Origin of the sequence: Streptomyces sp. 3330 (genome assembly GCF_031456635.1) — a bacterium.
Taxonomy (GTDB): domain Bacteria; phylum Actinomycetota; class Actinomycetes; order Streptomycetales; family Streptomycetaceae; genus Streptomyces.
Genome location: NZ_JAVDVA010000005.1, coordinates 109,196 through 166,866, shown reverse-complemented (window position 1 = coordinate 166,866; position 57,671 = coordinate 109,196). Strand labels below are relative to the sequence as shown.

Here is a 57,671-nt window from a genome sequence, read left to right as displayed (position 1 = left end):
GGACCCGAGAGCGGCTCGCCGGAGGGGAACCGGCAGCCGGACGGAGGCCGGGGACCGGACGGAGGTCTGGGACCGGACGGAGGTCTGGGACCGGGACAAGGTCACGGGACGGCTGGAGGCGGCCCGGGGCCGGGAGCGAGCCGGGGTACCGGTGAAGGCCAGGGGCCGGGCGGGGGCCAGGGATCAGGCGGCGGCCGGGGGCCGCGGGGAGGCGAGGCGGCGATCGGGCCCTCGCCCAGGTTCCGGCGGGACCGCGAGCACAAGGTGCTCGCGGGTGTGTGCGCCGGCCTGGGGCGGCAGTGCGACATGGACCCGGTGATCTTCCGGATCACCCTCGCCGTCCTCTCCGCGACCGGCGGCATCGGCCTCATCTTCTACGGCTTCGCCTGGCTCTTCGTCCCTTACTCGGACGACGAGCAGAACGAGGTGCGCAAGCTCCTGACCGGCCGGGTCGACGGCCAGGCCCTGGCGGCCGTGCTGTTCGCGCTGGTCGGCTGCGGCGTGTTCCTGTCGATGCTGAACAACGGCAGCGTGCTGACCTTCGCCGTCGTCGTCTCCCTCCTCCTGGCGGGGGCCGGTTACTGGTCGAGCCACCGGGACTCGTCGGACCCGGACCCACTGGCCGCGCAGGCCGTCGCCGACGCCCCGCCGGAGGCCCAGGCTCCGCCGGTCCCCTCCGCCTACCCCTCGTGGTGGCGCGATCCCATCGTCAAGGACGGGACACACGACGGCGGTACGGGCTATCTGTGGGGCCCGTGGGACGCCCGCGCCCGGGACATCACGGCGACCATCGACGTCGACCTGGTCGGCCACACGAGCCGCCCCGAGGACATACGGGCCCCGCGCAGGCCGTACACCGCACCGCCCGGCCCGCGCTGGATCGGCGGCTGGCTCTTCCTGCTGGCGGGGCTCGCGGCCGCCTTCGTCACCCGGCTCACCTGGGACGACCACCCGCTCGGCACCAGCCTTCAGGCGGGACTCGCGGCCGCGCTCATCGTGCTCGGCCTGGGTATCGCGGTCAGCTCGTTCCTGGGGCGGACCGGAGCGGGATCGGTGTTCCTGGCGATCGTCACGGCGGGTCTGCTGGCCGGGACGACCGTCCTGCCGAAGGACATCGGGACGCACTGGACCGACACGGTGTGGCAGCCCGCGGCGGTGGCGGACGTCCGCGCGGCCTACGACCTGGGCACCGGCGACGGCACCCTGGACCTGTCCCGGCTGGACCTCGCGAAGGGGCAGACGGTGAGCACCAACGCCGAGGTGGGGGCGGGTCGCCTGCGGGTGGTCGTCCCGCCGGACGTGACCGTGAAGGTGAGGATCGACGTGGGGCTGGGAGACATCCAGCTGCCGGGCGACGACGAGAAGGACGTGGACGTGCAGCCGGGCAAGCACAAGGAGGTGACCCTGTCGCCGGTCTCGGGCGGCAAGGACGCCGGGACCATCGACCTCGACCTCCAGGTCGGAGTGGGACAGGCGGAGGTGGCCCGTGCTGCGTCATGAATTCCGGCCCGGCAGGCTGGTCGCCGGTGTCTTCTTCACCCTCGCGGGCGTCATCTACGCAGGTGACGCGGGCGGTCTCTGGGACACGCCGTGGTTCGTCGTGATCCCGGTCGTCACGGCCGGCCTCTGTCTTGCGGGCGCGACGGGCGTCGTGGCGAGGAGCATACGCAGACGACGAGCCCCCTCCCGCCGGACCACCCCGGCCGGGACCGGCCCGGACCCGACCACCTGACCGGCCCGGACCCGGCCGCTTGAGCAGACCGGACCCGACCGCCCGAGCGACGGGGCCTGACCGGCAGACCCACAGGCCGGGAGGCCAACCGGTCACGTCGAAGGCCTGTCACGTCGAACGCGGGCCGCCTCGACGGCAGGCCACCCCACCTCGCGGCCACGCGCCGAAGGGAGCAGCCGGCCGGGCGTCCGTCCCACCTGCTGCCCCTGCCCTGCCGGGGGCCGGGGTCCCGACCCGAGGCCGGGGTCCTACCTGGGGCGGAGACCTACCGAAGCCGGGGCCCCACCCGTAACCAGAGCTCTACCCAGGACCAGGGCCCCACCCGGGGCCGGAGCCCCACCCGGGACCGGAGCCCCACCTAGGGCCGGAGCCCTACCGGGCCATGGCCCCCGCTCGCTGGCGTCGCCTGGAGCGCCAGGCGGCGTCGAGTGAGAGGACGGGAGCGCCGGCGAGGACCAGGGGCAGCCAGGCCATCAGGTAGGCGAGGTCGTTGCCGTAGTAGTACGGGTCCGAGGCCCAGCTCACCGTCAACCACAGGCTGAGCGAGATCAGCGCGCCGCCGAGTGCGGCGAGCCGGGTCAGGACGCCCAGCAGGGTGCCGATCCCGACGGCGAGCTCGCCGAGGGCCATCGCGTAGCCGAAGCCGACCGGGCTCTTCAGGGCCATGTCGACCAGGGCCGGAATGGCCGAGGAGTCGCGGACGGCGCGCATGGTGTCGCCGATCGAGCCGGCGCCGCTGTCCTTGAGGAAGGCGCCGTCGGTGAGTTTGTCGAGACCGGCGTAGATGAAGGTGACGCCGAGGAAGATGCGCAAGGGAAGGAGGGCGTACCGGGTGGCGGTGTCCCGCCAGTCGCGGCCACCGCCGTCGAGATAGGGGGGGTAGGTATCCGTCCGCATGCCGTGAGTCATCGCCCGTAGCCGCCTCTCGCCCGGAGTGGTGGGACCCCTCACCAGACCATACGTACGAAATGGGGGGTGTGCTCAACTGTTTGCACGAGCTCTGGGCACCACGGGTTCACTTCGCCCCGACGATTCACTCCGCTCGTCCGCGCACCCGGGGCCGAGGGGCGCGGCACAGCCCACGGGTCAGTCGGTGACGTCGATCGCGTACCGGTTCGTCTCCGCTCCCGCGGCCGTGACGACCTGCACGTCCACCCGGCCCGGTTCCACGTCCGCCGGGACGGGGACGGTGAGGATGGCGTCGGTGGGGTTGCTGAAGCCGCCGGTGACCGGCACGAGCGGGACATGGACGTGGACCGGGCCGATGCGGACGACCATGCGCGAGAGCCGGTCGGCGGTCTGGGCGCCGGGCGGGACGAATCCTGCGCCGCGGATCTCGATGTCGTCGCCGGTGCGGATCGGGGCGTCGAGGTCGCCGGCCTCGCGGGAGCGGACAACGGAGAGGATGACGGGGCGGCCGCCCTCCGCGTACTTGCCGGCCAGGTAGGTCGCGGCCGACACCAGGACGACGACGGCCAGGCCCCAGGGCAGGTCGGGCAGCTGGTCCGGGCGGCGGGCCAGCCGGACAGCGGCGAAGGCGAGGGCGACGGCGCCGATCACGACGTACTGGATGTCGGCGAAGGTGCCGCGGCCGGCGTCGTCGGTCAGCAGGTCGGCGGCCCGGGGGCGGTGGGCGCGGACCTTCTGGAGCCGCTGGCTGAGGACCCGCAGTCCGACCACCCGGCGCACCAGCACGGCGATCCCGCAGACGACGGCGAGGACGGTCACCACACCGGCGCCGCGGGAGAGGTCGAGCCCGGCGAGCAGCGCGTCGCGTTCGGCGTGGCCGGAGGCGGCGGCGAGCCGGCCCACCAGGACGAGCACCGCGTAGGCCACGAACAGCACCCAGCCGACGGCGACGGCACGGGAGGTGGAGAGGCGGTTGTCCTCGCCGATCACGGGGGCGAGGGCGCCGCCGCGCGCCCGGTGGAACCAGGAGGCGGCGGTCAGCGCGCCGGCGACGACGAGGGCGGCGAGGAGTCCGGCGGTGCGGGCGTCGGTCCAGCCCGCGCCGATGGCGGTCAGGGACTGCACCAGCAACAGCGCCACGACCGCCACCCACACGGTGACGGCCGTGCGGAGCCACAGGCGGGACAGCCATGCCTCGCCCTCGGCGCGGCCGCGTTCGGCGACGAGTTCCGCGGACTGGGTGAGCTCCTCGGAGACCCACTGGCGGGAGGCCGAGACGGAGTGGGCGACGGCGGCCGGCAGACCGTGGCCGGCCGCGAAGCCGTCCCGCTGCACCAGGAACTCGGCCACCGCTCGCCGGTGTCCCGCGCGGGCCCCGTGCGGGCAGTCCCCGCAGGTGCAGCCACCCTCGTGGGCACCCGGTCCCCTGCCCGACTCCGTGCCCTGTCTCGCCTCCTGCACCGCCATGTCCGACGCCCGCCTTCCCCACGACCCGATCGGATGGCGGCCCTCGAAGGACCCTGTATGGGTCCCGGCCGCCGCACTGTGAACAACTCCCCCGCAATGACAGCGAATTGTGCCCTACGGCACACCCCCTTGTTCCCGGCAGGTCCGGTCAGCGCGGGTGAAGCGGGCAGGGCCGTGTTGACCCGGCTGCGAGAATTTCCGTATGGCCGAGATCATCCAGCGTGACGGGACCTGGGCCTTCGACGGCACATCGGTCAGGATCACCCCGGGACTCCACCGCTCCGTACCGCTGTTCCGGCAGACGTACGGGGAGATCACCGTGCCCCTGGAGGCGGTCGCCGGGATCGTCTACGAGCCAGAACGCAGGCGCGGACGGCTGCGGATGCGGCTGCGCGAGGGGGCGGATCCGCTGCTGCACGCGACCGGGGGGCGGCTGCCCGATCCGGCCGATCCCTACCGGCTCACCGTGGACGTGGACCGTTCCGGGGTCGCCGAGTACCTCGCCGAGGAGATCCGGCACGCGCTGCTGCTCGACCAGGTCCCGGGCGAGCCGACCAAGGCCTATCTCCTGCCGGGGCCGCCGGTTCCGGTCTCCGTGCGTTCCTCGGACGGCACCGTCTCCTTCGACGGCACCCAGGTGCGGATCGACTGGGCGGACACCTCGGACCGGGTGAAGCGGGCGACGGGCCCGCGCATGATCAACATCGGGGATGTCGTGCGGGTCGAGTGGCTGCCCAACTCCGGTCTGGAGGACGGTTTCCTGCGGTTCGTGACCCGGGAGACGGTGTTCTCGAAGCTGCCTGCCGAGAAGGACCCGTACGCCCTGGATCTGTGGGGGAACGTGAGCCGCGACCTGTTGACGGCCCTGGTCGCGACCGCGGTCACCGCGCGTCTCCCGCACCCCTCCGCCCGCGCGGGCGCGGAGCGGGAACCCGCGCGCGAGCAGGACGGCGCGTACGGGGACGCGACCCGGGGGCGGGGGCTCGCGGCATCCGTCCCGCCTCCGTCCGACCACCACGACGTACTGCTGCGCCGCCTGCGCGAGTTGGGCGAGCTGCACCGGGACGGGGTGCTCACGGACGAGGAGTTCGCCCGGACGAAGGCGGTCGTCCTGCGCGGCTTCTAGGACGCGACCACCGCCACACCTCGCCGGCGCACGTCACCGACACCCCTCGCCGGCGCACGTCACCGGCTCACTTCTCGGGCGCACGTCACCGGCGCACGGCCCCTCGGACTTCCTCTCCGGGACGCGACCACCGGCCCGCCCGCCGCCGGGACACGGCGTCCGGGACGCCGCGTCGCCCGCGCCCACAGCATCCGGGGCACGGCCTCCCGTGTCTCGGCGCACGGCCGCCAGGGGCCGACGTCAGCTCAGGAGGTCCGGTTCTCCTCTGCTGATGTCCTGCCACAGGGGCTGGTAGTTGATCCACGCCACGAGGTCGCCGCCGAGTTGTTCCCGGGTCGAGACCGCCGCCCGGTGGTCGATGAGGACGGGCCGGCCCGCCGCCCGCGCGGTGAGCTGGACCTGGCTGGAGCGTTCCATCGACAGGAACCACCAGGCGGCCGCGTCGACCGAGTCGCCGACCGTCAGCAGCCCGTGGTTGCGCAGCACGAGCGCCTTGCGGGAGCCGAGCGCGGACGCGATACGCCGTCCCTCCTCCGCGTCGACGGCCACGCCGGTGTAGGCGTCGTAGAGCGCGTGGTCCTCGTAGAACGCGCAGCTCTCCTGGGTGATCGGGTCGAGCAGCTCGCCGAGCGCGGCGAGGGCGCGGCCGTGCACCGAGTGGCAGTGGGCGACCGCGACGACGTCCGGGCGGGCGGCGTGGACCTGGGCGTGCACGGTGAAGGCGGCCTGGTTCACGTGGTAGCGGCCCTCGACGACCTGTCCCTCGGCGTTGACGAGGACCAGGTCGCTGACGGTGACGTGCTTGAAGGGCATCCCGAACGGGTTGACCCAGAAGCAGTCGTCGAACTCCGGGTCGCGGGCGGTGATGTGCCCCGAGACGCCGTCCTCGAAGCCGAGCCGCCCGAAGATGCGTACCGCGCCCGCCAGCCGTTCCTTGCGGTGTCGGCGTTCGTCGTCCACCGAGTCGTGCATCGGCGGCATGGCGAACTGAAGCCGGTCGGTGGGCAGTGGGGCAGGCGGCGTGGGCCCGTGCATCGGTCCTCCAGCACTGGTTGCTTTACGACGCGGAAGTTACCGCCGGTCAGTGCAAAAGGGCAGAGCCGTTATGTAAAGATGACGATTTCCGTCACCTTCGGAGCACACCGTGAGTCTCACCGACCGCCACATCACCGCCCTCATGCGTCAGATCGCGACGCAGAACGCCGTCGAGCTCGTCCACCCCTTCGCGGAGCTGGAGACGTTCGGGTCGCTGGTCTACGTCGCCGAGTGCTACGGCTTCCGGTACGAGAGCGTGCGCCTGGTCGGCAAGCACCGCATCATGCACGTCCAGCTGGTCCGCGACGCCGGCCCCTGGGCGCGGCAGCGCGCCGCGGCGAACTCGGCGGCCTTCCCCGACCCGGGCCCCGGCCGCCCGGTGCCGGGCATGTACCTGGGATCGCTCACCCCGGTCCCCGAGGTGCAGCCGGAGGTCGACGTGATCAACGCGCTCATCCGCCACGACGCCCTCGGCGCGGCCGCCAACCGCAAGCAGCTGCTGGCCATCGGCTGGGGCTCGGCGGCGCTGTTCCTGCTGATGGCCGTGCTGACCGGCAAGTACGTCGTCCTGCTCCCGCTGGCCGTGCTGATGCCGCTGTTCATGGTGGGCTCCCTCCGGATCAACGCGAGCCGGCGGGCGAAGCTGGCCCAGCGGCTCACGGCGGCCGGCTGCACGCCGGTGCGGGACGCGGCCGGGCTGGAGCGGTACGTCCGGCCGGTCCCGCAGGGCTTCTGACCCGCGGTCGGCGATACCGGACAGCAGACGTCGGGTATCGGGGCCACACTCGCCGTATGACAGCGAACTGGGCGGCCTTCGCCGCAGCCGAACCCGCACTCGCGAAGACCGCCGAGGAGCGCTTCGGCGCCTTCACGCACCACGTCCTCGCGACGCTGCGCAAGGACGGCTCCCCCCGCACCACCGGCATCGAGGTCCGTTTCCTCGGCGGTGAGCTGTGGCTCGGCATGATGCCGGGCTCGCTCAAGGCCCTCGACCTGCGCCGGGACGCGCGCTTCTGCCTCCAGGCCAACCCCGGCGAAGGCACCGGGATGGGCGGGGGCGACGTACGGGTCGCGGGCCGGGCCGTCGAGGTGACGGACGGGGACGCGCGGGCCGCGTACGTGGAAGAGGTGGAACCGCCGCAGCCGTTCCACCTCTTCCGCACCGAACTGACGGAGGTCGTACGGACCTGCGTCGAGGACGACACGTATCTGGTCGCCCAGGTCTGGCAGCCCGGAGAGCCGGTGCGCACGCTCAGGCGGACCTGAGCGCCTCCCCCGCCGGACGGGCCCGCCGGCCTACTCCCACTCGATGGTGCCCGGGGGCTTCGAGGTCACGTCGACGACGACACGGTTGACGTCGCGCACCTCGTTGGTGATCCGGGTGGAGATCTTCGCCAGGACGTCGTACGGGAGACGCGACCAGTCGGCCGTCATCGCGTCCTCGGAGGAGACCGGGCGCAGCACGATCGGGTGGCCGTAGGTGCGGCCGTCGCCCTGCACGCCGACGCTGCGGACGTCCGCGAGGAGGACCACCGGGCACTGCCAGATCTCACGGTCGAGACCGGCGGCCGTCAGCTCCTCACGGGCGATCGCGTCGGCGTCGCGGAGCAGGTCCAGACGGTCCTTGGTGACCTCGCCGACGATCCGGATCCCCAGGCCGGGGCCCGGGAACGGCTGGCGCTGGACGATCTCCTCCGGCAGGCCGAGCTCCTGGCCGACCATGCGGACCTCGTCCTTGAACAGCTTGCGCAGCGGCTCGATCAGCTGGAACTCGAGGTCCTCCGGCAGCCCGCCCACGTTGTGGTGGGACTTGATGTTCGCCGTGCCGGTGCCGCCGCCGGACTCGACGACGTCCGGGTACAGCGTGCCCTGGACCAGGAACTCCACCGCCGGGCCGGCGTCCGCGATGATCTCCGCCTGGGCCTGCTCGAAGACCCGGATGAACTCGCGGCCGATGATCTTCCGCTTCTCCTCGGGGTCCGAGACGCCCTTGAGGGCGTTGAGGAAGCGCTCCTCCGCGTCCACGACCTTCAGCTGAACGCCGGTCGCGGCCACGAAGTCCTTCTCGACCTGCTCGGTCTCGCCCTTGCGCATCAGACCGTGGTCGACGTACACGCAGGTCAGCTGGGAGCCGATGGCCTTCTGGACGAGGGCCGCGGCGACCGCCGAGTCCACGCCGCCGGAGAGTCCGCAGATGGCGCGCTTGTCGCCGACCTGCTCACGGATGGCCGCGACCTGCTCGTCGATGACGTTGCCGGTGGTCCAGTCGGGGGTGAGGCCCGCGCCGCGGTACAGGAAGTGCTCCAGCACCTGCTGGCCGTGCGTGGAGTGCATGACCTCGGGGTGGTACTGGACGCCGTACAGCTTCTTCTCGTCGTTCTCGAAGGCGGCGACCGGGACGACGTCCGTGGAGGCGCTGACGACGAAACCCTCGGGGGCGGCGGAACAGGCGTCACCGTGCGACATCCACACGGCCTGCTCGTCCGGGGTGCCCTCGAAGAGGGTGGAGGCCGAGCGGGAGACGTGCAGCTCGGTGCGGCCGTACTCACGGGCGCCGGTGTTGTCGACCGTGCCGCCGAGGGTCTGCGCCATCAGCTGGAAGCCGTAGCACATGCCGAAGACCGGGACACCGGCCTCGAAGATCTCGCGGTCGAGGCGGGGGGCGCCCTCCTCGTACACGGAGGAGGGGCCGCCGGAGAGGATGATCGCCGCCGGGTTCTTGGCGAGCATCTCCCGGACCGGCATGGTGCTCGGCACGATCTCGCTGTAGACCCGCGCCTCGCGGACTCGACGGGCGATGAGCTGGGCGTACTGCGCGCCGAAGTCGACGACCAGGACGGTGTCGGGGGCGGCGGCAGTAGGGGTCGCTGATGACACGGGGGCCTTCCGGCGGTGGGGCGGGGTCTCTGTGTGACCCGATTCTACCGAGGTGGACGTGGGACCGGTCCCGGCACCGGGACCGGCACCGCGTCTCAGGATGCGAACCGCCCCGAGAACCGCCTTGGAGCTCACCCGGCGACCCTGCATACTGGCCCCATGCTCACGCACCCGACCTTCCTCTTTACCTATGGCAACCGGCCCACCGGCTGCCATGGTCGTGCTGCTTGAGCAACTGACGAGCGACTTCCCAGGCGCCCCGGGCCGACAAGGCCCGGGGCGTCTGCCGTTCTTCCCGGGTCCTGCCGCTCCGGGGCATCCGTGACCACCACAGGAGCCCCCATGACCACCATCGACCTGACCGGCGCCCGCACCCCCGAGGCCGCCGACGTGATCACCGGCGCCCGCGAGCGCATCGACTCGCTCGACGATCGGATCATCGGTCTGATCCAGGAACGGATGGCCGTCTCCGCCGTCATCCAGGAGGCGCGGATCACCTCCGGCGGCCGGCGCGTGAACCTCTCCCGCGAGATGGAGATCCTCGGCCACTACCGGGACGCCCTCGGCAAGCCCGGCACCTCCCTGGCGATGACGCTGCTCGAACTGTGCCGGGGCCGCGTCTGAGGTCGGGCGTCAGTTCGCCCCCCTCGGTCGCCTTCTCACCCGTACGGGCGCGTGACCGCCTCCCGGACGGCTTCGTTGGTCCCGGTGTCCGTTCCAGCCAGGGGCGGGCCCGGAATAACCACGCGTGGCTCGCTGGAGCGATGAGGCGTACGGATCGTGCCGTGCGCCGTGGGACCTCGCTCCGGACAAGTGACCGGACGGCAGGGGACAGCAGCCCGGTCACCCAAGAGAACGGCCGGCCTCGGGGACGCCCGGGGCCGAGCCGACCGGCGAAAAATGCAAAAATGCACAAGGGCTGGGTCAAACGGTTGCGGGCGCCGCGCTCATCCAGCACGATGCGTAGAAAGCCCCGAACAGCCCCAAGTCCCCCTCCGGGCAACCACCTTCCGTGTGCTGCCCGCACTGCCGAAGGTCCAGGCCAGCGGCGCGACCCCCCGGCGCCGCTCCCAGGCACCGGCGCTGCCCTGACGCCGGTGCTGACGATAGAGAAGGGCCTCGCGGATCCGTCCCGCGGGGCCCTTCGTCATGTTCCCGCACACCTGCGCGACCGGGCGCACGCCCGCCGCCGGACGCACGCCCGCCGCCGCCGGACGCGCCCCCGGGGCGACCGGACGCCCGCCCGGGGCGACTCGATACGGGGGCCCCTGCTTGTACGGGAGGCGGAAATGAAGCGCCTATACGCGAGACCGGCGTGAAGCGCGAGTGATTTCCGAATGCTTTCACCAGCCTTTCACGCCATAAACATATTCAGCCTCGTGGCGTCGCCCGACGCCTCTCGGCTCGAGGTCGGCCACGACTACGTGATCATGTTCGCCCGCTTCTCCGACGGAGCCTGGTCGCCGCTGGGTTCGGGCGGCGCCCTGCCCTACGACCACGGCCGGGTCGGCGAGGGCGAGTTCCAGGGGGAGACGGTCACCGCCGACGCCTACCGCTCGACGTGGAAGGAGCGGCTGGTTCCCGGCGACGAGGAACCGATGGCCTTCCGGACCGCGGGGAAGCCGGCCGCCGGCGTCCAGGAGATCCTGCGGAGCGCGACTCCCGACGCCACGGCCGCCCGGTACTTCGCCCTCGACCCGGCCGCCCGGTACCAGAAGGTCGCGGGAGCGGGCGAGCCGGCCGACAGCTTCTGCTCCGTGGCCGCGCCGCTCGCCGTGTCCGAGGACAGCCGTCTCACGCCGGACGAGCTCGCCGCCGTGCTCACCGACCTCGCCGATCTCGCCGGACCGGCCGGGAAGGGCGCCTCGGCGCTGCGCGGGTACGCGGCGTCGCTCGAAGCCGGCGCCGAGGGCTCCGCGTCGGTCGACGACACCGCCCGCGAGGCCTCGGCCGCCAGGATCGAGCAGGAGTGCGGGACCGACGTGGGAGAGCTTCTCCCGACGGACACCTAGGCCGCAGCGAGCGCAGGCGCGAAAGCGGGCGCAGGCGCGGGGTCCGACGGGGGCACGGGGGCCGAGCGAAAGACCAGGGCTCGGCAGGTGTGACGGGGACCACATAAAGATCCTGTGTGTTGCGTACAACTGTTCACAGCTTTGGCCTGTCACACCTGTCGAACCGAAGGCCACATCCCACACCCCCATGCGGAAGGCCTCCCACCGGATCGACCGAGGTCTCCATGAAGCTTCGCAGAACGCTCGTCACCATGGCCGCTACGGCCGTCATCGCGCCGCTCGCCCTGCTGTCCGCGCCCGCCGCCTTCGCGGAGGAGAGCGGTTCGCCGTCCGCGAGCACGTCCGCGTCCGACGACACCTCCGCCTCGCCGTCCGACTCGACCGGCTCGAGCGCCTCCGCCTCCGCCTCCGAGTCCGACACCACGTCCCCGTCGGCGTCCGGGTCGCAGAGCGGCAGTGCCTCCAGCTCCCCGTCCGGCGACTCGTCGCCCTCCGCGTCCGGCTCGGGCACGGCCTCCGCCAGCCCGTCGGCGAGCGAGAGCGAGGACGGGTTCGACCCGTACACGGACTGCAAGTCCTTCGAACTCGACGAGAAGCTCACCGCCCAGATCAAGGGCCTGCCGAGCAAGATCGTCGCCGGTTCCGGCTGGCACGACTTCGAGTTCGTCGTCAAGAACGGCTCCGACAAGGACCTGAAGAACGTCTACATCGACTCCTTCATGGAGTACGGCGACGACACGGACGCGTGGCTGTCCGAGGGCCTCGCCGTCATCCAGGTCAAGGAGGACGGCAAGTGGACCGACGGCTTCCAGGACTACTACGAGGACGAGGACGGCACGAAGGTCAACGTCACCGGGTCTTTCGTCGGCCTGCTCGACTCGCTGGAGCAGGGCTCGTCCGCCACGCTCGACCTGCGGGTGAAGATCAAGTCGTCCGCGCCGGCCGGCTCCTCGTTCGCGCTGAGCGAGGCCGTCTACGCGGGCAAGGACTCCGCCTGCTACGGCAACGGTGACTACTACGACGTCGAGATCCTCGCCGCGGGCAGCTCCGCGGACGACGTCGACGACGCCGAGCCGAACGGCGACAAGCCCACCGACGGCGCCAAGCCCCAGGGCGGCGCCAAGCCGATCAGCGGCAGCCTCGCCTCGACCGGTTCGAACTCGGCGCTGCCGATGATCGGACTCGTCGGCGGCGTCGCCGTGGTGGCCGGCGCCGGCGCGGTGTTCGCGGTCCGTCGCCGCAAGGTCGGCACGCACGCGTAACGCGTGACGAGAACAGCGAAGGGACCTGCGCTCGGAGGGGGGCGCAGGTCCCTTCGTCTTCGGTCCGGGCGGACCGCCTACCGCTTGGGCGGGACGGCCGGGATGCCCAGGAAGGGCAGGCGCAGCGCGCCGAACGCCTCCGCCGGCACCGCCGGGCTGACCGGCTCCACCGGCTTCAGGCGCTCGTAGGCCGTGCCCTGCGCCGGACGAGGGTCCGTCTCGCCCTTGTTCGGCCAGTACGACATCGCCCGCTCGGCCTGGGCGGTGATGGTGAGCGACGGGTTCACGCCCAGGTTCGCCGAGACCGCCGAGCCGTCGACGACCGAGATGCCGGGGTGGCCGTAGAGGCGGTGGTACGGGTCGATGACGCCGGTCTCCCGGGAGTCGCCGATCGGGCAGCCGCCGAGGAAGTGCGCGGTGAGCGGGGTGCCCATCAGCTCGCCCACGTTGGAGCCGGCGAAGCCGTTGATGTCGGCGGCGATCGCGGAGGCGGCCTCGGAAGCGGCCTTGATCTGCTTGGGGTTGGGGGCGCCGTGCCCCTGGCGTGCGGTCAGCAGGCCCCTGCCCACACCCGTCGGCTTCAGATACGTCGTCAGCGAGTTGTCCAGGGACTGCATCACCAGGCCGATGATGGTCCGCTCCGACCAGCGGCGGTTGGAGATCGAGCGCAGCAGGAGAAGCGGGTGACGGGCCGCGTTCGCGAGCCAGCCCGCGACCCTCGACGAGCCCTCCGCGTACGGCACCTGCAGGATCGACAGGCCGCCCATCGAGTTGGAACCCTTGCCGTAGCGGACCGGTTCGATGTGGGTGCTGTCGTCCGGGTGGACGGAGGAGGTGATGGCGACTCCGCGGGTGAAGTCCACCCTCTCCGCGCCGGTCACCTTGCGGTAGCGGCGGTCGTCGGTCTGCGCGCCGACCAGCGCCTCTGAGTTGGTGCGCGTCAGCTCGCCCAACCGCTCCGAGAGATAAGGCAGTTGGCCGTTCGCCTTCATGCGGTGCAGGAGCGTCTGGGTGCCGTAGGTCCCCGCGGCGAGCACCACGCGGCGGGCCTTGAAGACCCGGCCCTTCGCCTTGCGGCGGTCGTCGGTGGGAAGCGTGGCGACCGCGTAGCCGCCCTGCGAGTCGTCCGTGACCGACACGACCGTGGTCAGCGGGTGCACGACGGCGCCCGCCTTCTCGGCGAGGTGGAGATAGTTCTCGTTCAGGGTGTTCTTCGCGCCGTGCCGGCAGCCGGTCATGCACTCGCCGCACTCGGTGCAGGCCTTGCGGGCCGGGCCGGCGCCCCCGAAGTAGGGGTCGGCGACCTGCTCGCCCGGCGCGGCCTTCGTCTTCCCGTCGGCGTCCTCGCCGTCGCCGAAGAACACACCGACGGGCGCCATGTGGAAGGTGTCGCCGACGCCCATCCGCTCGGCGGCCGCCTTCAGATGCACGTCGGACGGGGTCGTCGTCGGGTTGAGCCGCACGCCCAGCATGCGCCGCGCCTGGTCGTAGTACGGCTTCAGCTCCTCCTGCCAGTCGGTGATGTCACGCCACTGGGGGTCGTCGAAGAAGGGCTTCGGCGGTACGTAGAGGGTGTTGGCGTAGTTGAGCGAGCCGCCGCCGACGCCCGCGCCGGCCAGCACCATGACGTTGCCCAGCAGATGGATGCGCTGGATGCCGTACATGCCGAGCCGGGGGGCCCAGAGGTAGTTCTTCAGGTCCCAGGAGTTCCTGGGCAGCGACTCCCGGGTGAACCGGCGGCCCGCCTCCAGGACGCCGACCCGGTAGCCCTTCTCCGTCAGGCGCAGGGCGGTCACCGAGCCGCCGAAGCCGGAACCGACGACGAGGACGTCGTAGTCGTAGGTGTCCTGGGGCACGTTTGCTCCTCTTTGAGTGTCCGTGCGGGCAGTACTGGTTGCTGGCGCTCCCGCGGCGGGGCCGCGCGTCGATGCGGCCCCGCGCGCCGGTCCCTCACCTGAGCCGGAGGGCCTTCATGACCTTCAGACTCGTGCTCATGAACCGGGCGTACTTCTCGTCGTCCATGCCCAGGGCCGGAGCCATCGGCAGGAGGCGCTGCTGGGCCACCGTCTGGGCCTCGGTGTACTTGAGGATGCCCTCGGAGCCGTGGCGGCGGCCGAGACCGGAGTCCTTCATGCCGCCCATCGGGGACTGGACGCTGCCGTAGGCCGGGGCGTAGCCCTCGTTGACGTTCACGGTGCCGGTGCGCAGCCGGGAGGCGACGTCCCGGCCGCGACGGCCGTCCTTCGTCCAGACCGACGAGTTCAGGCCGTACGGTGTGGAGTTGGCCTGCTCTACGGCCTCGTCGTCGGTCTTGAAGCGGTAGATCGAGACGACCGGGCCGAAGGTCTCCTCGGCGCAGACGGACATGGGCTCCGTGACTCCGTCGAGGATGGTCGGCTCGAAGAAGTACGGGCCGATGTCGGGGCGGGCGACCCCGCCGGCGACGACCTTGGCGCCCTTGGCTACGGCTTCCTCCACGTGCCGGGTCACCGTCTCCAGCTGACGCTCGCCCACCAGGGACCCCATGTCGGCGCCGTAGGCCAGGGAGGTGCCCAGGCGCATGGCCTTGGTGCGGGCGGCGAAGCGCTCGACGAAGGCGTCCGCGATCGACTCGTGGACGTACAGCCGCTCGATGGAGATGCAGAGCTGACCCGCCGAGGAAAAGCAGGCGCGGACCGCGCCGGCCGCGGCCTTCTCCATGTCGGCGTCATCGAGGACCAGCATGGCGTTCTTGCCGCCCAGTTCGAGGGAGACCCCGACGAGACGGGCGGCGGCGCCCTGGGCGACCTCGCGGCCGGTGCGGGTGGAGCCGGTGAACGAGACGTAGTCGGCGTGCCGGACGATCTCCGGGCCGACGACGGGACCCTCACCGAGCACGACCTGGAAGACCTCGGCCGGCAGACCCGCCTCGACCAGCAGGTCACGCGCCCACAGAGCGGTCAGACAGGTCTCCGTGTCCGGCTTCATCACGACCGCGTTGCCCGCCACGAACGCCGGCAGCGCGTCCCCGACCGACAGCTCCAGGGGGTAGTTCCAGGGGGCGATCTGGCCCACGACACCGCGCGGGTGGCGCAGTTCGGTCACCTTCGTCAGGGTCGGCATGGCGCCCGCGTGCCGCTTCGGACGGAGGTAGGCGGGGGCCTTGCGGCCGTAGTGCCGGGCGGCGACCACCACGGCCTGCACCTCCTCGTGGGCGTGCAGGCGGGCCTTGCCGGTCTCCAGCTGGATGAGGTCGAGCACCTCGGCCTGCCGCTCCAGCACCAGGTCGTGGAAGCGGAGCAGGACGGCGGCGCGTTCCCGCACGGGCGTCCTCTCCCAGACCGCCTGCGCCCTGCGGGCCGCCTCGAAGGCCTTGAGCACGTCGTCGGGCGTGGACTCGGGCAGGTCGGCCAGCTTCGCGCCGGTGAACGGCGTGTGGTTGGCGGTGCGACCGGAGCCGGTCACGCCCTTGGTGAGCTGGGCCACCAGCTCCGGGGTGACCACGTCCGCGGCGGTACGGACGCCGGTGGGGGCGGGAGCAAGGGGGTTGGTACCGGTCGTGGTCGTCCCACTGATCTCGGTGCCGGTCTTTTCCGGGGCCTGCGAGTCCGTCATGAGGCGCAGAGTATGACGTGGGGAAGACTTTGGGTACCCGCCGGTAATACGGTTTCACCGACCGCACACATGGCGCCAGCGTTCACTGGCAACAAACCTGCTGATCAGGACGTTATGCCCGGTCATTTGCCGATCTCGAGCCGATCGCGCGCCTCCTCGAACACCGCCGTGCCCTGCTTCTCCTCTGGCGTTCCCTTGGGCATGTCGACGCGCAGCTCGTACATGCGGGCGTCCGTGGTGCGGACGAACAGCTGCATGACCCGGGTCGGGGTGTCGTCCAGACCGTAGGTGGTGTCGGCGAGGGCGGCGTCGGCGCCGTGGAAGCTGGTGCGGGTGGTCTGGGTGCGCGCGTCCCGGGCCCGGCCGGCCCAGGTCTCGTGCGCCTGGGCCGCCCTGGCCATCGGGGCGGCGGGCGCCTCGTCCCACAGGCTGAGGCGTACGTCGACCGAGCCCGCCGAGTAGACGACCAGACGCGGCTGCTCCGCCGCGCCGCCCTGCCGGGCCGACTGCCGGTACCGGCTCGGGAGGGAGAGGACGGCGGCCAGTCCGGCCTCGCGGTGAGCGACCCACCGCGTCCCCGCGTCGGCGGAGGCGGAGGCGGAGGCGGAGGCGGAGGCGGAGGCGGAAAGGGACGCGGAGGAGGAGGAGGGAGCGGAGGGTTCCGTCGACGCGGAGCCCGCGTAGGTCACCGGCCGCTCCGCCGCGCCGCTGTCGGCTCCGCCGAGCCAGGCGCTCCCCCACCAGGTCCCGCCGGCGAGCAGCCCGGCGAGCACGGCCAGGGTCAGCGAGCGACGGGCCGGCGTCCGCCCGAGACGACCCGCGCCGGCCGCCCCGGGCCCGGTGGCCGGGGCCGGGCGGGGGCGCGGCCCACGGTCGTCGGCCGCCGTCGACGGTGCGCCGGGTCTCGCGGGGTCCGGTCCTGCGGGGTGCGGCCCTTCGGGGTGCGGACCTGCGGGGGGCGGTCCTGCGGCGTCCGGTCGTACCGGGTCCCGTCCTGCGGCGTCCGGTCGTACCGGGTCCGGTCCTGCGGGGTGCGGTCCTGCGGCGTGCGGTCGTACCGGGTCCGGTCCTGCCGGGTCCGGTCCTGCCGGGTCCGGTCCTGCCGGGTCCGGTCCTGCCGGGTCCGGTCGCGCCGCCGCCACGCGCACCGTGCCCGCGTCCTCGCCGGACTGCTCGCGGGCCTGCGCGTCCTGAGGCTCGGTCTCCGCGGGAGCCGCCGTCCCCCTGTCCGCGGCATCCGCCGCCTCCGCCTCCGCCTTCTCCTGCGCCTCGGCCGCAGCCCCCGTCCCGGGCTCCCCGTGCTTCCGTTCCGCGTCCGCCCCGTGCGCCCCTTGCCTCCCCTGCTCCCCGGCCGGACCCGGAGCCGGGCGGCCCTCCGCGATCGCGGCGAGGATCTCGGCGACCTCCGCCGGGTCGGGACGCTGTACCGGGTCGCGTACCAGGAGCCGTACGACGAGCGGACCGAGCGGGCCCGCCTGTTTCGGCGCGGGTGGGTCCGCGGCGACGACCGCGGCGAGGGTGGCCTCCACGGTCGTACGGCGGAACGGGGACCGGCCCTCGACGGCCGCATACAGCAGGACGCCCAGGGACCACAGGTCGGAGGCGGGGCCGCCGCCGCGTCCGGACATCCGCTCGGGCGCGACGAACTCCAGCGAGCCGACGAACTCGCCGCTGACGGTGAGGGATTCCTCGCCCTGGATGTGGGCGATGCCGAAGTCGGTGAGGACGACCCGGCCATGAGGCTGCCCCCGCTCCGGCGAAGTCGAGAGGGGCAGCGGGGGCGGCCCGAGCAGGACGTTGGCGGGCTTCACGTCCCGGTGGACGATGCCGACGGCGTGCGCCGCACGCAGGGCGCCCAGGACGGCGAGCCCGATCCTGGCGGTCTCGACCGGCTCTAGAGGACCGCGCTCCAGCACTTGGTGCAGGGACTCGCCACGGACCAACTCCATGACGATCCAGGGGAGTCCGCCCTCGGCCTCGGCGCCCGCCCCCTCCTCCACCACGACGTCGTGGATGACGACGGCGGAGGGGTGGTCGACACGGGCGGCGGCCCTGGCCTCGCGGTGCAGACGATGGGCGGCCCGCCGGTGGAAGTCGTCCTCGGGACCGCCGGGCAGCCGGGGCTGCTTGACGGCGACCTCGCGTTCCATGAGCTCGTCGCGGGCCCGCCAGACGGTCCCCATGCCGCCGGAGCCGATACGTTCCAGCAGCCGGTAACGCCCGCCCACCGTCCGGCCTTCGGCGCCGCCGGGGTCCCCGTCGTTGCTCATGCCTCCATGACTACCACGATCTCCGGCGCCCTCACCTGCCCACGGCGAACCGTCCCGATTCCGGCCGTCACACCTCCACCGCACCCGACCCGGCGAAGTGTGCCGGTATCTCCAACTCCCGCCCTTCGCCGTCTCGTTCGAGGATCGGACGGCTCCGCGCCGCCGCGAGTGCGGGGTGCGGCGGAGGCAGCTCCGCACTCGGGCGCGCAAGGCTCCCGGGTGAGCGCCCGCCACCGCCTGCCGGTGACCGGACGGGACCGGCCCGGACCGGCCCGGACCGGACGAAACTAAAGCTTGTCGATCTTCAGGTTGGCGATCGCGGTGCGGGCCACCTCGCGGCCGCGCTGAGTGAAGTCGCCCTTGCCCGGGTAGCCGATCATCAGCTTGTACATGTCTCCGCCGGTCGACTTGTAGTACAGGATCCTGAGCTCGCGCGGGGCCGGCTCCTGGGTGTCGGTGGTGGTGTACTCGACCGTGTTCCCGGCGGCCTTGCGGTCGTGGAAGGTCATGTTGTCGTCGGTCCGGGTCTTCGGCCCCTCCGGCATCTCGAGCTCGTAGCTGCCGGACTCCTTGAAGTCCCCGTCGTCGGCGTACATCTCGGCGGCCGCGGAGGCCTTGATCTCGTGGCCGGTGTCCTCGGCCTTGCGGTCCACCAGCAGGACGACCGAGATCGCGCCGCTCGGATCGGTGTAGCTGACCCAGTGCTCGTCCTCGGCGGCGTTCTTGCCGGGCTCGCCGCGCACGTAGGTGTCGGGCACCGCCAGTGTCGCGGTGACCTCCTTCTCGGGCTTCGTCGCCCAGCCGTCCGGCAGCGGCCCCGCGAACGGGTCGGCGACCACCAGGTACGCCGCAGCCGCCGCCGCGACGACCGCCGCCCCGAGACCGGTCCACACCGCGCGGCCGAGCCGCCGCCGGGCGCGCGGGACCTCCACCTCGCGTACGACCTGGGTGGGCGGGGAGACGGGCGGGTTCGCGGCGGCCTCCAGCAGGGCCCGCACCCGCGCGGCGGCCGGGCGGCGCGCCGGGTCCTTCTCCAGCAGCCCGTTGACGGCCTCGGCGAGCGGGCCCTGCGCGGCGGCGGGCGGCGCGGGGACCGCGTTGAGGACGGACTGGAGCGTGGCCGGGGTGTTGCTGCGCCGGAACGGCGAGACGCCCTCCGTCGCCGCGTACAGCACCACGCCCAGGGACCACAGGTCGGAGGCCGGGCCGGGACGCTGGCCGAGCACCCGCTCGGGGGCGATGTACTCGGGCGAGCCGACGAAGCCGCCGGTGTCGGTCAGGTTGGTCTCGCCCTCGATCTGGGCGATGCCGAAGTCCGTGAGGACGATCCGGTCGTGGCGGCCGAGAAGGATGTTGTCCGGCTTCACGTCCCGGTGCAGGATGCCCGCAGCGTGCGCCGCCTCCAGCGCGCCGAGCACCTCCAGGCCGACCCTGGCCGCTTCGCGTGCGCCGAGCGTGCCCTCCTGGAGGGCGTCGCCGAGCGAGCGTCCGTGGACCAGCTCCATCACGATCCACGGCCGGCCGTCGACGACCGCGACGTCGTGCACGTTCACCACGGCCGGATGGTCCAGGCGGGCCGCGGCCCGCGCCTCGCGGCGCATCCGCTCGAACGCGTTGGCCTGTTCACGTTCGGGAAGGTGGTCCGGGACGCGGGGTTCCTTGACGGCGACCTCGCGGTCCACCGTCTCGTCCTTGGCGCGCCACACCGTGCCCATGCCGCCGTGGCCGAGCTTGGCGAGCAGCCGGTAGCGTCCGGCGATGAGCCGCCCGACGCCGGGCTCCTGCGGCGGGGCGACCCGGACGGGTGCCGCTGCCTGCTGCTGCGGTACCGGCCTGGGCGGTTGCAGAACAAAACTCGTCGTCTCGTCGGCCTCGTGGCCGGTGCCCCCGTCGAAACTCATGGGTCCATCCATATCGCGCCAGACAGGCCGGTATCCACCGACGGCGGCCACCGGTCACAGACCCGTGACGCGCAACGTTCCTTATCTCCCGTTTAGGTCGATACGGTGAACGTGTCGACCGCGACGTCGAAGTACTCCCGCGCCTCCCGCACCTTCCCGACGGGCGCCGACACCCATACGTCGTACAGCAGCCCGCCCTCCTCCCAGCACAGGTCGTAGGTGTGCCGGGGCCCCTCCGCCGCGCTGAAGCCGTCCCAGGTGAACTCCCAGAGGGCGGCGGGGCTCCCGCCGTGGCCGGTCTCGGTGACCCGGCCGTCGTGGTAACCGGGGTTGGTGTCCGGGCCCCTGGCGGCGGCCGCCCGCATCACCGCGAGCGGGCCGCCGGCGGGCGCGGCGGCGATCTTGACGCCGAGCCGGAAGACCTGCCCCGGGGACATGTAGAAGACCCGCTCGCCCTGGGGCAGGCGGGTGAAGTCCTCCGGGACGGCGAGCGAGAAGCCGGCGGGATCCACCGCCACCCGGTAGCCGGAGGGGGCGGTGGGCGTGCCGGGGCGGTCGTCCGAGGCGGGGGACGCGGAGCCGGGCGGGGAGGACGACGCGGGCCGGGAGGAGCTGCCGGAACCGGACGGCGTGCGGGGGACCGAGGGGGACCCGGTGGGCGTGGGGCTCGCCGAGCCGCTCGCCGGGAACCCGGGCGCCGAACTCGTGGGGGTGCGCCCGCCGTCGCCGTCGCCGTTCAGCAGCAGCGCCGCCGCCGACACGCCCGCCCCCGCCATCGCGGCGACCAGCAGCGCGGCCACGAGCACGCCCCGCGTGGAACGCTCCCTGCCCGGCGGCTCCCACCGCGGCCGGGGCAGATCGGCCTGGGTCGGCGTGTATCTCGACGACACCGGCGTCGGCGTACGGCCGGTGTCCAGATAGGCGCGCAGCAGCCGCTCCGCCTCCGCGGCGCCGAGCCGCCGGTCCGGGTCGCGCTCCAGCAGCCCCCGGACGACCGGCAGCAACGGCTCGGCCTGCGGCGGTGTCCGGATATCGGCGAAGACGACGGCGTGCAGGATGCCGCCCAACGAGTCGCGGCGGAAGGGCGATTCGCCGCTCAGCGCGGTGCACAGCAGCGCGCCCAGCGACCACAGGTCGGCCTCCGCGCCGGTCCGCGCCCCGGACATCCGCTCCGGCGCGGTGTACTCGGGCGAGCCGACGAACGACCCGGTCTCGGTGAGCGTGGTGGCGCCCGCGACCTGCGCGATGCCGAAGTCGGTGAGGACGACGCGGTCTCCGTCGCCTTCGAGCAGGACGTTGGCGGGCTTGATGTCCCGGTGCAGGATCCCGGCCGCGTGCGCGGCGCGCAGGGCGCCGAGCAGGGCGATGCCGATCCGGGCCGCCTCGGCCGGCTCGATCGGACCGTGCGCGGCGATCCGGTCGGCCAGCGAGCCGCCGTCGATCAACTCCATGACGATGTACGGGCGTTCGCCGTCCTCGACGACGTCGTGCACGACGATGATGTGCGGGTGGCTCAGCTGGGCCACCGCGCGGGCCTCGCGCAGTGTCCGGTCACGGCGGCCACGCGCCTCCTCGTCGGAGAGCGTGTCGTCCTGGGTCAGCTCCTTGACGGCGACCCGCCGTCCGAGCAACTGGTCGGTGGCGCCCCACACGACGCCCATGCCTCCGCGTCCGAGTCTCGCGTCCAGCCGGTAACGGCCCGCGATGACCCGAACGCCGTCCCCCTCGGTCCCCATGGGCCCATCATGCCCCACCGGACGTCACGCCTCCGGGGCGCCGTCCGGCCAACTACCGGGACGGGCGAACCCTACGAAGTCGACTCCCGCCAGCTCTGCAGTACGGATGTGAACTGCTTGGCCGCCTCGGTCCAGTCCTCGGCGGGCGAGGACATGTAGATCGCGTACTCGGTGCCGTCGCGGGACACATACGTCTCCTCGATCGCGCGGCGCGGCCCCGGGAACTTCGTGTCCTTGGCCAGCGCGGTCCAGGTGTACTCCCACTCGGAGCCTTCCCGGTCGCGGTAGACGTTCTTCTCCAGGGTGACCCGGTGGTAGTCGACCAGCCGCTCCAACTGCTGTTCGAGGTCGATCTGGTGCGCGTAAGGGTCGCTGAAGTCGGGGGACTTGTCGAGGGCGATCCGGAGGAAGTGCTCGCCGCCGTCGGGCGAGTAGTCGATCTGCTTGAGGTCGCCGTCGTCCTGGAACACCTCCCGCTCCCAGCCCTCGGGGAGGGAGAGCCCGAAGCCCAGCGGGTCGTCGATCTTCTCCCAGGTGTCGGCGCCCTGCCCACCGGGGGTGCTCGTCCCGGAGGGGGCGCTCGGGCTCGGCGAGGTGGACGCCGACGCGGACCCGCCGTCGCCCTGCCGGCCCTCGTCCCACTTCTGCCACGCCACCGCCGTACCCCCGCCGACCAGCGCGGCGAGGACGACGACGAGGGCCAGCACCCGACGACGGCGCCGGGGCGGCTGGGCCGGCCGGGTGGCCGGGCCGAGGTGTGTCGGGCCCACGGCGGTCGCGGCGGTCGCCGGGTGACCGGGTACGGGTGTCGCGGCATCCGGCGCCACCGGCACGTACGCGGTGCCGGCCGTCGGAGGGGAGAGCGGGTGCGGCGCGGAGCGGCGGTCCCCCGGCGTCCGGTCGGGTCCCCCGTACTGCGTCGGCACGTACGCCTGCGCCCCGCTGGGGCGTCGGCCCTCGGCCGCCTCGGCGAGGAGTTGCTCGGTCTCGGCGGTGTCGGGGCGGGCGGCCGGGTCCTTGCGCAGCAGGGCGCTGATGACGGGGCCGAGCGGACCGGCGTACCCGGGGTCGGCGGCCTCCTCCTCGACGACGGCCTGCAGCGTGGTCAGCGGCGAGGTGCGCCGGAACGGCGACCGCCCCTCGACCGCCGTGTACAGCGTCGCACCGAGCGCCCACAGGTCGGAGGACGGGCCGGGGTCCTGCCCGCGCACCCGCTCGGGGGCCAGGTAGTCGACCGAGCCGACGACCTCCCCGGTCCGGGTGATGGTGCTGTCGCCCTCGATCTGCGCGATGCCGAAGTCGGTGAGCAGGACGCGGCCGTCGTGCGAGAGCAGCACGTTGCCCGGCTTGACGTCACGGTGCAGGACTCCGGCGGAGTGCGCGGCGCGGAGTGCGCGCAGCACCCACAGGCCGATCCGGGCCGCCTCGGTGGGCTCGATCCGCCCGTCCTCCTTGACGGCGTCGGCCAGTGAGCGGCCCTCGACCAGCTCCATCACGATCCACGGACGGCCGTCGTGTTCGAGCACGTCGTGCACGGTGACCACCGCGGAGTGGTTGATCCGCGCGGCCGCGCGGGCCTCAGCCCGGGTCCGCGCCAGCAGAACCGCCTGGTCGCTCTCCGCGACGTAGAGCGCCGCCGTCAACTCCTTGATGGCGACGGCCCGGTGGAGCAGCTCGTCGTGCGCGCGCCACACGCGGCCCATACCGCCGCTCCCGATGGCGTCGGCGAGCCGGTAGCGACCCGCCAGGAGCAGGCCCTGCATCTGATTCACGTTGCCCCGCAATGCTCTTGACAGCGTCAGCCTAAAGACCGGGCAGCTTCCGGGGAACCGGCGGGGTGCCAAGGTGACAGCACTGTGACGGTTGTCGCTTCCACCACCGGGAGGGAACCGGAGGGGGCCGGACGGGCGGTCAGCCGGTGTACTGGTAGGTGGCCGACGCCTGCTCGAACAGCCGGGTGACCTCGTCGCGCTCGGCCTCCGGCCCTCTGACCTGCACGATGTGGTACCGCCCCGAGATGAGGATCGCGACGTTGCGGACGTACAGCGCCCGCCCGTCGGCGTCGGTCCAGGTGAACTGCCCCTCGGCCATGGTCCGGGCGCCCACCGTCGTCGTGCGCAGCCCGGAGGCCGTCGCCCAGCTGGAGTCGCGGTACGGCTGCAGCTCGCTCTCCTTCTCCCGCTGGTAGACCATCGGGTCGCCGCCGTTCGAGGCCGCGCTGTCGCGGCCGGGCACCACGATCAGCTCGAAGTCCCCGTGCGCGTACACGACCTGGCCGCGCCCGTTCTTCGGGGTGCGGTCCCAGCCGTTGGCCACGGCGACCCGGAAGCCGGCGTCGTCCGTGCGGACGGTGAACCCGTCGGCGACGTCCGTCCCGGACCCGCCGTTCTGCGTCTGGGTGGCCTCCGCCCCCGAGGACCCGGAGGACGGGGAGGCGCCGCCCGGTGAGGTCTGGTCGGGGCGGGGTTCGCTGCTCGCCTCGGGGGCCTGGCCGCCCTGCGACCCCGTGGCCCCGGTCCGCTGCGAGCCGTCCGTGCCGGCCGCGCCCTCCTCGTCCGCCTTGGGCATGAACATCACGGCGTAGGCGATCGCCCCGGCCAGCAGGAGCAGGATCAGCACCAGCAGCGTGCGGCCCAGACTGCGGGGGGAACCGCTCGGCTCCGGCCGGCCGCGCTTGTGCCGCCCGTGGGTGGCGGGCAGACCGGCACGCCGTCGGCGCACCAGTTCGCCCCGGCGGCGGACGATCGGCAGCCGGCGCGGATCGGTCGGCGGCGCGGCGACGACGTACGTGCCCGCCTCCGGCTCCGGCGCGGACCGCACCAGCGAGCGCAGCCAGCCCCGCAGTTCCTCGAAGTCGAGGCGCTCGGTCGGGTCCTGGCGCAGCAGCGACTCCACGACCGGCCTGAGCGGTCCGCACTCCTCGGCGAAGGCGGGCGGCTCGGCGCACACCATCTGCACCAGCTCGGCCGTCGACTCCTCCGGGTAGGGGGCGTGTCCCTGTACGGCGCGGAAGAGCAGCGCGCCGAGCGCCCACAGGTCGGTCGCGGGGCCGATCGGCGCGGCCAACTGCCAGTTCTCGTGCACCGGTCCGGCCTGTTCCGGCGCCCATCGTTCGGTGACCGGCCCGACCACGGCCATCCGCGCCTGGCGCGCCCGCTCGGCGGCCAACGCGGTGGCGGGCCCGCGCCGCGCCGCGCTCCCGGGCGCCCCGGCCACCGGCTCGTCCCACCGGGACCCGCCCCGCGCCTCGCCCGACGGCCCCTGGCTCTGCCCCTGCGCGGGCACCTGGGCGCCGGGAACGGGCGTGAGCGAAGGGTGCGGGGCCTGGGGAACGGCATACGGCGCGCCGCCCGGACCGGGTCCGGCGGCGTGGACGTGAGCGGGCTGGCCCTGGCCGTACCCGACGGGGCCGGGCACGGGGGCGCCCGAGACGCCGTAGGGGTCGGCGATCTGCCCGGGGGGACCGCCTGCCGGGGTCCCGCGGCTCTCGTCGGCCGGGGTGCGGGCGCCGGGCAGGGCCGCCCGTCCGTTCTGCTGGGCCTCCTGGGCCTCCTGCACCCGGGCGGCCGCCCGCGCTCCCGCGCGGTACGCGGCGATCGCTCCGGCGCGCGCGGCCCGGATGTCCCCACCGGTCTCCGCCGGCTCCCTGCGGGCCACCGCTCCGGACGCTGCGCCGCCATCGGACGGCTCCCCCGCCGGCACCGGCAACGCCCCGGACCCTCGCGCCTCTATGGCCGCCCGCCGGGCGGCCTCGGGATCGACCGCGCCGGCGCCGGTCCCACCGCCACCGGGGCCGATCCCGCCCGGTCCGACGCCGGCGGAACCGCCGAAGCCACCGAAGCCGCCCGGGCCACCGGGACCCGCGGGGCCGACGAGAGCGCCCGGTCCGTCCTGCCGGGGCGCCGTCGCGGAAGCCCGGGGTGCGACCGCGCTCCCGCCGTGGCCCGCGCCGCCGTTCCCGCGGCCCGCCACGCCCGGCCCGCGTTCCGTCGCGTCGGGCGCCGGGACCGGGTCGTACCCGCACAGCGCCTCTTCCGCCGCGCCGACCGCCAGGCCGGTCAACATGACCCGCCCGTCGTCGCAGACGAGGACGGTGCGCGCGGTGATGTTCCGGTGCACCCAGCCGTGACCGTGCAGCACCCGCAGCGCCATGAGCACGTCGGAGGCGACCTCGGCCGCCCGGTACGGCGTCAGGGGCTTCTCGGCGAGCAGCGCCGACAGCGGCCGTGCGGCCACCAGTTCACTCACTATCCACAGCGAGCCGCCCTCGGCGAACACGTCGAAGACCTGGTCGAGGCGCGGATGGTCGGGAATGCTCGCGGTGGCCTGCGCCGCCTCCATGGCACGCCGGACGACCGGATCGGCGGGCCGTCGCGTCCCCGCACCCACGCCCACGCCCCGGGACCCGGGGCGCCGTGCCCCGCGGTCCCGCGCCGTGAAGCCCTCGGGCAGCCCCTCGGCGTCGAGCACCTCGGCCTCGACCACCTCCGGCAACGGCACCTGGCGGACCAGGACTTCCTGTCCGCTGTAGGTGTCGAAGGCGCGCGACTCGGTGAGTTCGAACTCGTCGGAGGGCGGCAACGGCAGGCGGTATCGGTCGACGAGTACTCGACCCGCGTAGTCGTCCACGTTGCCTCCCCCGCCGCCCGGTCGGTCAATTCCGTTCGTTTCGCGTGCCGTTACAGCCGTATCCGGCCGAATAGCTGGATGCGTACGGTCCGCAAGCACTCACGATACGTGCCGGAGGCAACCCGCAAAGAGGGGATGCCAGATCTCACCCCCGAACACGGCCACCCGGCGGCCGCTACTTCTTGGGCGTGAAGGTGTTCGTCAGCGTCGTCCAGGTGGTCTGCCGCAGGTCGCTGCCCCATGCGGCGGACTTGGCCGTGTACATCAGCGCGTACCCGAGACCGTCGTTCACGACGAACCCCCGGTCGATGGTGCGGTACGCCGTCCCGCCGTCCGTGTAGGTGAACTCCCAGTCGGCCGTGTTCCAGCCGCGATAGTCCACCTTGTCTATTCGGATCTTCTTGTACTGGGAGCGCGTCATGTAGCGCTCCTGGTTCTTCCAGTCGGCGACGGGGTCGTCCTTGGGCGTGGTCGTCCAGGCGATGAGCAGCTTCTGTCCGTCGGGCCCCGTGAATCGGTCCCCCGCGGAGTCCGATGTCTGGTACTTCCATCCCGCGGGCAGGCCGATCGTGTACCCCTGACCGCCTGTGTACGGCGTCGTCGCGCTGTTCCCGGACGGGGTGGCGCCGGATCCGGCGCCACCGGCGGCGGAGGTGTCGCCCGACGCGGAACCGGAGGCCGCGGCGGACTGCGAGGCCGACGCTCCGTCCGTACGGGTCCCGCTGTCCTCGTCCTCCTTGGTGTCGGCGCTGGAGTTCGCGCTGCCGCTGGCCACCGTCCGGGAACCGCCGCCGCCCTGCGCGCCGCCGGCGGTGTCGTCGTCACCGCCGAGGGTCAGGGCCAGCACGGTTCCGAGCACCGCGAGCGCCACGACCACGGCGATGATCACCAGCGTCCGCTTGGGCACCACATCGGTCAGCGGCGCCCTGGGCACGGATCGCGGCGGCAGATCCGGCGGCGTCATCACGGGCCAACCGGAACTCCGCCCGCCACCCCCGCCGCTGCCCCCCGAACCACCGGCGCCGGAAGCAGCACCGGCTCCCGCAGCCGCCTCCGAGCCGGAACGCGCCGCCGGCACGGACGCGGACGCCTGCGCCGCACCGGACACCGGCCTGGTCGCCGACCCGGCCGCCGAGGCGGACGCCGACCCCGTCGCGCCCCGGGAAGCCGGGGCCGCGGGCTCGGCGGGCGAAGCGGCCGCGGAGGCGGTGGTCCCGGCGCCACGGGCCGCACCACCCCGCTGCGCCTCGCTCCCCCGCGTCTCGGTCGCGCCCACGGAACCCGAAGCGCTCGCGCCGTTCGCCGACTTGGCGCGGGCCGCGGCCGCCGAGGTCGCGGCGCCCGCCGCGACGGCGGCCTTGCGCACGGAGCGGAACGCGCCGCGCAGCTTCTCGCCCGCCTCCGCGCCAGCCGAGTTCCCCCTGCCTCCGGCGCCGTCCGGCAGCGCCGGCAAGGGCACGACCCTCGTCGCGTCCATCGGCTCCGCCTGCCGCGGCTCGGGGGCGTGCAGCACCGCGTTGAACATCGCCCGCGCACCGGCGTCGTCGAGCCGTCGCGCGGGATCCTTGGTGAGCAGGCCGTAGATGACGTCCCTCAGCGGACCCGCGTTCTTCGGCTCCTCCAACTGCTCGGTCATCACCGCGGTGAGCGTGGCGATCGCCGAACCCTTGTCGTACGGGGGCGAGCCCTCGACCGCCGCGTACAGCAGACCGCCGAGCGACCACAGGTCGGCCGCGGGACCCGGCTTGTGACCGCGGGCCCGCTCCGGGGAGATGTACGAGGGCGCGCCCACGAGCATGCCGGTGGAGGTGATCGACGGGTCGCCCTCGACCTGCGCGATGCCGAAGTCGGTGAGCACGACCCGGCCGTCCTCGGCGATCAGCACGTTCGACGGCTTCACGTCACGGTGCAGGATGCCCTCGCGGTGCGCCGAACGCAGCACGTCGAGGATGGCCAGCCCGACCTCCGCCGCACGCTTCGGCTCCAGCACGCCGTCCTCACGGATGACCTCGGCGAGCGACTTGCCCTCGACGAGTTCCATCACGATCCACGGCCGGTCGTCCTCCTCGACCACGTCGAAGACCGTCACCGCGCTGTTGTTGCGGATCCGCGCAATGGCCTTGGCCTCGCGCAGCGTCCGGGTGATCAGCCGGCGCTTCTCGTCCTCGTCGATGTTCCCCGGGAACCGCAGCTCCTTGACGGCGACCGTGCGTCCGAGGGTCTCGTCCTCGGCGCGCCACACCGTCCCCATGCCGCCGCGGCCGAGTACATCTCCCAGCCGGTACCGCCCGGCGAGGAGACGTGCGCTCTTGTCCTGACGGGATGCTCCCGCCCGCTCCGCCTCCGACATGCGTCCCCTCATGCAACCCGCCCTGACAGAGCCTCCATTGTCCCTCACCCGACAAGTGCCCGACGCCCAGGGTGCCCCTCACCGCCTCCCGACCGCACACAGGAGCGGCGCATTCCGGCCAGAAGGTGCAGCACGCTCCGGCCACGGCACCCCCACGAGCCCCTTTCGTGATGCGGGGACCCGATGAACGAAGGCACGACCGGCCCTGGATGATGAGCCTGCCGGGCGAGGAGAGAAGAAGGGAGGACCCGTGATGCGACCGCTTCGGAGCTTGGCCGTACCCATGGCCCTCACATTCCTCGGCCTGTTCGCGGCCGGTTCACAGGCGGCGCCCGAACCACCCACGGACTCCCTCCTCCCGCTCCTCCTCACCCGGGGCGAGGCGCCCGCCGCCGCCCTGCTGGCCCGTGAGGAGACCGGCACCCGCTACGCGGAGACCGGCCCGGGCGTCTCCCGGTCCGACCACTTCCGGGCCGGCAGCATCACGAAGACCTTCCTCGCGACCGTCGTGCTCCAACTGGCTTCCGAGCAACGGCTGTCGCTGTCCGACACGGTGGAGTCGCACCTGCCGGGCCTGGTGCGCGGAGCGGGCAACGACGGGCGCGCGCTGACCCTGCGTTCCCTGCTCACCCACACCAGTGGCCTGTACGACTTCACCCGGGACACCGAGGGCACCGTCCCCGTCCTCCCGCTCCAAGCCGTCCGTATCGCTGTCACCCACCCTCCGGCCGACCGCGGCCGCTTCGCCTACTCCAACACCAACTACGTCCTGCTCGGCCTCGTGGTCGAGCAGGTCACCGGCCGCTCGTACGCCACGGAGGCGGAGCGGCGGATCATCACTCCCCTGCGTCTGACGGGCACCTCCTTCCCCGGCTCCCTGACCTCTCTGCCTTCCCCGCACGGCCGCGCCTACGACCCGGACGGGACCGACGTCACCGCACTCGACCCGCGGGTGGCCGGGGCCGCGGGCGAGCTGGTGACCACGCTCACCGACCTGAACCGCTTCTACGCGGCGCTGCTCGGCGGCGAACTGCTGCCCCCGCGCCTGCTGCGCGCGATGCTCGACACCCGTACCGCACGCGGCTCGTACGGCATGGGCCTGTTCCCCGCGAAGCTTCCGTGCGGCGTCACGGTGTGGGGGCACAACGGCCGGATCTCGGGCAGCTACGTGCGCACCGCGGCCACCCTCGACGGTCGGCGTGTCCTCACTTTTCGGGTGAACACGACGGCGATCGCAGACCCCGCCCTCGAACCGGCCTTGCTCGCCGCCGAGTTCTGCCCTCGCAATCCGTAGAACGATCCGACACCGAACGGATATCCCGCATCACTACACCCGTTCGAGTGAAACGCCCCTGCGAAAGCGGAGGGCGGGGGCGGGGGCGGGGGGAGGTGGGGCGGGGGGAGGTGAGGTCGAGGGCGGAGGCGAACGCCGAGGCGGGCGCGGAGGCGGGGCGGGGGGGGAGGTGAGGTCGCGGGCGGAGGCGAACGCCGAGGCGGGCGCGGAGGCGGGCGCGGAGGCGGGCGCGGAGGCGGGCGCGGAGGCGGGCGCGAAAAAGGGTCCGGGCCTGGACCTGACCCGGACTTGGCCGGAGCCGGAGCCGGAGCCGGACAAGGCTGCGGGCCGGAGCCGAACCCGACCCGCACCTCGACACGAACCGAACCCGAACCCGGACCCCGACCCGGCCGGACCGGAACCGGGGCCCGCATCCGGGCGGCTGCACCCGGGCCGGACCCGAGCGGGCCCCAACGGGACCGTGCCCCAGGGCCGGGCCGGACCCAGGCCCAGGCCGGGCCCGGGCGCCCGCCGGACGCGCCCCGACCTGACCGACCCGACCCGACCTGCGAGCCCGCGAGGGGGTGTCAGCGGGGCACGATGTCCGGCGCTCCCAGGCGGGCCGCGTCCGCCGTCAGGTCGTCGGGCTGGCGCTGGGACTCGCGCTCGGCCTCGACCCGCTTCTCGTAGTGCTGGACCTCGCGTTCGATGTGGTCCTTGTCCCAGCCCAGGACCGGCGCCATCAGCTCGGCGGCCTCACGGGCGCTGCGCGTGCCGCGGTCGAAGGTCTCGATGGAGATCCGGGTGCGGCGCGTCAGGACGTCGTCCAGGTGCCGTGCTCCCTCGTGGGAGGCGGCGTAGACGATCTCGGCGCGCAGGTAGTCGTCGGCGAACTGGAGCGGCTCACCGAGCGTCGGGTCGGCGGTGATGAGGTCCAGCACCTCCTCCGCCATCGCCCCGAAACGGTTCAGCAGATGCTCCACCCGCACCACGTGCAGGCCGACCCGCGCGGCGATCCGCGCCCGCGCGTTCCACAGCGCCCGGTAGCCCTCCGCGCCCATCAGCGGCACGTCCTCCGTGACGCAGTCGGCGACCCGCTGGTCGAGCCCGCGCACCGCCTCGTCGACCGCGTCCTTCGCCATCACCCGGTAGGTCGTGTACTTGCCGCCCGCCACCACCACCAGGCCCGGCACCGGATGCGCGACGGTGTGCTCCCGCGAGAGCTTGCTGGTGGCTTCGGACTCGCCGGCCAGCAGCGGCCGCAGCCCGGCGTAGACGCCCTCGACGTCGTCGCGGGTCAGCGGCACCCGCAGGACGGAGTTCACATGCTCCAGCAGGTAGTCGATGTCCGCGCTGGAGGCGGCCGGATGGGTCTTGTCGAGGTCCCAGTCGGTGTCGGTGGTGCCGATGATCCAGTGCCGGCCCCACGGGATGACGAACAGCACGGACTTCTCGGTGCGCAGGATCAGACCCGAGGAGGAGCTGATCCGGTCCCTCGGCACGACGAGGTGGATGCCCTTGGACGCACGGACGTGGAACTGCCCGCGCTCCCCCACCATCGCCTGGGTGTCGTCGGTCCACACACCCGTGGCGTTGACGACCTGCTTGGCGCGGACCTCGTACTCCCCGCCCCCCTCGACGTCCTGCACGCGCGCGCCCACGACGCGTTCGCCCTCGCGCAGGAAGCCGGTCACCCGCGCGCGGTTGGCCGCCTTGGCCCCGTAGGCCACGGCGGTACGCACGAGGGTGGCGACGAAGCGGGCGTCGTCCATCTGGGCGTCGTAGTACTGCAACGCCCCGACCAGCGCCTCCTTCTTCAAGGCGGGGGCGACGCGCAGGGCGTGACCGCGGGTCAGGTGGCGGTGCGTCGGCAGGCCCCGGCCGTGTCCGCGGGCCATGGACATCGCGTCGTAGAGCGCGACGCCCGACCCGGCGTACAGCCGCTCCCAGCCTTTGTGCTGGAGCGGGTACAGGAAGGGCACCGGCTTCACCAGGTGCGGGGCGAGCCGCTCCAGCAGCAGCCCGCGCTCCTTCAGCGCCTCCCGCACGAGCGCGAAGTCCAGCATCTCCAGGTAGCGCAGGCCACCGTGGATCAGTTTGCTGGACCGGCTGGACGTGCCCGACGCCCAGTCGCGCGCCTCGACCAGTCCCGTGGACAGACCGCGCGTCACGGCGTCGAGGGCGGTGCCCGCGCCGACCACGCCGGCTCCCACCACCAGCACGTCCAGCTCCCGCTCGGCCATGGCTGCCAGTGACTCGGCTCGTTGTGCCGGCCCCAGTGTCGCTGTCCTCACCACTGCCTCCCGCTGTAGGTCGCGCCGGCCGCACCCTCAGGGCGAGATCCGGTTCGTATCCCTCATGCCCAAATTCTGACCGCGATGCCCGGCTTCAGCCACCACTCGCCCCCAGCCTGTGGACAACTCTCACGGAACCCGACACGGCCTTCCGGAAAACACAGGCGGCGACACGGCCGGTCACCGCCCGCCGACACGCCTCCCGGAACACCACACGCGCCGGTCGATCGACACAAAGGCCAACACAGTCGATCAATCCCACATAACGGTCATATTTACTCCTAGTCTGACATTGCGCTCGTCCACTCTGTCCACCGGGCTTGCGCACCTGTCCCACCTCGGTTACTGGGAAGGACGGCATACGCCATGCCCGCAGATCTCGCCGTCATCGGACTCGGCCCGTTCGGCCTGCCCCTGGCCCAGGCCGCCGTGGCCGCCGGAATCCCCACCATCGGCTACCGCACCGGCCCCGAGGCCGGCTCGCTCAGCCCCGCCGAACTGCGCCGGATGCTCTCGGGAGGCTTCCGGCCCGCCACCAACCCCGCGGAGCTGGGCCGGGTGCGCACCGCCGTCATCTGCGCCCCCACCCCGCGCGACGCGGACGGCGGACTCGACCTGAGCCAGCTGGAGGCGGCCGCCCGCACCCTCGCCGGCCACCTCCGCCCGCACACCACCGTGATCCTCGAGTCGCCCGTGTACCCCGGCGCCACCGAGGACTTCCTGCGGCCGCTGCTCGAGGAGACCTCCGGCCTCCGCGCGGGCCGCGACTTCCACCTCGCCTACTCACCCAGCCGGGTCGATCCCGGCAGCCGCGCCTTCAACCCGGCCAACACCCCGAAGGTCATCGGCGGCCTCACCCCCGCCTGCACCGAGTCCGCCGCCGCCTTCTACGGCCGGCTGACCGACAAGGTGGTACGCGCGCGTGGCCTGCGGGAAGCCGAGACCGTGCAGCTCCTGGAGACCAACTTCCGGCACGTCAACATCGCCCTCGTCAACGAGATGGCCGTCCTCTGCCACGACCTGGGCGTCGACCTGTGGGACGTCGTCCGCTGCGCGGAGACCAAGCCCTTCGGCTTCGAGGCCTTCCGTCCCGGCCCCGGCGTCGGCGGCCACTCCGCGCCCCTGGACCGCACCGGCCACCCCGGCAGCCCGCTGCGCCTGGTCGAACTGGCCCAGCAGGTCAACAACCGCATGCCCCGCTACGTCGTCCAGCGCGCCGCCGCGCTCCTCAACGAGCACGGCAAGTCGGCACGGGGCGCGCGCGTGCTGCTGCTCGGCGTCACCTACAAGCCCGACCTCGCCGACCAGCAGAACACCCCCGCGCGCGAGATCGCGGTCCGCCTGATGGAGCTCGGCGCGGCCGTCAGCTACAACGACCCGCACGTCCCGTCCTGGAGCGTCCTGGACCGCCCGGTGCCGCGTGCCGACTCCCTCTACGAGGCCGCCGCCGACGCCGACCTGACGATCCTCCTCCAGCAGCACCGGACGTACGACCTCCAGGGCCTGTCGGTGAAGGCACAGCTGCTGCTGGACACGCGGGGCGCCACCCCGACGGGGGCAGCGCACCGGTTGTGAGCCGGGGCCCGCACGGCCGCCCCGGGCTCCGGGCACCGGGGCGCCGCCCCGGGACGCTCCCGCCCGCGACCCCTGACCAGCCCGGTTCCGCCTCGAACGCGACCGCGCGCCCCCGTCCCGCGCCACTGGCCCCGACGCCCGCGGGGAGGGGTGAGGGGCGTGCGAGAGGGGCCGGCCATCTCACCCGAGTGAGTCGACCGGCCCCTGCCGACGTGGAAAAAACGCCTAGCGCCGGTGCACCGAGTCCGCGACCGTCACCTCGACACGCTGGAACTCCTTGAGCTCGCTGTAGCCGGTGGTGGCCATGGCGCGGCGCAGGGCGCCGAAGAGGTTCATCGAGCCGTCGGGCGTGTGCGAGGGGCCCGTGAGGACCTCCTCGATGGTGCCGACCGTGCCGAGGTCGACCTTCTGCCCGCGCGGCAGCTCCTCGTTGACCGCCTCCATGCCCCAGTGGTGGCCACGGCCCGGCGCGTCGGTCGCGCGCGCGAGCGGCGAGCCCATCATCACCGAGTCGGCGCCGCAGGCGATCGCCTTGGCCAGGTCACCGGACCAGCCGACGCCGCCGTCCGCGATCACGTGCACGTACCGGCCGCCGGACTCGTCCATGTAGTCGCGGCGGGCCGCCGCCACGTCCGCGACCGCCGTCGCCATCGGGACCTGGATGCCCAGCACGTTGCGCGTGGTGTGCGCCGCGCCGCCGCCGAAGCCGACCAGGACGCCCGCCGCGCCCGTGCGCATCAGGTGCAGGGCCGCCGTGTAGGTGGCGCAGCCGCCGACGATCACCGGCACGTCGAGCTCGTAGATGAACTGCTTGAGGTTCAGCGGCTCGTGCGAGCCGGACACGTGCTCCGCGGAGACGGTCGTGCCGCGGATGACGAAGATGTCGACGCCCGCGTCCACGACGGCCTTGGAGAACTGGGCCGTGCGCTGCGGGGAGAGCGCGGCCGCGGTGACCACGCCCGAGTCGCGCACCTCCTTGATGCGCTGCCCGATCAGCTCCTCCTTGATGGGAGCCGCGTAGATCTCCTGGAGGCGGCGGGTCGCGGTCTGCGCGTCCAGCTCGACGATCTCGTCGAGCAGCGGCTGCGGGTCCTCGTGCCGGGTCCACAGGCCCTCGAGGTTGAGGACGCCGAGGCCGCCCAGCTCGCCGATGCGGATGGCGGTGGCCGGGGAGACGACCGAGTCCATGGGGGCGGCCAGGAAGGGCAGCTCGAACCGGTAGGCGTCGATCTGCCAGGCGATCGAGACCTCCTTCGGGTCCCGCGTACGGCGGCTGGGGACGACGGCGATGTCGTCGAAGGCGTACGCCCGGCGGCCGCGCTTGCCGCGCCCGATCTCGATCTCAGTCACGTGTGTGGCCTTTCCCTGATGCGTTGCAGCGTCTTCCAGTATCGCCGACGGGTACGCCAAGGGCGGCCCCGGAGTCTCCGGGACCGCCCTTGGCACGCCGTGCGCGCGCTTCACGCGCGCGTGAGGGTCACTTGCGGCTGTAGTTCGGCGCCTCGACCGTCATCTGGATGTCGTGCGGGTGGCTCTCCTTGAGGCCCGCGGACGTGATCCGGACGAAGCGGCCGTTGTCCTGGAGCTCCGGCACGGTCCGGCCGCCGACGTAGAACATCGACTGGCGCAGACCGCCGACCAGCTGGTGGACGACGGAGGACAGCGGACCGCGGTAGGGCACCTGGCCCTCGATGCCCTCGGGGATCAGCTGTTCGTCGGAGGCGACGCCCTCCTGGAAGTAGCGGTCCTTGGAGAACGACTTGCGCTCGCCGCGGGTCTGCATGGCGCCCAGGGACCCCATGCCGCGGTAGGACTTGAACTGCTTGCCGTTGATGAACAGCAGCTCGCCCGGCGACTCCTCGCAGCCCGCGAGCAGCGAACCCAGCATCACCGTGTCGGCGCCCGCGACCAGGGCCTTGGCGATGTCGCCGGAGTACTGGAGGCCACCGTCGCCGATGACCGGGACGCCGGCCTCCTTGGCGGCGAGCGCGGCCTCGTAGATGGCGGTGACCTGCGGGACGCCGATGCCGGCGACCACGCGGGTGGTGCAGATGGAGCCCGGGCCGACGCCGACCTTGATCGCGTCGGCGCCCGCGTCCACCAGGGACTGGGCGCCGTCGCGGGTGGCGATGTTGCCGCCGATGACGTCCACACGCGTGTGGTTCGACTTGATCTTGGCGATCATGTCGCCGACGAGCCGCGAGTGGCCGTGGGCGGTGTCCACGACGATGAAGTCGACGCCCCGCTCGATGAGGGCCTGGGCCCGCTCGAAGGAGTCGCCGGCCACGCCGACGGCGGCGCCGACCAGCAGACGGCCCTCGGCGTCCTTCGCGGCGTGCGGGTACTTCTCCGCCTTGACGAAGTCCTTGACCGTGATGAGGCCCTTGAGGACGCCCTCGTCGTCGACCAGCGGAAGCTTCTCGATCTTGTGCTTGCGCAGCAGCTCCATGGCCTCGACGCCGGAGATGCCGACCTTGCCGGTGACCAGCGGCATCGGCGTCATGACCTCGTGCACGCGGCGCGTGCGGTCGGTCTCGAAGGCGATGTCGCGGTTGGTGACGATGCCGAGCAGGCGCTTGTTGCCGTCGGTGACCGGGACGCCGCTGATGCGGAACTTGCCGCAGAGCGCGTCGGCCTCGGCGAGCGTGGCCTCCGGGTGGATGGTGATCGGGTCGGTCACCATGCCGGACTCGGAGCGCTTCACGAGGTCGACCTGGTTGGCCTGGTCCTCGATCGAGAGGTTGCGGTGCAGAACACCGACGCCGCCCTGGCGGGCCATCGCGATCGCCATGCGCGATTCGGTGACCTTGTCCATGGCGGCGGACAGGAGCGGGATGTTCACCCGCACGTTCTTGGAGACGTACGAGGCGGTGTCGATCTCGTCGGGAGCCATGTCCGACGGGCCCGGCAGCAGCAGCACGTCGTCGTAGGTGAGCCCGAGGGTCGCGAATTTTCCGGGCACTCCGTCGACGTTGGCAGTCATGACACCTTCCCCAAATGGCCTTGATCGGTGCGGATGTCCATGCTAACGGGAAGCGCACCTCCCGAATTCCACGGCCGGACGTGACTCCGGGCTTCGTATGTTCGTACGGAAAGGCTCGGCGACCCGTTCAGAGACGCCTGTTCCGAAGGGACCCCTGCGGACGGCTACTGCTCGGCGAGCGCCCGCAGTCTGCTCAGCGCCCGGTGCTGGGCCACGCGGACCGCACCGGGTGACATTCCCAACATCTGGCCGGTCTCCTCGGCGGTGAGGCCCACCGCGATGCGCAGCAGGAGCAGCTCCCGCTGGTTCTCGGGCAGGTTGGCCATGAGCTTCTTGGCCCATTCGGCGTCGCTGCTGAGCAGGGCGCGCTCCTCAGGACCGAGGGAGTCGTCCGGCCGCTCGGGCATCTCGTCGGACGGGACCGCCGTCGAGCCGGGATGGCGCATCGCGGCACGCTGGAGGTCGGCGACCTTGTGCGCGGCGATGGCGAAGACGAAGGCCTCGAAGGGCCTGCCGGTGTCCCGGTAGCGGGGCAGGGCGAGGAGAACCGCGACGCAGACCTCCTGGGCGAGGTCCTCCACGAAGTGGCGCGCGTCGCCGGGCAGCCGGGACAGCCGGGTGCGGCAGTAGCGCAGCGCCAGGGGGTGGACATGAGCCAGCAGGTCGTGCGTGGCCTGCTCGTCGCCGTCCACGGCGCGATGGACGAGCGATCCGATCGTCCCCACGGCAGTGACCGCCTCGTCATCGCGCATCGGTCCATGGTGCACTGCGGCCGGACCGGCCGCGGCACCGTGCCCGTCGTTGTGCACCGAAGCGTTATGAGCAGGTGCGCCGGAACTCATCCCCTGCGCCCTCCCCTCCCGCTCGACCGACTCGTCCCCGAGGAACTCCACACCTCAAGGATGCGGCATCCGCGGCGAAACGAGCAGCGGGCACCCTGCGGGAGCCTGTTCCGCTCCCGTCCGCCGTGCGGTGGGAGGGGTCCTCGTCCGACCTCCGCACCGCGTCTGAGCAGGGAGGTTCACCCATGACCCCGCTCTCCTCACTGAATGACGGATGTCACCCGAAGCCGGTCGGATCCACCGGACGGCCGGAGCCGGACCCGCCCCGGACCGACCCGGACCCGCCCCGCTCCGGGCCGCTCCGGGCCCGTACGCGCACGCGACGGGAACAGACAGGCAGACGGCGGGGACGGGAGCGCGGGAACGGGGCCTAACGGACCAGTCCCCACCGGAAGCCGAGCGCCACCGCGTGTGCGCGGTCCGAGGCGCCGAGCTTCTTGAAGAGCCGGCGGGCGTGCGTCTTGACGGTGTCCTCGGAGAGGAACAGCTCACGGCCGATCTCCGCGTTGGAGCGGCCGTGGCTCATGCCCTCGAGGACCTGGATCTCACGCGCGGTGAGCGTGGGCGCCGCGCCCATCTCGGCCGACCGCAGCCGGCGCGGGGCGAGCCGCCAGGTCGGGTCGGCGAGCGCCTGCGTGACCGTCGCCCGCAGTTCCGCGCGCGAGGCGTCCTTGTGCAGATAGCCGCGGGCGCCGGCGGCCACCGCGAGGGCGACGCCGTCGAGGTCCTCGGCGACGGTGAGCATGATGATGCGTGCTCCGGGGTCGGCGGACAGAAGCCGCCGCACGGTCTCGACGCCGCCCAGGCCGGGCATGCGTACGTCCATCAGAATCAGGTCCGAGCGGTCGGCACCCCAGCGGCGGAGGACTTCCTCGCCGTTGGCCGCCGTCGTCACGCGCTCGACGCCGGGCACGGTCGCGACCGCGCGGCGGAGCGCCTCTCGGGCAAGCGGGGAGTCGTCGCAGACGAGGACGGATGTCATGGCCGCCCTCCGCAGCTGATGCGCGTCACCTTGTGCCTCCAGGCTGTTACGAATCGTCACCTGTGCGGTCGACCGTCTCGGACGCCTGCCCGAGCGTTTGTGTTTTCAACCGCCACCGCACTCTCAACGACGGTCACTCGAAAGAGTTACGGGGCTGCATGCATTCTTCGGCACTCTACGTGAGGGGGCGGATACAGAGGAGGCAACCACACGGACCCTCAAGCTTTCATCACAAGCGATGCCCCATTCGGCCCTATTTCTTCCCTTTTACTGGTGTCTGAGGCTAGATTCGCAATGAGTCATATTTTCATCTCCTTAGATCGTAGTTGTACGGTCGTGGGCACCGTATCCGCTCTGAACGGCTACAAGGGGTCACGCAATGGCAGATTTCTCCCGCCTTCCCGGACCGAACGCGGACCTGTGGGACTGGCAGCTCCTGGCTGCCTGCCGCGGGGTGGACAGTTCGCTCTTCTTCCATCCGGAGGGTGAGCGCGGGGCGGCTCGGAGCGCTCGAGAGAACTCGGCCAAGGAGGTCTGCATGAGGTGCCCGGTCCGCGCGCAGTGCGCGGCGCACGCGCTGGCGGTACGCGAGCCGTACGGCGTGTGGGGCGGATTGACCGAGGACGAGCGCGAGGAGCTGATGGGCCGGGCGCGCAATCGCCTGGTCACAGCGTCGTCGGGCGCGAGAGACGCTTCCTCGAACACATGAAGGAACGTTTCTGCAAAGCGCCGTGAGCAGCGGTACCGAAAACGGCGGGCACACGTGTGTGCCCGCCGTTTTCGGCTGCTGTGCCCTGCGTTCTCGGCTGCTGTGTGCCGACGCCGGCCGTCATGCCTGGCGCCGCCTCGGTCGCCGTGGCCGTTGTCGCTCCGGCTGCCGTGTCCCGTCGCTCCGGTCGCCGTCGCCGTTGCCGCGCCGGCCGCCGTGTCCGTCGTTCGCGGCGGCGGTCAGCCGAGGTGGGCCGCCGCCCGTGCCAGTTGCTCCAGCGTGGCCGACACCGCCGGCACCTGGGCCAGGTCGGGCAGGGTGAGCGCGACGATCTCCCGCCGCACCGCCGGTTCCAGGGTCACCGCGCGGGCGCCACGGGGCCGGACGGACTCGATCGCGAGCTGGGGCAGCACGGCGACGCCGAGCCCGGCGCCCACCAGGCCGACCACCGCCGGATAGTCGTCGGTCGCGAAGTCGATGCGGGGCGTGAAGCCGGCGCTCTCGCACACCTGGACCAGCTGGCCGCGGCAGCGCGGACAGCCGGCGATCCAGGGCTCGGCGGCGAGGTCCCCGATGGCGACGGAACCCGAGGGCCCGGTACGCGCCAGGCGGTGCCGTTCGGGCACGAGGGCGACGAGCCGGTCCGTCAGCAGCGGCCGTACGACCAGGTCGTCCCATTCGCCTTCACCGGCCTGCTCGGCGTCGCCGGCGCCCGTCGCGCGTTCGTAGCGGAAGGCGAGGGCGATGTCGCAGTCGCCCTCGCGGAGCAGCTCGACCGACTTCGGCGGCTCGGCCTCCTCCAGGGAGACCCGGGTGCCGGGGTGGGCGGCGCGCAGGGCGGCGAGGGCGGTGGGGACGAGGGTGGAGCTGCCGCTGGGGAAGGACACCAGACGGACCCGGCCCGCGCGCAGCCCGGCGATGGCGGCGACCTCCTCCTCGGCGGCGGTCAGTCCGGACAGGATGCCCGCCGCGTGCCGGACGAGGGCCTCGCCCGCCTGGGTCAGGCGCATCTCGCGGCCGGTGCGGATCAGCAGGGGTGTGCCGACGGACGCCTCCAGCGCCTTCATCTGCTGGCTGACGGCCGGCTGGGTGCAGCCCAGTTCGCGTCCGGCCGCCGAGAAGGAGCCGGTGGCGGCCACGGCACGCAGCACGCGGAGATGACGGGCCTCGATCATCCATCGAGCATAAGGGAGCCTTGGGCCGCGCCGCGAATAATGCGTCGACACTTTGACCTCCGGGCTCGTACCGTGCCGCCATGAGGCTTCTGTCTGTCAATCTGGGCCGCCCGAAGGCCGTCCCGTACACCGACCAGCCGCAGGGCCTGACCGGGATCGACAAGCGGCCGGTCGAGGGGCCCGTGCGGGTCTCCGCGCCCGGGCCCAAGGGGGTCGGGGCGAGCGGGCTGGCCGGGGACACCGTGTGCCATCTGCGCCACCACGGCGGCGACGACCAGGCGGTGTACGCCGTCGCCCGCGAGGACCTCGACGACTGGGAACGCGAACTGGGGCGCACGCTGGCCAACGGCGCCTTCGGCGAGAACCTCACCACCACGGGTCTCGACGTCTCCGGCGCGAGGATCGGCGAGCGCTGGCAGATCGGCCCCGAGGTGGTGCTGGAGGTGACCGCCGGGCGGATACCGTGCCGCACCTTCCAGGGCCATCTGGGCGAGAAGCGGTGGGTGCGGCGCTTCACCGAGAAGGCGGCCACGGGCGCGTATCTGCGGGTCGTCGTGCCGGGCGAGATCTGCGCGGGCGATCCGGTGCGGATCGTCCACCAGCCGGAGCACGAGGTGACGGCCAGGATGCAGTTCCAGGCCGCCACCACGCACCGGGAACTGCTGCCCCGGCTGCTCGCGGCGGGCGAGGCGCTGCACCCGGAGTCACTGGCGGCGGCCCGCGAGTACGTGGCGAAGCACGGGGACGGGTCCGGGTCCGGGGAGTAGCCCTGGTTCCGGGGGGCCGTCCGACGTCGGGGACCGTTCGGGGACGGGAGGAGCCGGGGACTGGTTCGACGGACGCCGCCACGGACCGGGCCGGCGGCGCCGCGTCTCGCCCGTCGGACAGGTCCGGGAAAGGTCAGGGCACAGGTTCGGGGACGGATCCGGAAGGGACCGGGGACGGAATCGGGAACAGGCTCGGGGACGGATCCGGGGCAAGTCCGGGGAGGATTCCGGGTGCTGAGCAGGCATCAGTCAGGGGCGTATCGCGGGGCGGGGCGCGGCACGGCGTGCGCGGGCGTGCGCACGGAGTCTTCATCTTCGGGAGGCCGCGTGCAGGGAACGGACGCCCCTGGTCCGGGTCACTAATCTTCTGCCATGACAACGGCTCTGATTACGGGTTCGACCGCGGGCATCGGTGCCGCGTTCGCGCGCAGACTGGCGGCGGACGGGCATGATCTCGTCCTCGTCGCACGGGACACCAAGCGTCTGCGCGAGCAGGCGACCGAGTTGCACGACCGGCACGGCATCGAGGCGGAGGTGCTGACGGCCGACCTCGCCACGGACGCGGGCATCGAAACGGTGGCCGCCCGGCTCGCTGATCGCAAGAACCCCGTCGACCTGCTGATCAACAACGCCGGCTTCGGCAACAAGGGCCGTTACCTCGACGTCTCGATGGCCGACGAGCTGAAGATGCTCAAGGTGCACTGCGAGGCGGTGCTGCGGCTGACGTCCGCGGCGACGGCGGCGATGCGCGAGCGCGGGCGCGGGGGTGTCGTCAACGTGGCCTCGGTGGCGGCCTTCGTGCCGCGGGGGACGTACGGGGCGTCCAAGGCGTGGGTCGTGCAGTTCACCCAGGGCGCGGCCAAGGACCTGGCGGGCAGCGGGGTCCGGCTGATGGCGCTGTGCCCGGGGTTCGTGCGCACCGAGTTCCACGAGCGGGCCGGGATGGGTACGGACAACATCCCGGGCTGGATGTGGCTGGATGCGGACAAGCTGGTCGCGGCGGCGCTGCACGACCTGGCGCGCGGGAAGTCGCTGTCGATCCCCGACCCTCGTTACAAGGCGCTGATGGGCCTGGTGAAGGTGACGCCGCGCGCGCTGCTGGGCGGGATCAGCTCGCGGACGGGCCGGAAGTACGGGCCCCGGTAGCGGCCCGGGCGGTGGACGGGTGACGTCGGCGCTCCGGTGGGAAGATGGGCGTGACGGAGACCGGACCCAGGGGGGCCGGAGGCGGCGTCATGACGTTCGTACAACTCATCGACTGCAGGACCGACCGGTTCGACGAGATGGACCGGCTGATGGACACCTGGGTCGAGCAGACCAGGGGCAAGCGGACGGCGACGCACGCGGTGGTCGGCAAGGACCGCTCGGACGCGTCGCACTTCATCGAGATCGTGGAGTTCCCTTCGTACGAGGAGGCGATGCGGAACTCGAACCTGCCCGAGACCGACAAGGTCTTCCGGGAGCTGGTGGCCCTGTGCGAGGAGATGCCGACCTTCACGGATCTCGACGTCGTACGGGACGAGCAGTTGTACGCCGGGACGGCGCGGCGGTTCTTCGAGGCGATCGGCGCCCGGGGGATGCTGCCGCCGCTCGACGGACTGCTGGCCGAGGACTATCACGATCACGATCCCGCCAACGAGCAGGACACCATGGGGATGGACGCGATGCGCCGCGAGGTCGAGATGTGGCGGGGCGGGTTCGACTTCGCCTTCTCCCTCGAGGACCAGATCGAGCAGGGTGACCGGGTGTGCAACCGGTGGACCTGGAGCGGCACCCACAAGGGCGACTTCATGGGGCTCCCGGCCACCGGGCGGCAGGTCACCATGACCGGCACGACCGTGTTCCGGTGCCGGGAGGACGGGAAGATCGCCGAGGCCTGGTGGCAGTACGACCGGCTGGGGCTGATGGAACAGCTGGGAGCCCTGGACGCGCTGGAGGGCTGACTCCGGGTCCGGACCGACCGCTCGCGAAGGGACCGGCGAAGGGACCGGCGAAGGGAGAAGACCCCGTTCCGCAACGGAACGGGGTCTTCTTCGGGCACTCCGGGCCGCAGACTCGTCCTGCCGGAGGCCGGCGCTTCCCTGGTGCGTCGAGGCCCGGCGCCCCTTGGGTGGGGTGCCGGGCCTCGGTCGTGCTTGCGGCCTGGGTCAGTGGCTACCGAACCGGGCCGGGTTCACCAACGCGTCGCGTCAGTGGGAGTGGCCGTGGCTGTGGCCCGCGGCGGCCGGCTCTTCCTCTTCCTTCTTCTCGACGACCAGGGTCTCGGTCGTCAGGAGGAGGGAGGCGATGGAGGCGGCGTTCTCCAGGGCGGAGCGGGTGACCTTGACCGGGTCGATGACGCCGGCCTTGACCAGGTCGCCGTACTCGCCGGTCGCGGCGTTGAAGCCCTGGCCCTTGTCGAGCTCGGCGACCTTGGAGGTGATGACGTAGCCCTCGAGGCCCGCGTTCTCGGCGATCCAGCGCAGCGGCTCGACGACGGCGCGGCGGACGACGGCCACACCGGTCGCCTCGTCGCCGGTCTTGCCGAGGCCACCCTCGAGCACCTTCGCGGCGTGGACGAGCGCGGAGCCACCGCCGGAGACGATGCCCTCCTCGACCGCGGCGCGGGTGGCGGAGATGGCGTCCTCGAGGCGGTGCTTCTTCTCCTTCAGCTCCACCTCGGTGGCGGCGCCGACCTTGATCACGCACACGCCGCCGGCCAGCTTCGCGAGGCGCTCCTGGAGCTTCTCGCGGTCCCAGTCGGAGTCCGTGTTCTCGATCTCGGCCTTGATCTGGCCGACGCGGCCCTGGACCTCGGCGGAGTCGCCGGCGCCGTCGACGACCGTGGTGTCGTCCTTGGTGACGGTGACGCGGCGGGCGGAGCCGAGCACGTCGACGCCGACCTGGTCGAGCTTGAGGCCGACCTCTTCGGAGATGACGGTGGCGCCGGTGAGGACGGCCAGGTCCTGCAGCATCGCCTTGCGACGGTCACCGAAGCCGGGGGCCTTCACGGCGACCGCGTTGAAGGTGCCGCGGATCTTGTTCACGACCAGGGTCGACAGGGCCTCGCCCTCGAGGTCCTCGGCGATGATCAGCAGCGGGCGGGAGGAGTTGGTCTGGATGACCTTCTCCAGCAGCGGCAGCAGGTCGGCGATGGAGGAGATCTTGCCCTGGTTGATGAGGATGTAGGGGTCCTCGAGGACGGCCTCCATGCGCTCCTGGTCCGTCACGAAGTACGGCGACAGGTAACCCTTGTCGAAGGCCATGCCCTCGGTGAAGTCCAGCTCCAGACCGAAGGTGTTGGACTCCTCGACGGTGATGACACCGTCCTTGCCGACCTTGTCCATCGCCTCGGCGATGAGCTCGCCGACCTGCTGGTCCTGGGCGGACAGCGCGGCGACGGCGGCGATGTCGGACTTCTCGTCGATCGGGCGGGCGGTGGCCAGCAGATCGTCGGAGATGGCCTTGACGGCGGCGTCGATGCCCTTCTTCAGGGCGGCCGGGGAGGCACCCGCGGCGACGTTCTTCAGACCCTCGCGGACGAGCGCCTGGGCCAGCACGGTGGCGGTGGTCGTACCGTCACCCGCGATGTCGTTGGTCTTGGTCGCCACCTCCTTCACCAGCTGGGCGCCGAGGTTCTCGTACGGGTCGTCGAGCTCGACCTCGCGGGCGATCGTGACACCGTCGTTGGTGATGGTGGGGGCGCCGAACTTCTTGTCGATGACGACGTTGCGGCCCTTGGGGCCGATCGTCACCTTGACCGTGTCGGCAAGCTTGTTGACGCCGCGCTCGAGGGCGCGACGGGCGTCCTCGTCGAACTTCAGGATCTTCGCCATGGGAGCGGTTCAGCCCTCTCGGAAAACGTGGGAGAAACGAACTGCGCCCCCAGCTCCCGGCTTCACAAAGACGCGGGGCCAGGAGCGCAGTTCACTGCAAAACTGGGTGAATTACTTCTCGATGATCGCGAGCACGTCGCGAGCCGAGAGGACGAGGTACTCCTCGCCGCTGTACTTCACCTCGGTGCCGCCGTACTTGCTGTACAGGACTACGTCGCCGACCTTGACGTCGAGCGGCAGGCGCTCGCCGTTCTCGAAGCGACCCGGGCCCACGGCGAGGACGGCGCCCTCCTGGGGCTTCTCCTTCGCGGTGTCCGGGATGACCAGGCCAGAGGCGGTGGTCTGCTCGGCGTCGAGCGGCTGGACCACAATGCGGTCCTCGAGCGGCTTGATGGCAACCTTGGAGCTGGTGGTCGTCACGATCCGACCTCCCCCTTCGGAGATCTCACGGGGCTAACTGTCTGAGGTGGCGACCAGGTGGATCCGTCGTCGCGGGTGCCGGACCTGCCCGTCGCGTGTTGGCACTCTCCAGGGGGGAGTGCCAGCACTGAGACTATGACCGTGATTAGCACTCGGTCAAGCGGAGTGCCAATGACCGCGGCGCGTCGGCCGGTTTTCGGCGGTCGCGAGCGGCCCCGGCCGCCCGGCGCCGGCGCGGACCGTGCCCGGGGCGCCGCCGCCCCCGGCGCCCCGCTTCGGCCGGCGACGGACCGCGTCCCCGCTCGCCGGACGGGCGGGCGGGAAGGCGGTCGCGGCCGGGCGGGTTGCCGGGCGGCCGCCCGCCCGGGCCGCCAGACCTCTCAGACGTAGTCCTCCAGGCGGCCCACCGTCAGGCCCTGCTCCTGTACCCGCCGTAGCAGGTGCGTCGTCCGTTCGCGCAGGCCCGGGCCCGTCGACTCGTCCGGGGCCACGGCGATGACGTCGCCCGGGCGGAGGCGGTGGGGGCCGTGGGCGTAGGTGAGGCCGGCGGGGCCCATCGAGGCGCGCCAGAGGACCACGGCCGCGATGCCGCAGTCGGCGGCGGCGCGTCGGGTGGTGGTGTCGTAGGCGCCGTAGGGCGGGCGGAAGAGCCGGGGGCGCAGGCCGAAGCGGGAGCGGAGCTTGTCCTGCTGGCCGCAGATCTCGGCGCGCTGGCCTGCGTAGGGCAGGCCGCGCAGGGCCGGATGGTCCAGGGTGTGGTTCTGGATGTCCGCGCCGACGGACCGCAGGCGGGCGAAGTGGGCGTAGCCCGGGCCCACCACGGTGTCCGTGAGGAACATGCTCACCGGGAGACGCAGCTCGCGGACCATGTCGACGAAGCGGGGATCGCGCTCGGCGCCGTCGTCGTAGGTCAGGAAGACGACCCGGTCGGTCGTCGGGACGTGGTCGACGACCGGCGGGAGGGCCGCTCCCGGACTGCCCGCCAGGGTGCGGGCGGGGTGGCGCGGCGCGGGGGCCAGCGGGGCCGTCAGACCCCAGTGGCGGTAGGTGTCCCGGCCGCGCGCGTCGTGCGGGCCGACCCGGGCGGCGGCCTTCTTGCCGAGCCGCTCGATCGGGTCGACGGACTGGGCGCAGCCCGCCAGCGCGACCAGGGTCGTCAGGATCAGCAGGGCGGTCGGCATCCCCCGTGTCCTCACAGGTAGTCCTCCAGCCGTGCCACCGCGTACCCCTTCGCCGTGACCTTGTCCAGGAACCGGCGGATCATGTCGGGCATCGTGCCCTTCCAGTCGCCGCGCCCGCGGAAGTGGCTCAGGACGATGTCGCCGGGGTGCAGGTCCTGGTCCCACTCGCGGTACTCCCAGTGGTCGACGAAGACCTCCTCGGCCCAGAGCGGGGCGTAGCGCACGCCGCAGGTCTTCGCGGCGCGCAGGGTGTCCCGGTCGTAGTTGCCGAAGGGCGGCCGGAAGAGGGCGGGCCGCTTGCCGTAGCGCTTCTCGATCACGTCCTGCATGCCGCAGATCTCGCGTTTCTGGCGGCCGTAGGACAGGGCGGGCAGGTAGGGGTGGTGCAGGGTGTGGTTGTTCAGTCCCACGCCCCGGTCCTGCATCTTCTTGAAGTAGCCGTAGTCGTCCTTGACCAGGTAGTCGCTGAGGAAGGCGGTGTACGGGATCTTCAGCTCGCTCATCATCCGCAGGAACGCCGGGTCCTTCTCGGCGCCGTCGTCGATGGTGAGGAAGACGACCCGGTTCCCGGTCGGGATCGTGGTGAAGACCGGCGGGAGACCGAGTTCCTCGTGGTCGTCGACCTCGAAGCCCTTGCGGGTGGTGATCTCCGGCTTCTCCGCGGGCGGCGCCGGGGGTGTCAGCGGGACCTTCTTCAGACCCCAGCGCCTCGCCGCGGCGACCCGGGCCCGGTGCGCGGCGCGGAGCCGGTCGGCGTACGAGTAGAGGGCGCGGGCGGGCGCCGCCGCGGGGGGCGGCGCCGCCTTCCCGGGCTGCTGGCCCGCCGCGGGGCGGGCGGCGCGGCCGGCGCCCTCGTCGCCTCCCGCGCAGCCCGAGGCGACGGCGGCCAGCGCGAGGACGGCGATCAGACTCCGGACGCCCGCGGGCCGGTGGCCGGATCCGCGCCGACGCGGCACCCGAGAACAGCCGTGCTTGTCATCATTTTGTACGACAGGTCCCATGGCGCCGGATCCTCGCAGCCGCCCGCCCCGGAACCCGGACCGACACCGCCGCCGGGGACGCACCATCCACCGACTGGCCCACAGGAACCGGTGACGTGCGGGCGGTGACCGCCGCGGCGGGCGGCTGGCCGACAATGAGGTGGTGAACGACCTCGCTCCCCTCCTCACCGCCGAGGGCCGTGCCCTCCTCGACCTGGTGCGTGGCACCGCTCCCGCCGACGAGCTCGCCGTCGCCACCCGGCTGCGCCGCGAGCACCCCGCCGCTCTGGTGTCCGCCGCGCTCGGCCAGGCCCGGCTGCGGCAGCGGGCGGCGGCGAAGTTCGGGGCCGAGGACGCGGAACGCATGTTCTTCACGCCGAACGGCGTGGAGCAGTCGACGCGGGCGAGTGTCGCCGGATACCGGGCCGAGCGGATGAAGGCGCTCGGCGTGACGTCGGTCGCCGACCTGTGCTGCGGGATCGGCGGCGACGCGATCGCGCTCGCCCGGGCCGGGATCCGGGTGCTGGCCGTGGACCGGGACCCGGTCACGGCGGAGGTGGCGCGGGCGAACGCCGACGCGCTGGGACTGAGCGGGCTGATCGAGGTACGCGAGGCGGACGTCACCGAGGTGGACACCGGCGGCTACGACGCCGTGTTCGTCGATCCGGCGCGCCGCGGAGGCCGCGGGCGCATCTTCGATCCCGAGGCGTACTCGCCGCCCCTGTCGTGGGCGGTCGGCGCCGCCCTCGCGGCCCCGCGCGCCGCTCTGAAGATCGCGCCCGGCGTGCCGCACGAGGCGATCCCGGCCGAGGCCGAGGCCGAGTGGATCTCGGACGGCGGGGACGTGAAGGAGGCGGTGCTGTGGTTCGGCACCGAGCCGGGGGCCGTGCGGGCCACCCTGCTCCCGGGGCCGCGGACCCTGCTGGGCGCCGGGCTGCCCGATCCGGACGTCCGGCCGGTCGGGCGGTATCTGTACGAGCCCGACGGCGCCGTCGTCCGGGCCCATCTGGTCGCCGACGTGGCCCGGGAGCTCGACGGCGGACTGATCGACGAGACCATCGCCTACGTCACCGCCGACGCCCTGCGCCCCACCCCGTACGCCACGGCGTACGAGATCACCGACCGGCTCCCCTTCAACGTCAAGAAGCTGAAGGCGCTGCTGCGGGAGCGGGGCGTCGGGATCCTGACCGTGAAGAAGCGGGGGTCGGCGGTGGAGCCGGAGGAGCTGCGCAGGAAGGTGCTGAGCAAGGGGCAGGGGCCGCACTCGGCGACCGTGTTCCTGACGCGGGTGGCGGGGGCGCCGACGATGCTCGTCGGGGCCCCCGCCGGACCGGCCGTTACTGCCGGTGGAGCGTCTTGAGCGGTGCCAGGTTCGGCTGGGCGCCGACCCGGCCCGGGCGCTGCACGGCGGCGTCCGGGGCCTCGCCCGCGGTGCGCGCGGCGAGAGCGCTCGTCAACGTGCTCGACGGGATGATGCCGTTGAAGTACGGGTGGTACTCGACGTAGGCGCTGCCCGGGCCCATGGTGGCGCCCACGGTGTCCAGCGCGGCCGGGGAGATCGAGCTGTTGACGCCGAAGGCGGCCGTGAAGTGGACGCTGGCCGTCTCACGCTGGAAGTAGCTGGTGAGCTCGGCCGACGGGGCGGCGGCGCTGGTGGTCCACAGGAGCGGCCCGAAGACGTTCATCGCCGACGCCGCCGAGACGCCGTCGCGCCAGGAGCCGGAGTAGGCGAGGCCGGTCTGGCTCGGCGCGGACCACCAGAACAGGGCGATGGCCACCGAGAGCGACGGGTCCGTGGTGCCCGAGATCGGGTAGTACGAGTACGTCGACGGCCAGCGCGAGAAGCTGGAGTGGGTCAGCGCGTACTTCGCCGCCGAACCGACCGTGATGATCATGGTCTTGTCGGGGTTCAGGCTGTTCAGGTACGACTGCACCGACGCGGTCAGCTTGGTGCCGTTGGTGAGCACGACACCGCCGGCGCTGGCGGCGCCGTCCGAGCCGGCCGCGGCCGCCGCGGAGAGAGCGGCGCGGTACTCGGTGCCGCCGGCCAGGAAGACGTACTTGGGGGCGGAGCTGATGGTCCTGCTCACCATCACCGAGGTCGCGTAACGGTCCGCGCCGGTCAGCCGCACGGGGACGTAGCCGAGCGCCTTCACCTGGTTGAGGACGTTGTTGTCGAGGACGGACGTGCTGCCGACCAGGTACACGGGCTTGCCGGGCTTCAGCATCCGCTTCAGCTCGTTCTTCGTCGTCGAGGACAGCCCGGTCTTCTGGGTCATCAGCACCGGGCCCTCCTTCCGGCCGGCCAGGGCGGGCGCGGTGACGGCGTAGGCCGGGTCGTCCTGGTTGACCAGGACCGCGGACTTGGCGTCCATCAGGCCGGGCACGTTCCCGCCGACGGTGTTCCACGTCCAGCGGGAGGAGGCGGTGGCGGTGAGGTAGGCGTTGGCGCCCCAGATCCGCGCGGTGCTGTTCTTGCGCAGGGGCTGCCAGCTCGGGTTCCCGACACGGCTGCTCTGCGACGCGTCGGTGACCGGGGTCAGCTCGCCGGTCGCCGTGTCGACGTACTCGACGGTGTGCACGTCGTCGCTGTTCGGCGAGGTGTGGGCGTCGAAGATGATCCGCTTGCCGGTGGGCGACCAGGACGGGGCGGCGTACCGGCGCGGGCCGGTGGTGAGCTGCTTGACGTCGGTGCCGTCGGCGTTCGCCGTGAAGATCTGCGGGTTGCCGTCGGCGTCCTTGCGGACGAACGCCAGCTTGGTGCCGTCCGGCGACCAGGCGGGCTGCTCGGCGTCGGCCACGGCGAGCTTGACCGTGTTCGCGGCGCCGTCGAAGACGTACACGGCGGCAGCGGCGTTGCAGCTGCCCGCACGGCGCTCGAAGGCGACCAGGCCGTTCACGTTCACGCTCGGCTCGGAGTCGCAGACGGTGGCGGGTTCCAGGCTCGCCGGCATCAGCGGGCCGGGCGCCCACGAGGCGTCGGAGGGTCCGTAGGCGAGCTGGCCGCCGCTGGCGAAGACGACGAAGCGGCCGCCGTTCCAGAAGGTCAGGTCCTCGTACGGGGCGCTGGAGCGCAGACCCTGCGCCCACGGCAGGGTGATCTTCTTGGTGCCGTTGGGCAGCACGCTGGAGATCTGGCCGGACACGCTGAGCACCCGGCTTCCGTCCGGCGCCCAGGTGGCGTAGCTCCCCACGTTGGGGATGGTGGCGGTCTGGCCGGTGACCGGGTCGACGAGCAACCCGCCGTCGTTGAGGATCTTGCCCTCGGTGCCCGGCCAGGGCCCCGCGTCGTCGGCGGCGGCGCCGGGTACGGCGGCCAGGGTGCCCGCGGCGGCGAGCGCCGCCACGGTGGCGAGCGCCGCGGCACGGCGGCGCGTGAACAGTCTCAAGTTGTCGACCCCCGGGGATCACATGTCGTCGGAGCCGCGCGTGGGCCGGGTCGGGTCGGCGCCGTCCCCCGTCGCCGTTCCCCCTCGGCCGCACAGTAGTTTCACAGCGGCCGGATCACTGTAAATCGCTCCCGCCACAAAGGGAACGCGTTTACTGACTACAAACGTTCGAAATTGCCGCGCCTTCAGGCGACGCCCCGGCAGCGCTTGCGCACACGGGTCCCAGGGGGTGCGGGACAGGGCCCTGAGCACGCGGGCGTGCCGGACCCGGGGGCGGCTCAGCCATGGCGGCACTCGTCGGCCCGCGCCCGCAGCAGCTCCCGTTCCCGCTCGTTGCCCGTCATCGCCGCCGCCCGTTCGAACTCGGCCGCCGCCTCCGCCGTCCGGCCCAGCCGCAGCAGCAGATCGCCGCGGACGCTGGGCAGCAGGTGGTAGTCGCGCAGGGCGCGCTCGGCGACGAGACGATCGACGATCTCCAGCGCGGGCCCCGGGCCGTCCGCCATCGACACGGCGACCGCGCGGTTGAGCTCGACGACCGGGGACGGGGCACGGGCGGCCAGCAGTGCGTAGAGGGTGGCGATGGCCCGCCAGTCGGTGTCCTCGTAGGTGTGGGCGTGGGCGTGGCAGGCGGCCACCGCGGCCTGGAGCGCGTACGGCCCGGGGGCGCCCGTGGAGACGGCGCCCGCCCGGTCGAGGGCCGCGATGCCACGGGCCACGAGCATGCGGTTCCAGCGGCGCCGGTCCTGGTCCTTGAGGAGGACGGGCCTGCCGTCGGGAGCGGTGCGGGCGGCCGTGCGGGACGCCTGGAACTCCAGCAGCGAGACCAGGCCGTGGACCTCGGGCTCCTTCGGCATCAGGGCCGCGAGCTGCCGGGCCAGCCGCAGCGCGTCCTCGCACAGTGCGGGGCGCAGCCAGTCGTCGCCCGCGGTGGCCGCGTACCCCTCGTTGAAGATGAGGTAGATGACGTCGAGGACGGAGCCGAGCCGGGCCTCGCGGTCGGGTCCGTACGGCACCTCGAAGGCGATGTTCCTGGTGGCCAGGGTCTTCTTGGCGCGGACGATGCGCTGGGCGACGGTCGGTTCCGGGACCAGGAAGGCGCGGGCGATCTCGGGTGTGCTCAGGCCGCCGAGCAGCCGCAGGGTGAGGGCGATGCGGGCCTCGGCGGACAGCACCGGGTGGCAGGCGGTGAAGACGAGCCGGAGCAGGTCGTCGTCGATGGCGTCGGGGTCGGCGGGCTCCTCCGGCGGAACCGCCGGGTCCAGGCCGCGGCCGATCTCCTGGAGCTTGCGGGCGTAGTTCTCCCGGCGGCGGACGAGGTCGACGGCGCGGTGCCGGGCGGTGGCCGTGAGCCAGGCGCCGGGGTTGTCCGGCACACCGTCGCGCGGCCACTGTTCCAGGGCGGCGACCAGGGCGTCCTGCGCCAGCTCCTCCGCGATGCCGACGTCCCGCACGACCCGGGCGACGGCGGCGATGACACGGGGCGACTCGAGGCGGAAGACGGTCTCGATGGCGGCACGGGGATCCGCGGCCCCACGGGGGTCCGGGGAGGTGCGCGGGTCCGAGGGGGTGCGCGGGTCCGAGGGGGTGCGCGGGTCCGAGGCGGGCTGTTGTTCCACAGCCCACCATCGAACACCCCGGCGGTCGTTCAGGCCAAGGACGGATCAGCCTTCCGCGATCTCGCGCACCTCACAGGTCACCGTCCAGTGCTCCTCGTGCACCTTCAGGAACCGCTTCGTCCACTCGACGGCCTCGGCCATGTCCTTGCACTGCATGAGCGCGTAGCCGCCGACGACCTCCTTGGACTCGGTGAAGGGCCCGTCGGTGAGGGAGATCTTCCCGCCCTCCCAGTGCACGCGGACGCCCTGCCCGGACGGTGTGAGCCCGGCGGTGTCGAGCATGACGCCGGCCTTGGTGACCTCCTCGATCAGTTCGCCCATCCGCTGCATCAGCTCGGGGCTGGGGCCCTCGGCGGGGGCGGTGGCCTCGTCGATCTTCACGAGCGACAGGTAGCGGGGCATGGTGACTCCTCGGGTGCGGCGGGCCGGGTCCTTCCCGGCCTCTCACCCCTGCGTCGAACGGCGCGCCACCGGATCGACACCCCCACCCGACTTTTCCCGGAGAATTTTCCGGCCGGTGTCCGCTCCGACGTCCGCGCGGGCGTTTCCGCAGACGTTTCCGCGGATGCCGGTTCACCTCAGCGACGCCCACAGCCGACTCGCCGCCGGCTCCTGCGCCACCACCCGGTTGGGGTCGGAGGGTGCCGTCACGACGGGCATGGTCACCGTCTTGAGGCGGTCGGACGACAGACCCTGCAGGCTCCGGGCGAGCTCGGTCAGCTCGGCGAGGGAGTCGAGGCCGGTGTCCGTGGTGAGGCTGCCGGTGACCGCGTCGGCGACCTTGTACAGGCGGGCGGGGCTGGTCAGCAGGTCGGTCGAGGCGATCTGCGCCAGCAGGGCCTTCACCAGCGTCTGCTGGAGCCCTATGCGGCCGAGGTCGCTGCCGTCGCCGATGCCGTGCCGGGTGCGGGCCAGGGCGAGCGCCCGGGTGCCGTCCAGATGGTGGGTGCCGGCCGCGAGATGCAGATGGCTGCTGTCGTCGTCGATGTCCTCGCCGGTGGTGACGGTGACCCCGCCGAGCGCGTCCACCAGCTTCGCGAAGCCCGAGAAGTCGACCTCGATGTAGTGGTCCATGCGGACGTCGGTGATCGACTCGACCGTCTTGACGGCGCAGACGGGACCGCCGACCGAGTAGGCGGTGTTGAACATCGCGCCGTACGCCACCGCCGTCGAGCCGCCGCCGGCCAGCGGGCAGGCGGGGCGGGTGACGAGGGTGTCGCGCGGGATGCTGACGACGGTGGCCGCCGTCCGGCCCGCGTCGATGTGCACGACCATCGCGGTGTCGGAACGCGCACCGGAGCTGTCGCCGCCGCCGAGCGCCCGGTTCTCCTCGCCGCTGCGCGAGTCCGAGCCCAGCACCAGGATGTTCACGGCCTCGGTGGGCAGCGGCGAGGCGGACGCCGAGCCGGACGGGGCCGGGGTCGCTACCGCCTTCGCGGGGCGGTTGTCGCCGAGCGCGTTGTCGATGTCCACGCTCTTGATGTTGTCGTCGAGGCGCCAGTAGACCCAGCCCGCCGTCCCGATGCCCAGCACCAGGGCGGCGGCCAGGGTGAGACCGGCGGCCTTCAGTCCCGACCGCCGGCCCGGCCGTCTGCCCGCGTCGCCCTGCTCCTCGTGTCGCGTCACGCACAGGAACGTAAGTCCGAATTATGAGCGGACTGTTAGGACGGCAGCCTCACGACGAACTTCTTGTGAAAATCTCACGATCCGCCGCCCTGACCGGCCGTCAGGCCTGCGTCACCGCCCGTCCCGCGAGACCGTCGCCGCGAGACCGTCGGTTCGGCGGCACGGTCAGCCCAGTGTCACCGTCGGCACCGGATTGCTGCCGCTCCAGTTCGCGTTGAACCCGAAGCTCACCGAACCACCGTCCGGAACCGACCCGTTGTACGAGGCGTTCACGCACGTCACGGCCGCCCCGGACTGGGTGCAGCCGGCGTTCCAGGCCTGGGTGATCTGCTGGCCCGCGCCGTACGTCCAGGTCACCTTCCAGGAGGACAGCGCGGCGCCCGAGCAGGAGATCGTCACGTTCCCGGTGAACCCGGTGTTCCACTGACTGCCCACGCTGTACGCCGCCGTGCACGCGCCGGCCGGCGGAGGCGTCGTCGTGCCGCCCAGCGCCTCCGCGATGCCGTAATACGCCGGTTTCGGCGCGTAGTTCGCGTCGTACGGCGTCGCCGCCCCCTGTCCCGGGAAGGTGCTCTCCACCCAGGAGTCGGAGTCGGTGAAGCCCCACACGGTGAGGTTCACGCAGCGCGCGACCGCGACACAGGCCGCGGTGACGGCCTTGTAGTCGGCCTTCTGCTGGGCCAGCTCGGCGCTGTCCGACGGGAGCGTCATCCGGATGTCCAGCTCGGTGATGGACACGTCGACGCCGAGGTCCGCGAAGCGCTGGATGTTCTGCTGGAACGTGGACGGGACCTGACCGAGGACGAGGTGGGCCTGCAGGCCGACCCCGTCGATCGGGACTCCCCGTTCCTTGAGCGACTTGACGAGGTTGTAGAGGGCGGTCGACTTCGCGTTGACGCCTTCCACGTTGTAGTCGTTGATGTACAGCTCGGCGGCCGGGTCGGCGGCCCGCGCCCAGGTCAGGGCGTTGGCGATGTAGTCCGCGCCGAGGCCGTCGTACCAGAGGGTCGAGCGGTAGGTGCCGTCCTCGTCGAAGGGCTCGTTGACGACGTCCCAGGCGGCGATCTTTCCCTGGTAGCGGCCCACCTCGGTATTGATGTGGTTCTGGAGCAGGGTGCTCAGCTGGGCGGACGTCCAGGTGCCGTTGGTGAGCCAGCCGGGGTTCTGGCTGTGCCAGACCAGGGTGTGGCCGCGCACCTGCTGGTCGTGGGCCTGTGCGAAGGCCACGATCCGGTCGGCCTCCGCCCAGTCGAAGGAGCCCTGGGCCGGCTCCACCGAGCCCCACTTCATGGCGTTGCCGGGGGTCAGCGAGCCGAACTGCGTCCCGGCGATGTCGCCGTAGGTCCCGGTGAGCTTGGAGCCGGTGACCGCCGTGCCGACGACCTTCCCCTTGGCCGCGCCGAGTTCGCGCAGCGGGGTGTCGGCGGCGTGCGCGGCGGGCGGCGTGAGCAGCAGCGCGAGGCCGGTCACGAGGGACGCCAGGGACAAGCCTGTTCTCAGAGATCTCATGCGGGTAGCCTCCGAAAGTTTCGGTTGAACAACCGACTGGCTTCGGAGGAGTGTGGGGGCGCCCGCCACACCCGTCAATACGTCAACTTCCGGCCACACGCGCCTCCTGGGCCGGCGGCGCCCCGGTGCTCGTCCGCACGACCAGACTCGTCGCCAGCTCCACCCGGGTCGCCGTCGGCGCCTCCCGGGACGCCGAGCGCGCCAGCTCCAGCACCAGCCGGGCCGCCGCCTCGGCCATCTCCGTGAGCGGCTGCCGCACGGTCGTCAGCGGCGGGCCCACCCAGCGGGCCACCGGCAGATCGTCGAAGCCGACCACGCTCACGTCCTCCGGGATGCGCAGCCCCAGCTCACGGCCGGCCTCGTAGCAGCCGAGCGCCTGGAGGTCGTTGCCCGCGAAGACGGCGGTGGGCCGGTCGGGGCGGTCGAGCAGCTCGCGGCCCAGCCGGTAGCCGGTCTCGTGGTGGAAGTCGCCGGTCTTGATCAGCCGCGGGTCGACCGGCAGCCCGGCCGTCTCCAGCGCGGCCCGGTAGCCGTCGATCCGGGCGCGGCTGCACATCATCTGCGGCGGGCCGCTGATCGCCCCGATCCGCCGGTGCCCCAGCTCGACCAGGTGCCGGGTGGCGGCGAGGCCCCCCTGCCAGTTGGTGGCTCCGATGGACGGCACGTCGGCGCCCGGGTCGCCGGCCGGGTCCATCACCACGAACGGGATGGACCGGCTGGTCAGCAGCGCCCGCTGGGACTCGTCGAGCCCGGACAGGACCAGCACGACACCGTGCGGGCGGCGGGCCGCGACCTGGTCGGCCCAGGTCCGGCCGGGCGTGAGCCGTCCGGCGCTCTCGCTCAGCACGACGCTCAGCCCCGCGTCCCGCGCCACGTTCTCCACGCCCCGGATGACCTCCATCGCCCAGGCGCTCTCCAACTCGTGGAAGACCAGGTCGATCAGAGGGGAGCGGGCCGCCTCGGCGCGGCGGCGGCGGTAGCCGTGGGCGCGCAGCAGTTCCTCGACGCGCGTGCGGGTCGTCGGGGCGACGTCGGCGCGGCCGTTGAGGACCTTCGAAACAGTCGGTGCCGATACGCCGGCCTCGCGGGCGATCTCCGCGAGCGTCGCGGTCTGCGTCGCCCGCGCTTCTGTCCGCGTTTCCGCGGGCTCCGAGGGTGTCATGGCGGCGATCGTATCGCCACGCGACCTCTTGACGAACCTAGGGCGACGCCATAGGTTCCCGGAACATTCGAAGTACAGCTCGAAACATTCGTACGACTCGCTGTCCGCACCGACTGTCCACCTGGTGGCTCACCGACCTCTGACAGGAGTTTCATGACCACCGCCCCCTGGCGTGACCCCGCCCTGCCCGCCGCCGCCCGTGTCGACGACCTCCTCGCCCGGATGACCCTGGAGGAGAAGACCGCCCAGCTGTACGGCGTGTGGGTCGGCGCCGCGACGGACGGCGACGGAGTCGCCCCGCATCAGCACGACATGACCGCCGACTACGACTGGGACGAGCTGATCACCCGGGGGCTCGGCCAGCTGACCCGGTCCTTCGGCACCGCGCCCGTCGACCCCGCGCTCGGCGCCCGCGCGCTGGCCCTCGCCCAGCGCCGGATCGCCGCGGCCGGCCGCTTCGGCATCCCGGCCGT

At 72.6% G+C, this 57,671-nt stretch carries 44 protein-coding genes (1 of these 44 cut by a window edge); 16 read left to right on the top strand and 28 right to left on the bottom strand.

Annotation, left to right across the window (positions count from 1 at the left end; genetic code table 11):
• Positions 1-222: 222 nt before the first annotated feature.
• Positions 223-1,500, top strand: coding sequence for a PspC domain-containing protein (locus J2X68_RS10930; RefSeq protein ID WP_310432462.1), 1,278 nt, complete (start codon positions 223-225; stop codon positions 1,498-1,500).
• Positions 1,487-1,732 carry a hypothetical protein gene (locus J2X68_RS10925; protein WP_310432258.1) on the top strand — a complete coding sequence of 82 codons (246 nt, stop codon included), beginning with the start codon at positions 1,487-1,489 and terminating at the stop codon, positions 1,730-1,732. The genes J2X68_RS10930 and J2X68_RS10925 overlap by 14 nt, the downstream gene beginning before the upstream one ends.
• A gap of 372 nt (positions 1,733-2,104) precedes the next feature.
• Here the strand turns inward: J2X68_RS10925 and J2X68_RS10920 are convergent, their stop codons facing one another.
• The gene (locus J2X68_RS10920; RefSeq protein ID WP_310432257.1) at positions 2,105-2,641 is read right to left on the bottom strand and encodes a DoxX family protein; all 537 of its coding nucleotides are present in this window, start codon (positions 2,639-2,641) and stop codon (positions 2,105-2,107) included.
• Positions 2,642-2,818: 177 nt separating this feature from the next.
• Positions 2,819-4,108 (bottom strand): hypothetical protein, encoded by a 1,290-nt coding sequence (locus J2X68_RS10915; RefSeq protein ID WP_310432256.1) that lies wholly within the window; start codon positions 4,106-4,108, stop codon positions 2,819-2,821.
• A gap of 202 nt (positions 4,109-4,310) precedes the next feature.
• Between J2X68_RS10915 and J2X68_RS10910 the strand changes: the two genes are divergently transcribed.
• On the top strand, positions 4,311-5,234 hold the full coding sequence (locus J2X68_RS10910) for a DUF4429 domain-containing protein (protein ID WP_310432255.1): 924 nt from the start codon (positions 4,311-4,313) through the stop codon (positions 5,232-5,234).
• Between the two features lie 240 nt (positions 5,235-5,474).
• Here the strand turns inward: J2X68_RS10910 and J2X68_RS10905 are convergent, their stop codons facing one another.
• Positions 5,475-6,269 carry a class II aldolase/adducin family protein gene (locus tag J2X68_RS10905; RefSeq protein ID WP_310432254.1) on the bottom strand — a complete coding sequence of 265 codons (795 nt, stop codon included), beginning with the start codon at positions 6,267-6,269 and terminating at the stop codon, positions 5,475-5,477.
• A 109-nt stretch (positions 6,270-6,378) separates the two neighbouring features.
• Here J2X68_RS10905 and J2X68_RS10900 point away from each other — a divergent pair, with 109 nt between their 5' ends.
• Both J2X68_RS10900 and J2X68_RS10895 read left to right on the top strand, forming a co-directional pair.
• Complete coding sequence (locus J2X68_RS10900) at positions 6,379-7,005, top strand: hypothetical protein (protein WP_310432253.1); 627 nt, start codon at positions 6,379-6,381, stop codon at positions 7,003-7,005.
• A gap of 56 nt (positions 7,006-7,061) precedes the next feature.
• Complete coding sequence (locus J2X68_RS10895) at positions 7,062-7,535, top strand: pyridoxamine 5'-phosphate oxidase family protein (protein WP_310432252.1); 474 nt, start codon at positions 7,062-7,064, stop codon at positions 7,533-7,535.
• Between the two features lie 30 nt (positions 7,536-7,565).
• Here J2X68_RS10895 and guaA read toward each other — a convergent pair whose 3' ends face one another.
• On the bottom strand, positions 7,566-9,146 hold the full coding sequence (gene guaA, locus J2X68_RS10890) for a glutamine-hydrolyzing GMP synthase (RefSeq protein WP_310432251.1): 1,581 nt from the start codon (positions 9,144-9,146) through the stop codon (positions 7,566-7,568).
• 342 nt (positions 9,147-9,488) lie between these two features.
• Here guaA and J2X68_RS10885 point away from each other — a divergent pair, with 342 nt between their 5' ends.
• From J2X68_RS10885 to J2X68_RS10875, 3 genes are all read left to right on the top strand, one after another.
• Positions 9,489-9,770: a chorismate mutase gene (locus tag J2X68_RS10885; RefSeq protein WP_310432250.1), complete on the top strand. Its 282-nt coding sequence runs from the start codon at positions 9,489-9,491 to the stop codon at positions 9,768-9,770.
• Between the two features lie 755 nt (positions 9,771-10,525).
• Positions 10,526-11,158 carry a hypothetical protein gene (locus tag J2X68_RS10880; protein WP_310432249.1) on the top strand — a complete coding sequence of 211 codons (633 nt, stop codon included), beginning with the start codon at positions 10,526-10,528 and terminating at the stop codon, positions 11,156-11,158.
• 224 nt (positions 11,159-11,382) lie between these two features.
• Complete coding sequence (locus J2X68_RS10875; protein ID WP_310432248.1) at positions 11,383-12,420, top strand: LPXTG cell wall anchor domain-containing protein; 1,038 nt, start codon at positions 11,383-11,385, stop codon at positions 12,418-12,420.
• 77 nt (positions 12,421-12,497) lie between these two features.
• Here J2X68_RS10875 and J2X68_RS10870 read toward each other — a convergent pair whose 3' ends face one another.
• The 8 genes from J2X68_RS10870 to J2X68_RS10835 all read right to left on the bottom strand — a co-directional run bounded on the left by J2X68_RS10870 (position 12,498) and on the right by J2X68_RS10835 (position 28,900).
• Positions 12,498-14,276, bottom strand: a complete 1,779-nt coding sequence (locus J2X68_RS10870; protein ID WP_310432247.1) for a GMC family oxidoreductase — start codon at positions 14,274-14,276, stop codon at positions 12,498-12,500.
• Positions 14,277-14,370: 94 nt separating this feature from the next.
• The gene (locus J2X68_RS10865) at positions 14,371-16,014 is read right to left on the bottom strand and encodes a succinic semialdehyde dehydrogenase (RefSeq protein WP_310432246.1); all 1,644 of its coding nucleotides are present in this window, start codon (positions 16,012-16,014) and stop codon (positions 14,371-14,373) included.
• Positions 16,015-16,136: 122 nt separating this feature from the next.
• Positions 16,137-18,284 (bottom strand): protein kinase domain-containing protein, encoded by a 2,148-nt coding sequence (locus J2X68_RS10860; protein ID WP_310432245.1) that lies wholly within the window; start codon positions 18,282-18,284, stop codon positions 16,137-16,139.
• Between the two features lie 287 nt (positions 18,285-18,571).
• Positions 18,572-20,185: a serine/threonine-protein kinase gene (locus tag J2X68_RS10855; RefSeq protein WP_310432244.1), complete on the bottom strand. Its 1,614-nt coding sequence runs from the start codon at positions 20,183-20,185 to the stop codon at positions 18,572-18,574.
• A gap of 92 nt (positions 20,186-20,277) precedes the next feature.
• Positions 20,278-21,921: a serine/threonine-protein kinase gene (locus tag J2X68_RS10850; protein ID WP_310432243.1), complete on the bottom strand. Its 1,644-nt coding sequence runs from the start codon at positions 21,919-21,921 to the stop codon at positions 20,278-20,280.
• A gap of 71 nt (positions 21,922-21,992) precedes the next feature.
• Entirely contained in the window at positions 21,993-23,684 is a 1,692-nt protein-coding gene (locus J2X68_RS10845) for a protein kinase domain-containing protein (RefSeq protein WP_310432242.1), read from the bottom strand.
• A 148-nt stretch (positions 23,685-23,832) separates the two neighbouring features.
• Positions 23,833-26,550, bottom strand: coding sequence for a protein kinase (locus tag J2X68_RS10840; protein ID WP_310432241.1), 2,718 nt, complete (start codon positions 26,548-26,550; stop codon positions 23,833-23,835).
• A gap of 175 nt (positions 26,551-26,725) precedes the next feature.
• Positions 26,726-28,900 carry a serine/threonine-protein kinase gene (locus J2X68_RS10835; RefSeq protein WP_310432240.1) on the bottom strand — a complete coding sequence of 725 codons (2,175 nt, stop codon included), beginning with the start codon at positions 28,898-28,900 and terminating at the stop codon, positions 26,726-26,728.
• A 253-nt stretch (positions 28,901-29,153) separates the two neighbouring features.
• On the opposite strand from J2X68_RS10835, the gene J2X68_RS10830 reads away from it, so the two are divergent.
• Positions 29,154-30,194: a serine hydrolase domain-containing protein gene (locus J2X68_RS10830; protein WP_310432239.1), complete on the top strand. Its 1,041-nt coding sequence runs from the start codon at positions 29,154-29,156 to the stop codon at positions 30,192-30,194.
• Between the two features lie 566 nt (positions 30,195-30,760).
• On the opposite strand, the gene J2X68_RS10825 is transcribed toward J2X68_RS10830, so the two are convergent.
• Positions 30,761-32,467 (bottom strand): glycerol-3-phosphate dehydrogenase/oxidase, encoded by a 1,707-nt coding sequence (locus J2X68_RS10825; protein WP_310432238.1) that lies wholly within the window; start codon positions 32,465-32,467, stop codon positions 30,761-30,763.
• 366 nt (positions 32,468-32,833) lie between these two features.
• On the opposite strand from J2X68_RS10825, the gene J2X68_RS10820 reads away from it, so the two are divergent.
• Positions 32,834-34,042, top strand: coding sequence for a nucleotide sugar dehydrogenase (locus J2X68_RS10820; RefSeq protein WP_310432237.1), 1,209 nt, complete (start codon positions 32,834-32,836; stop codon positions 34,040-34,042).
• Between the two features lie 225 nt (positions 34,043-34,267).
• Here the strand turns inward: J2X68_RS10820 and J2X68_RS10815 are convergent, their stop codons facing one another.
• The 4 genes from J2X68_RS10815 to J2X68_RS10800 form a co-directional block, all read right to left on the bottom strand.
• The gene (locus J2X68_RS10815; RefSeq protein WP_057602914.1) at positions 34,268-35,392 is read right to left on the bottom strand and encodes a GuaB3 family IMP dehydrogenase-related protein; all 1,125 of its coding nucleotides are present in this window, start codon (positions 35,390-35,392) and stop codon (positions 34,268-34,270) included.
• Between the two features lie 127 nt (positions 35,393-35,519).
• Entirely contained in the window at positions 35,520-37,025 is a 1,506-nt protein-coding gene (gene guaB, locus J2X68_RS10810; RefSeq protein WP_310432236.1) for an IMP dehydrogenase, read from the bottom strand.
• 164 nt (positions 37,026-37,189) lie between these two features.
• Complete coding sequence (locus J2X68_RS10805) at positions 37,190-37,777, bottom strand: sigma-70 family RNA polymerase sigma factor (RefSeq protein WP_028807228.1); 588 nt, start codon at positions 37,775-37,777, stop codon at positions 37,190-37,192.
• A gap of 460 nt (positions 37,778-38,237) precedes the next feature.
• Complete coding sequence (locus J2X68_RS10800; RefSeq protein ID WP_003948568.1) at positions 38,238-38,849, bottom strand: response regulator transcription factor; 612 nt, start codon at positions 38,847-38,849, stop codon at positions 38,238-38,240.
• A gap of 379 nt (positions 38,850-39,228) precedes the next feature.
• Here J2X68_RS10800 and J2X68_RS10795 point away from each other — a divergent pair, with 379 nt between their 5' ends.
• On the top strand, positions 39,229-39,558 hold the full coding sequence (locus J2X68_RS10795) for a WhiB family transcriptional regulator (RefSeq protein WP_310432235.1): 330 nt from the start codon (positions 39,229-39,231) through the stop codon (positions 39,556-39,558).
• Between the two features lie 239 nt (positions 39,559-39,797).
• On the opposite strand, the gene J2X68_RS10790 is transcribed toward J2X68_RS10795, so the two are convergent.
• Positions 39,798-40,733: a LysR family transcriptional regulator gene (locus tag J2X68_RS10790; RefSeq protein WP_310432234.1), complete on the bottom strand. Its 936-nt coding sequence runs from the start codon at positions 40,731-40,733 to the stop codon at positions 39,798-39,800.
• A gap of 80 nt (positions 40,734-40,813) precedes the next feature.
• Here J2X68_RS10790 and J2X68_RS10785 point away from each other — a divergent pair, with 80 nt between their 5' ends.
• The 3 genes from J2X68_RS10785 to J2X68_RS10775 all read left to right on the top strand — a co-directional run bounded on the left by J2X68_RS10785 (position 40,814) and on the right by J2X68_RS10775 (position 43,443).
• Entirely contained in the window at positions 40,814-41,500 is a 687-nt protein-coding gene (locus tag J2X68_RS10785) for an MOSC domain-containing protein (RefSeq protein WP_310432233.1), read from the top strand.
• A 372-nt stretch (positions 41,501-41,872) separates the two neighbouring features.
• Positions 41,873-42,646 carry an SDR family oxidoreductase gene (locus J2X68_RS10780; protein WP_310432232.1) on the top strand — a complete coding sequence of 258 codons (774 nt, stop codon included), beginning with the start codon at positions 41,873-41,875 and terminating at the stop codon, positions 42,644-42,646.
• An 89-nt stretch (positions 42,647-42,735) separates the two neighbouring features.
• Entirely contained in the window at positions 42,736-43,443 is a 708-nt protein-coding gene (locus tag J2X68_RS10775; RefSeq protein WP_310432231.1) for an ester cyclase, read from the top strand.
• Between the two features lie 246 nt (positions 43,444-43,689).
• Here the strand turns inward: J2X68_RS10775 and groL are convergent, their stop codons facing one another.
• The 4 genes from groL to J2X68_RS10755 all read right to left on the bottom strand — a co-directional run bounded on the left by groL (position 43,690) and on the right by J2X68_RS10755 (position 47,917).
• Positions 43,690-45,315, bottom strand: a complete 1,626-nt coding sequence (gene groL, locus J2X68_RS10770; protein ID WP_020132157.1) for a chaperonin GroEL — start codon at positions 45,313-45,315, stop codon at positions 43,690-43,692.
• A gap of 111 nt (positions 45,316-45,426) precedes the next feature.
• Positions 45,427-45,735, bottom strand: coding sequence for a co-chaperone GroES (gene groES, locus J2X68_RS10765; protein ID WP_240110632.1), 309 nt, complete (start codon positions 45,733-45,735; stop codon positions 45,427-45,429).
• Between the two features lie 380 nt (positions 45,736-46,115).
• Positions 46,116-46,916 carry a polysaccharide deacetylase family protein gene (locus tag J2X68_RS10760; protein ID WP_310432230.1) on the bottom strand — a complete coding sequence of 267 codons (801 nt, stop codon included), beginning with the start codon at positions 46,914-46,916 and terminating at the stop codon, positions 46,116-46,118.
• An 11-nt stretch (positions 46,917-46,927) separates the two neighbouring features.
• The gene (locus tag J2X68_RS10755) at positions 46,928-47,917 is read right to left on the bottom strand and encodes a polysaccharide deacetylase family protein (protein ID WP_399039681.1); all 990 of its coding nucleotides are present in this window, start codon (positions 47,915-47,917) and stop codon (positions 46,928-46,930) included.
• Positions 47,918-48,059: 142 nt separating this feature from the next.
• On the opposite strand from J2X68_RS10755, the gene J2X68_RS10750 reads away from it, so the two are divergent.
• Positions 48,060-49,256 carry a THUMP-like domain-containing protein gene (locus J2X68_RS10750; RefSeq protein WP_310432229.1) on the top strand — a complete coding sequence of 399 codons (1,197 nt, stop codon included), beginning with the start codon at positions 48,060-48,062 and terminating at the stop codon, positions 49,254-49,256.
• Here J2X68_RS10750 and J2X68_RS10745 read toward each other — a convergent pair.
• The 6 genes from J2X68_RS10745 to J2X68_RS10720 form a co-directional block, all read right to left on the bottom strand.
• Positions 49,234-51,285, bottom strand: a complete 2,052-nt coding sequence (locus J2X68_RS10745) for a cell wall-binding repeat-containing protein (protein ID WP_310432228.1) — start codon at positions 51,283-51,285, stop codon at positions 49,234-49,236. The genes J2X68_RS10750 and J2X68_RS10745 overlap by 23 nt on opposite strands.
• Before the next feature lie 278 nt (positions 51,286-51,563).
• Positions 51,564-52,901, bottom strand: a complete 1,338-nt coding sequence (locus tag J2X68_RS10740; protein ID WP_399039678.1) for an RNA polymerase sigma factor — start codon at positions 52,899-52,901, stop codon at positions 51,564-51,566.
• Between the two features lie 45 nt (positions 52,902-52,946).
• Positions 52,947-53,303 carry a YciI family protein gene (locus J2X68_RS10735; RefSeq protein ID WP_310432227.1) on the bottom strand — a complete coding sequence of 119 codons (357 nt, stop codon included), beginning with the start codon at positions 53,301-53,303 and terminating at the stop codon, positions 52,947-52,949.
• Between the two features lie 171 nt (positions 53,304-53,474).
• Positions 53,475-54,527 (bottom strand): LCP family protein, encoded by a 1,053-nt coding sequence (locus tag J2X68_RS10730; RefSeq protein ID WP_310432226.1) that lies wholly within the window; start codon positions 54,525-54,527, stop codon positions 53,475-53,477.
• A 165-nt stretch (positions 54,528-54,692) separates the two neighbouring features.
• A complete protein-coding gene (locus J2X68_RS10725; protein WP_310432225.1) occupies positions 54,693-56,036 on the bottom strand; it encodes an endo-1,4-beta-xylanase in 1,344 nt (447 codons plus the stop codon).
• Positions 56,037-56,118: 82 nt separating this feature from the next.
• A complete protein-coding gene (locus J2X68_RS10720; protein WP_310432224.1) occupies positions 56,119-57,198 on the bottom strand; it encodes a LacI family DNA-binding transcriptional regulator in 1,080 nt (359 codons plus the stop codon).
• A 153-nt stretch (positions 57,199-57,351) separates the two neighbouring features.
• On the opposite strand from J2X68_RS10720, the gene J2X68_RS10715 reads away from it, so the two are divergent.
• Positions 57,352-57,671: the 5' end (the start) of a glycoside hydrolase family 3 N-terminal domain-containing protein gene (locus tag J2X68_RS10715; RefSeq protein ID WP_310432223.1), read on the top strand. The gene runs 1,984 nt beyond the window's last position; 320 of the gene's 2,304 nt are visible here — the first part of the coding sequence; it begins with the start codon at positions 57,352-57,354; the stop codon falls past the right edge of the window.

Bases quoted from the DNA above. Each gene is read 5' to 3' on its own strand.
- J2X68_RS10790 (WP_310432234.1), bottom strand. From the start codon at position 40,733: ATGATCGAGGCCCGTCATCTCCGCGTGCTGCGTGCCGTGGCCGCCACC.
- J2X68_RS10820 (WP_310432237.1), top strand. From the start codon at position 32,834: ATGCCCGCAGATCTCGCCGTCATCGGACTCGGCCCGTTCGGCCTGCCC.
- J2X68_RS10845 (WP_310432242.1), bottom strand. From the start codon at position 23,684: ATGCAGGGCCTGCTCCTGGCGGGTCGCTACCGGCTCGCCGACGCCATC.
- guaB (WP_310432236.1), bottom strand. From the start codon at position 37,025: ATGACTGCCAACGTCGACGGAGTGCCCGGAAAATTCGCGACCCTCGGG.
- J2X68_RS10835 (WP_310432240.1), bottom strand. From the start codon at position 28,900: ATGTCGGAGGCGGAGCGGGCGGGAGCATCCCGTCAGGACAAGAGCGCA.
- J2X68_RS10910 (WP_310432255.1), top strand. From the start codon at position 4,311: ATGGCCGAGATCATCCAGCGTGACGGGACCTGGGCCTTCGACGGCACA.
- J2X68_RS10885 (WP_310432250.1), top strand. From the start codon at position 9,489: ATGACCACCATCGACCTGACCGGCGCCCGCACCCCCGAGGCCGCCGAC.
- J2X68_RS10875 (WP_310432248.1), top strand. From the start codon at position 11,383: ATGAAGCTTCGCAGAACGCTCGTCACCATGGCCGCTACGGCCGTCATC.
- J2X68_RS10860 (WP_310432245.1), bottom strand. From the start codon at position 18,284: ATGAGCAACGACGGGGACCCCGGCGGCGCCGAAGGCCGGACGGTGGGC.
- J2X68_RS10850 (WP_310432243.1), bottom strand. From the start codon at position 21,921: ATGGGGACCGAGGGGGACGGCGTTCGGGTCATCGCGGGCCGTTACCGG.
- J2X68_RS10830 (WP_310432239.1), top strand. From the start codon at position 29,154: ATGCGACCGCTTCGGAGCTTGGCCGTACCCATGGCCCTCACATTCCTC.
- J2X68_RS10760 (WP_310432230.1), bottom strand. From the start codon at position 46,916: ATGCCGACCGCCCTGCTGATCCTGACGACCCTGGTCGCGCTGGCGGGC.
- J2X68_RS10785 (WP_310432233.1), top strand. From the start codon at position 40,814: ATGAGGCTTCTGTCTGTCAATCTGGGCCGCCCGAAGGCCGTCCCGTAC.
- J2X68_RS10775 (WP_310432231.1), top strand. From the start codon at position 42,736: ATGACGTTCGTACAACTCATCGACTGCAGGACCGACCGGTTCGACGAG.
- J2X68_RS10735 (WP_310432227.1), bottom strand. From the start codon at position 53,303: ATGCCCCGCTACCTGTCGCTCGTGAAGATCGACGAGGCCACCGCCCCC.
- J2X68_RS10905 (WP_310432254.1), bottom strand. From the start codon at position 6,269: ATGCACGGGCCCACGCCGCCTGCCCCACTGCCCACCGACCGGCTTCAG.
- J2X68_RS10865 (WP_310432246.1), bottom strand. From the start codon at position 16,014: ATGACGGACTCGCAGGCCCCGGAAAAGACCGGCACCGAGATCAGTGGG.
- J2X68_RS10795 (WP_310432235.1), top strand. From the start codon at position 39,229: ATGGCAGATTTCTCCCGCCTTCCCGGACCGAACGCGGACCTGTGGGAC.
- J2X68_RS10780 (WP_310432232.1), top strand. From the start codon at position 41,873: ATGACAACGGCTCTGATTACGGGTTCGACCGCGGGCATCGGTGCCGCG.
- J2X68_RS10805 (WP_028807228.1), bottom strand. From the start codon at position 37,777: ATGCGCGATGACGAGGCGGTCACTGCCGTGGGGACGATCGGATCGCTC.
- J2X68_RS10920 (WP_310432257.1), bottom strand. From the start codon at position 2,641: ATGACTCACGGCATGCGGACGGATACCTACCCCCCCTATCTCGACGGC.
- J2X68_RS10895 (WP_310432252.1), top strand. From the start codon at position 7,062: ATGACAGCGAACTGGGCGGCCTTCGCCGCAGCCGAACCCGCACTCGCG.
- J2X68_RS10915 (WP_310432256.1), bottom strand. From the start codon at position 4,108: ATGGCGGTGCAGGAGGCGAGACAGGGCACGGAGTCGGGCAGGGGACCG.
- J2X68_RS10725 (WP_310432225.1), bottom strand. From the start codon at position 56,036: ATGAGATCTCTGAGAACAGGCTTGTCCCTGGCGTCCCTCGTGACCGGC.
- groL (WP_020132157.1), bottom strand. From the start codon at position 45,315: ATGGCGAAGATCCTGAAGTTCGACGAGGACGCCCGTCGCGCCCTCGAG.
- J2X68_RS10755 (WP_399039681.1), bottom strand. From the start codon at position 47,917: ATGGGACCTGTCGTACAAAATGATGACAAGCACGGCTGTTCTCGGGTG.
- J2X68_RS10855 (WP_310432244.1), bottom strand. From the start codon at position 20,185: ATGAGTTTCGACGGGGGCACCGGCCACGAGGCCGACGAGACGACGAGT.
- J2X68_RS10720 (WP_310432224.1), bottom strand. From the start codon at position 57,198: ATGACACCCTCGGAGCCCGCGGAAACGCGGACAGAAGCGCGGGCGACG.
- J2X68_RS10800 (WP_003948568.1), bottom strand. From the start codon at position 38,849: ATGACATCCGTCCTCGTCTGCGACGACTCCCCGCTTGCCCGAGAGGCG.